The 57671-nt window shown below is 49.1% G+C and carries 45 protein-coding genes and 1 other RNA gene (1 of these 46 running past the window's edge); 24 read left to right on the top strand and 22 right to left on the bottom strand.

Annotation, left to right across the window (positions count from 1 at the left end):
- Positions 1-1174 precede the first annotated feature (1174 nt).
- From C6Y40_RS18710 to C6Y40_RS18730, 5 genes are all read left to right on the top strand, one after another.
- A complete protein-coding gene (locus C6Y40_RS18710) occupies positions 1175-1885 on the top strand; it encodes an SIMPL domain-containing protein (RefSeq protein WP_105935927.1) in 711 nt (236 codons plus the stop codon).
- A 65-nt stretch (positions 1886-1950) separates the two neighbouring features.
- Positions 1951-2232 (top strand): DUF1289 domain-containing protein, encoded by a 282-nt coding sequence (locus C6Y40_RS18715; RefSeq protein ID WP_105935928.1) that lies wholly within the window; start codon positions 1951-1953, stop codon positions 2230-2232.
- Positions 2233-2293: 61 nt separating this feature from the next.
- Positions 2294-3112 (top strand): HDOD domain-containing protein, encoded by an 819-nt coding sequence (locus C6Y40_RS18720; RefSeq protein ID WP_105935929.1) that lies wholly within the window; start codon positions 2294-2296, stop codon positions 3110-3112.
- A gap of 42 nt (positions 3113-3154) precedes the next feature.
- A complete protein-coding gene (locus tag C6Y40_RS18725; RefSeq protein ID WP_105935930.1) occupies positions 3155-3967 on the top strand; it encodes a DUF481 domain-containing protein in 813 nt (270 codons plus the stop codon).
- A gap of 126 nt (positions 3968-4093) precedes the next feature.
- Positions 4094-4831 carry a DUF481 domain-containing protein gene (locus tag C6Y40_RS18730; protein WP_105935931.1) on the top strand — a complete coding sequence of 246 codons (738 nt, stop codon included), beginning with the start codon at positions 4094-4096 and terminating at the stop codon, positions 4829-4831.
- 9 nt (positions 4832-4840) lie between these two features.
- Here the strand turns inward: C6Y40_RS18730 and C6Y40_RS18735 are convergent, their stop codons facing one another.
- The 7 genes from C6Y40_RS18735 to ssrS all read right to left on the bottom strand — a co-directional run bounded on the left by C6Y40_RS18735 (position 4841) and on the right by ssrS (position 11036).
- Positions 4841-5275, bottom strand: coding sequence for a hypothetical protein (locus tag C6Y40_RS18735; protein WP_146129610.1), 435 nt, complete (start codon positions 5273-5275; stop codon positions 4841-4843).
- A gap of 845 nt (positions 5276-6120) precedes the next feature.
- Complete coding sequence (gene serA, locus C6Y40_RS18745; RefSeq protein ID WP_105935934.1) at positions 6121-7350, bottom strand: phosphoglycerate dehydrogenase; 1230 nt, start codon at positions 7348-7350, stop codon at positions 6121-6123.
- A 190-nt stretch (positions 7351-7540) separates the two neighbouring features.
- Positions 7541-8194, bottom strand: a complete 654-nt coding sequence (gene rpiA, locus C6Y40_RS18750) for a ribose-5-phosphate isomerase RpiA (RefSeq protein ID WP_105935935.1) — start codon at positions 8192-8194, stop codon at positions 7541-7543.
- Positions 8195-8323: 129 nt separating this feature from the next.
- Positions 8324-8917: a 5-formyltetrahydrofolate cyclo-ligase gene (locus tag C6Y40_RS18755; protein ID WP_105935936.1), complete on the bottom strand. Its 594-nt coding sequence runs from the start codon at positions 8915-8917 to the stop codon at positions 8324-8326.
- A 42-nt stretch (positions 8918-8959) separates the two neighbouring features.
- On the bottom strand, positions 8960-9904 hold the full coding sequence (locus tag C6Y40_RS18760; RefSeq protein ID WP_105935937.1) for a nucleoside hydrolase: 945 nt from the start codon (positions 9902-9904) through the stop codon (positions 8960-8962).
- Between the two features lie 32 nt (positions 9905-9936).
- Complete coding sequence (locus C6Y40_RS18765; RefSeq protein WP_105935938.1) at positions 9937-10833, bottom strand: ribokinase; 897 nt, start codon at positions 10831-10833, stop codon at positions 9937-9939.
- A 21-nt stretch (positions 10834-10854) separates the two neighbouring features.
- Positions 10855-11036: non-coding RNA, 6S RNA (gene ssrS, locus C6Y40_RS18770), on the bottom strand.
- Positions 11037-11293: 257 nt separating this feature from the next.
- Between ssrS and C6Y40_RS18775 the strand changes: the two genes are divergently transcribed.
- From C6Y40_RS18775 to C6Y40_RS18800, 6 genes are all read left to right on the top strand, one after another.
- Positions 11294-11854, top strand: coding sequence for a UPF0149 family protein (locus tag C6Y40_RS18775; protein WP_170308535.1), 561 nt, complete (start codon positions 11294-11296; stop codon positions 11852-11854).
- On the top strand, positions 11854-13167 hold the full coding sequence (gene pepP, locus C6Y40_RS18780; protein WP_105935939.1) for a Xaa-Pro aminopeptidase: 1314 nt from the start codon (positions 11854-11856) through the stop codon (positions 13165-13167). The genes C6Y40_RS18775 and pepP overlap by 1 nt, the downstream gene beginning before the upstream one ends.
- Before the next feature lie 28 nt (positions 13168-13195).
- The gene (ubiH, locus tag C6Y40_RS18785; protein ID WP_205664798.1) at positions 13196-14389 is read left to right on the top strand and encodes a 2-octaprenyl-6-methoxyphenyl hydroxylase; all 1194 of its coding nucleotides are present in this window, start codon (positions 13196-13198) and stop codon (positions 14387-14389) included.
- A gap of 25 nt (positions 14390-14414) precedes the next feature.
- A complete protein-coding gene (locus tag C6Y40_RS18790; protein ID WP_105935940.1) occupies positions 14415-15590 on the top strand; it encodes an FAD-dependent monooxygenase in 1176 nt (391 codons plus the stop codon).
- Positions 15591-15978: 388 nt separating this feature from the next.
- Positions 15979-17334, top strand: a complete 1356-nt coding sequence (locus tag C6Y40_RS18795; RefSeq protein ID WP_105935941.1) for a M24 family metallopeptidase — start codon at positions 15979-15981, stop codon at positions 17332-17334.
- 24 nt (positions 17335-17358) lie between these two features.
- The gene (locus C6Y40_RS18800) at positions 17359-18636 is read left to right on the top strand and encodes a M24 family metallopeptidase (protein ID WP_105935942.1); all 1278 of its coding nucleotides are present in this window, start codon (positions 17359-17361) and stop codon (positions 18634-18636) included.
- A 46-nt stretch (positions 18637-18682) separates the two neighbouring features.
- On the opposite strand, the gene C6Y40_RS18805 is transcribed toward C6Y40_RS18800, so the two are convergent.
- From C6Y40_RS18805 to C6Y40_RS18815, 3 genes are all read right to left on the bottom strand, one after another.
- On the bottom strand, positions 18683-18871 hold the full coding sequence (locus tag C6Y40_RS18805; protein WP_105935943.1) for a hypothetical protein: 189 nt from the start codon (positions 18869-18871) through the stop codon (positions 18683-18685).
- A 98-nt stretch (positions 18872-18969) separates the two neighbouring features.
- Positions 18970-21777, bottom strand: coding sequence for an ATP-binding protein (locus C6Y40_RS18810; protein WP_105935944.1), 2808 nt, complete (start codon positions 21775-21777; stop codon positions 18970-18972).
- Positions 21778-21846: 69 nt separating this feature from the next.
- Entirely contained in the window at positions 21847-22698 is an 852-nt protein-coding gene (locus C6Y40_RS18815) for a LysR family transcriptional regulator (protein WP_105935945.1), read from the bottom strand.
- 139 nt (positions 22699-22837) lie between these two features.
- Between C6Y40_RS18815 and gcvT the strand changes: the two genes are divergently transcribed.
- The 3 genes from gcvT to gcvP all read left to right on the top strand — a co-directional run bounded on the left by gcvT (position 22838) and on the right by gcvP (position 27335).
- Positions 22838-23932: a glycine cleavage system aminomethyltransferase GcvT gene (gene gcvT / locus C6Y40_RS18820; RefSeq protein ID WP_105935946.1), complete on the top strand. Its 1095-nt coding sequence runs from the start codon at positions 22838-22840 to the stop codon at positions 23930-23932.
- A gap of 26 nt (positions 23933-23958) precedes the next feature.
- Entirely contained in the window at positions 23959-24351 is a 393-nt protein-coding gene (gcvH, locus tag C6Y40_RS18825) for a glycine cleavage system protein GcvH (protein ID WP_105935947.1), read from the top strand.
- A gap of 86 nt (positions 24352-24437) precedes the next feature.
- Positions 24438-27335 carry an aminomethyl-transferring glycine dehydrogenase gene (gcvP, locus tag C6Y40_RS18830; protein ID WP_105935948.1) on the top strand — a complete coding sequence of 966 codons (2898 nt, stop codon included), beginning with the start codon at positions 24438-24440 and terminating at the stop codon, positions 27333-27335.
- A 261-nt stretch (positions 27336-27596) separates the two neighbouring features.
- On the opposite strand, the gene C6Y40_RS18835 is transcribed toward gcvP, so the two are convergent.
- The 6 genes from C6Y40_RS18835 to C6Y40_RS18860 form a co-directional block, all read right to left on the bottom strand.
- Entirely contained in the window at positions 27597-28334 is a 738-nt protein-coding gene (locus tag C6Y40_RS18835) for an SH3 domain-containing protein (protein WP_105935949.1), read from the bottom strand.
- A gap of 2 nt (positions 28335-28336) precedes the next feature.
- Positions 28337-30226 carry a hypothetical protein gene (locus C6Y40_RS18840; RefSeq protein ID WP_105935950.1) on the bottom strand — a complete coding sequence of 630 codons (1890 nt, stop codon included), beginning with the start codon at positions 30224-30226 and terminating at the stop codon, positions 28337-28339.
- Positions 30219-32012 carry a hypothetical protein gene (locus C6Y40_RS18845; protein WP_105935951.1) on the bottom strand — a complete coding sequence of 598 codons (1794 nt, stop codon included), beginning with the start codon at positions 32010-32012 and terminating at the stop codon, positions 30219-30221. Before C6Y40_RS18845 ends, C6Y40_RS18840 begins: the two co-directional genes overlap by 8 nt.
- Complete coding sequence (locus C6Y40_RS18850) at positions 32009-32713, bottom strand: hypothetical protein (protein ID WP_146129611.1); 705 nt, start codon at positions 32711-32713, stop codon at positions 32009-32011. The genes C6Y40_RS18845 and C6Y40_RS18850 overlap by 4 nt, the downstream gene beginning before the upstream one ends.
- Positions 32714-32897: 184 nt before the next feature.
- A complete protein-coding gene (locus C6Y40_RS18855) occupies positions 32898-33956 on the bottom strand; it encodes a hypothetical protein (RefSeq protein WP_105935953.1) in 1059 nt (352 codons plus the stop codon).
- Positions 33957-34757: 801 nt separating this feature from the next.
- The gene (locus C6Y40_RS18860; protein ID WP_105935954.1) at positions 34758-35432 is read right to left on the bottom strand and encodes a type 1 glutamine amidotransferase domain-containing protein; all 675 of its coding nucleotides are present in this window, start codon (positions 35430-35432) and stop codon (positions 34758-34760) included.
- Between the two features lie 120 nt (positions 35433-35552).
- Here C6Y40_RS18860 and C6Y40_RS18865 point away from each other — a divergent pair, with 120 nt between their 5' ends.
- From C6Y40_RS18865 to C6Y40_RS18880, 4 genes are all read left to right on the top strand, one after another.
- Positions 35553-36446, top strand: a complete 894-nt coding sequence (locus tag C6Y40_RS18865) for a LysR family transcriptional regulator (protein ID WP_105935955.1) — start codon at positions 35553-35555, stop codon at positions 36444-36446.
- A 160-nt stretch (positions 36447-36606) separates the two neighbouring features.
- Positions 36607-37782 (top strand): PQQ-dependent sugar dehydrogenase, encoded by a 1176-nt coding sequence (locus C6Y40_RS18870; RefSeq protein WP_105935956.1) that lies wholly within the window; start codon positions 36607-36609, stop codon positions 37780-37782.
- A 213-nt stretch (positions 37783-37995) separates the two neighbouring features.
- Positions 37996-40107, top strand: a complete 2112-nt coding sequence (locus C6Y40_RS18875) for a diguanylate cyclase (protein WP_105935957.1) — start codon at positions 37996-37998, stop codon at positions 40105-40107.
- A 112-nt stretch (positions 40108-40219) separates the two neighbouring features.
- Positions 40220-41938, top strand: a complete 1719-nt coding sequence (locus tag C6Y40_RS18880) for a sensor domain-containing protein (RefSeq protein ID WP_105935958.1) — start codon at positions 40220-40222, stop codon at positions 41936-41938.
- Positions 41939-41945: 7 nt separating this feature from the next.
- On the opposite strand, the gene C6Y40_RS18885 is transcribed toward C6Y40_RS18880, so the two are convergent.
- Positions 41946-42917: an endonuclease/exonuclease/phosphatase family protein gene (locus C6Y40_RS18885; protein WP_105935959.1), complete on the bottom strand. Its 972-nt coding sequence runs from the start codon at positions 42915-42917 to the stop codon at positions 41946-41948.
- 161 nt (positions 42918-43078) lie between these two features.
- Between C6Y40_RS18885 and C6Y40_RS18890 the strand changes: the two genes are divergently transcribed.
- The 3 genes from C6Y40_RS18890 to katG all read left to right on the top strand — a co-directional run bounded on the left by C6Y40_RS18890 (position 43079) and on the right by katG (position 47838).
- On the top strand, positions 43079-44185 hold the full coding sequence (locus C6Y40_RS18890) for an adenosylhomocysteinase (RefSeq protein ID WP_105935960.1): 1107 nt from the start codon (positions 43079-43081) through the stop codon (positions 44183-44185).
- Positions 44186-44366: 181 nt separating this feature from the next.
- Positions 44367-45368 carry a glycoside hydrolase family 43 protein gene (locus C6Y40_RS18895; protein ID WP_105935961.1) on the top strand — a complete coding sequence of 334 codons (1002 nt, stop codon included), beginning with the start codon at positions 44367-44369 and terminating at the stop codon, positions 45366-45368.
- A gap of 307 nt (positions 45369-45675) precedes the next feature.
- Entirely contained in the window at positions 45676-47838 is a 2163-nt protein-coding gene (gene katG / locus C6Y40_RS18900; protein WP_170308536.1) for a catalase/peroxidase HPI, read from the top strand.
- 230 nt (positions 47839-48068) lie between these two features.
- Here the strand turns inward: katG and C6Y40_RS18905 are convergent, their stop codons facing one another.
- Positions 48069-48290, bottom strand: coding sequence for a DUF2061 domain-containing protein (locus C6Y40_RS18905; RefSeq protein ID WP_105935963.1), 222 nt, complete (start codon positions 48288-48290; stop codon positions 48069-48071).
- 278 nt (positions 48291-48568) lie between these two features.
- Between C6Y40_RS18905 and C6Y40_RS18910 the strand changes: the two genes are divergently transcribed.
- Positions 48569-50557 (top strand): class I adenylate cyclase, encoded by a 1989-nt coding sequence (locus tag C6Y40_RS18910; RefSeq protein ID WP_105935964.1) that lies wholly within the window; start codon positions 48569-48571, stop codon positions 50555-50557.
- 24 nt (positions 50558-50581) lie between these two features.
- On the opposite strand, the gene C6Y40_RS18915 is transcribed toward C6Y40_RS18910, so the two are convergent.
- Genes C6Y40_RS18915 through C6Y40_RS18925 form a run of 3 tightly spaced genes read right to left on the bottom strand, consistent with a single transcriptional unit; the run spans position 50582 to position 52483 of the window.
- Positions 50582-51457 carry a carbon-nitrogen hydrolase family protein gene (locus C6Y40_RS18915; RefSeq protein WP_105935965.1) on the bottom strand — a complete coding sequence of 292 codons (876 nt, stop codon included), beginning with the start codon at positions 51455-51457 and terminating at the stop codon, positions 50582-50584.
- An 8-nt stretch (positions 51458-51465) separates the two neighbouring features.
- On the bottom strand, positions 51466-52056 hold the full coding sequence (locus C6Y40_RS18920) for a GNAT family N-acetyltransferase (RefSeq protein WP_105935966.1): 591 nt from the start codon (positions 52054-52056) through the stop codon (positions 51466-51468).
- Between the two features lie 19 nt (positions 52057-52075).
- A complete protein-coding gene (locus C6Y40_RS18925; protein WP_105935967.1) occupies positions 52076-52483 on the bottom strand; it encodes a ketosteroid isomerase-related protein in 408 nt (135 codons plus the stop codon).
- 274 nt (positions 52484-52757) lie between these two features.
- On the opposite strand from C6Y40_RS18925, the gene C6Y40_RS18930 reads away from it, so the two are divergent.
- A complete protein-coding gene (locus tag C6Y40_RS18930; RefSeq protein WP_240622015.1) occupies positions 52758-55460 on the top strand; it encodes a CHASE domain-containing protein in 2703 nt (900 codons plus the stop codon).
- A gap of 28 nt (positions 55461-55488) precedes the next feature.
- Here the strand turns inward: C6Y40_RS18930 and C6Y40_RS18935 are convergent, their stop codons facing one another.
- Entirely contained in the window at positions 55489-56463 is a 975-nt protein-coding gene (locus C6Y40_RS18935) for a DUF4382 domain-containing protein (protein ID WP_105935968.1), read from the bottom strand.
- Positions 56464-57285: 822 nt separating this feature from the next.
- Between C6Y40_RS18935 and C6Y40_RS18940 the strand changes: the two genes are divergently transcribed.
- Positions 57286-57671, top strand: partial view of a protein tyrosine phosphatase family protein gene (locus C6Y40_RS18940; RefSeq protein WP_240622016.1) — the 5' portion only. 100 nt of this gene lie beyond the right edge of the window; only the first 386 of its 486 coding nucleotides appear in the window; it begins with the start codon at positions 57286-57288; the stop codon falls past the right edge of the window.

Below are 57671 nucleotides of genomic sequence, written 5' to 3' on the forward strand. Positions count from 1 at the left end.
TAATCTGATGAAAGCAGGCCTTAGCGAGAGTCGGGCATGGTGGTCAGCGACAAACCAACGAGGTGCATGGTGGAATGCGGGGGCTAGCCATATGAATCAGGCCTTCAGAAAAGGGTGGTTCGATAAAATGGGGCTGGTATCACTGCTGGAGTGTCACCGACAGTTCCAGTGTTAATATGAACCGCCGTGGTACGGAACCGTATGCCCGGTGGTGTGAGAGGACGGGAGTTGTAAAACTCCCTCCTACTCGATTGCCTCATCAAAAAGCCAATAACATATTGGGAGCTCCCGGATAGTTTCTACGAAACTTCCGGGAAGACGGGGAGTGTGAGCTTTGATCCGGTATTAATTATCCCGTCATCCCCGTAAAAAAATACCGTCATCCCCGCAAGCTTTTGAGCGGGGATCTCCTGACCAGGTTGTCTAAACTAATCGAGACAGTTAATTAGCTAAGAATAATTGACATTTTGTCAGGTCGCCGACGACGACCAGGGGTGGCAGTGAGGCCCCCCCTGGACCCCTCTCAGTTCTAAATTGCGAAAAAGCCTATTGAGAAACAAAAAGGGCAACCCTAACGAGCAGAGCGGGCGTCCTGCCCGCGCTGCCCTGGCTCGTCGTCCGTGACGAGCCTACGGATTACCTGAAACTTTTTGTTTATCAATAGTTCGCAATAACCGAACAGGTAAAGCAGCCGAATTGACTGCGGTGTTAAACCTGGACATTGCAAGGAGATACCGGATAGCCGCAAGCGGCTTCCGGCATGACAGGATAGGTGGGCTAAGAAATAATCGTCACCGGGCTAAATTAAGCCCGTCATCCCCGCATGCTCCTCCCTCGTCATCCCCGCATCCGATATCTCCGTCATCCCCGCATGCGATATCTCCGTCATCCCCGCATGCTTTTGAGCGGTGATCTCCTGAGCAGTCTGACTCACGTTAATAGTATTTTTCGATTATTGTTTTAACCGCACCATGACAGATTAGGAGATACCGGATAGACGCAAGCGGCTTCCTGCAGACGGGATCAGAGTCGGTATCTGCTGAGCAGGTTAGCTGACTTAAACCGTTCAGTATGCCCGCTGAATCGCCCTGAATCATCGCTAGAACGACCTGATTTTGCCATAATGTCTTTTTATAGTGAGTGGCGTAATCAATCATAATCAAAAGGACATAACATGGATAAAGGTGCTGCCGGAATATTGGCTCTGGGTATCTTCTTCGGCGCAGCAGCACTCGGAGGCCTGGGCGGTAATGCGTTAATCGAAGCCAAACAGTGGGAGCGCTCGGTTGTGGTAAAGGGCTTGTCCGAGCGTGAGTATGTGGCTGATAAAGTGATTTGGCCACTACAGTTTGTTGAAGCCGGCAATGACCTCACATCGTTATACAACACCATGTCGGCTAATAGCGAGAAGGTAAAAGCTTATCTTATTCTACAAGGTATAGATCTTGCGGAGATTACCGTAGGACTGCCTGAGGTGACTGATAAGCTGGCCCAGCGTTATGGCAGCAATAATGGCGTAAAGTTTCGCTACAGCGGCACGCAAACGGTGACAGTGTATTCTGCCGATGTGATGAAAGTACGCAGTGTGCAGCAAAACTTATCTGATTTGCTCGGGCAGGGCGTAGCACTGAGTACCGAAAACTATAATGCCCGTACAGAGTTTATATTTACCCGGTTAAACGAAGTAAAACCCGAAATGATAGAGGAAGCAACCATTAACGCCCGTGAAGTGGCAGAGAAGTTTGCCGATGATTCCAACAGTCAACTGGGTAAAATCAAACGGGCAAATCAGGGCCAGTTTTCTATTTTTGAAAGGGATAGCCAGCACCCCCACATCAAACAGGTGCGCGTAGTCTCTACCATTGAATATACACTAACTGATTAAAAACTATACTTTACGCCTGTGAAGGCGTGCTAAGCTAATAATATTGATTATTAAATTCTGTAACCATGGCAGACGACAAGCAGCCAGCTCAGCTTGAGTTTTTTACCATCCCAAGTCCGTGTATTGGCGTTTGTCAAAGCGGACCAAAAGGGTATTGTCAGGGCTGCTTTCGCTCCCGAGAAGAGCGGCTGTACTGGTTACATATTGATGACGGCACGCGACGCGTAATACTCGATGCCTGTAAGCGACGTAAGCGCTATTATCAACGTCGTAAGTCACAGTCGAATAGCCAATCCGATACGCAGCCGCTGCAACAGGATTTGTTTGGTGATGAACCAGATAAATAACGCAGCGAGGTTTTAACGCTCTGATATACTTAATTTATGATCGAGGAAAGGTCACAGGGTAATGAATCAATTTATTGAATATGCAACGCAATCTTTTACGTTACCGGATATCTGTTTACGGTTACGTAATGTGCTGGACGATCCGCGCTCAGATATGGACGATATCGCCGCGCTCATCAGCATCGATCCTTCGCTTACCGCCAAATTACTTCGTCTGGCGAACAGTGCACTTTTCCGCTTCCCCTCGCAAATAGAATCCATCACCAAAGCGGTTAGCGTTATTGGTGGTGAGGCGCTGTATAACCTGGTGCTGGCCGAAACTGCTAACATTGCCTTTAAACATTTTGACAACCAGTGCCTGATTGTTGATAAACACTGGGAGCAATCGGTATTTACCGGCATGCTGGCAAAATATCTCGCCAAAGACATGAACGTGCGTGGCAGCGACCGCTTTTTTGTTATGGGGATTTTGCAGAACCTGAGTGAACTGGTGATTGCAAAGTGCGAACCTGAGAAATATCAACAGTATGCGAAAGATGATTCACCAGGTACGCCCTGGGATCGTCAGGTAGCCCACTTCGGATTTTTATTCACTGAATGCAGTGGTTCAATTATGGAACAGTGGAAGCTGCCTATGCCGTTGTTTTATCCGGTTAAATTTGCTCACAATCGGGTGAAATTGGCTAGCGACTTAGACGTGTCTTTGTTAACCTGTGCTATACGGCTGTCAACGGCTCATTATCAGCGGGAACGGTATCCGGAGTTGGATATCATATCACCCGACATGGTGCGGTTGTTGCCGCTAGACGACGAAGTGTTACAAAACGCCAAACTGTTTGCCCAAAAAGAAACGAACAAGGTGGCAGTGTCTGTTTTGTAAACGCTCTTTAGGCAATAAAAACAAAACATAAAAACTGCTTCCATGTTACACCAATTTATAGCGAAGGCAGCGCCACTTGTTCTGGCGCTGTTTTGTATGTCGGCATCCGGCGCTGATAAAGATCTCATCAGTACCTTGTATCATGCCGACTTTGTCGAATACGACGAAGATCAAAAGAATAAGTTTACGCTCGACGGCGAACTTGGGGTGATATTTGCCTCGGGTAATACCAACGCGACCTCGATTAAGAGTAGTCTTAAATCCGAACACGAAACCAAGCGCTTCTCGAATAACTATTGGGTAGAGTTTCTGTATAAGGAAACCGAAGTAACTGTGGATGACAGTGTGGTCGATCAAACCACCGCACAGCGCTTATATACCTACGCCCAATCCGACTACAAACTGGCACAGGAAAACCGTCGGTTATTCGTCTATGGCGATTACGAAGATGATCGTTTTAATGGTTACGACTACCGTTCATCTATTGCAGCGGGTTGGTCACAACTAATGTGGCAAAACGAAATCAGCGACTTCCGATACAGTGTAGGACCGGGTTATGCCTTTGCTAAATTCGATAGCGGCGAGCGTGCCGATCAGGTTGATGGCTTTATTGTCCGGGCTTCGGCAGAATATCATTACATCTGGCCAACCGGGGCTAAACTTCGTCAGTTTGTCTCGATGGAAGCGGGTGATGAAAACATCAAGTCGCGTACCGAGACATCCTTGAGCGCTAATTTATTTGAATCACTGGCGCTAAAATTTTCATTTATCATGCAACATAACACCAGCCCGGTGAATAATGCGCAGTCATTAAACACCGAAACGGCCGTGACTATTGTCTACCGTTTTTTCTGAATTTAGTCCTCGTGATGAATTGATTTTGCTCTGAGATGCTTTAACATAGCGGTTTCTAGCCATTGAGCGAGTCTTCTCCCCTCAGACTTGGCGAACAGGATTTGAATTTATTTAGGAACCCCCCGCATGAAAAAACTACTACTTGCCATCGCCGGTACCTGCGTTGCTGCCAGCGCTATTGCTCAGGATGAACCAAAGCCGTTTACAATGGATGGCGAGTTCGGTCTGATAGTAACTACTGGTAACACTGAAACCTCTTCTGCCACTGCTGGCATTACGGCTCAGCAAGAGCTTGAGAACTGGAGTAATGATTATCAAATAGAAGGTCTTTACAAGCAGGAAACGGTTATTCAGGATGGTGAAGAAGTAGAGCGCACATCGGCACAGAAGTTCTTCGCCTCAGCGCAGGGTAACTACAAGTTAGAGAATCCTGATCACCGTTTGTTTGCGTTCTCTTCTTATGAAGATGACCGTTTCAGTAACTTCGCCTATCAGGCAACACTGGCCGGCGGTTGGTCACAAAAGATGTGGGAAACGGAAAAAACTGCTTTGGAATACAGTGTCGGTCCGGGTTACTCGTGGGCTGAAACACAAGCTGGTGTAGACAATGACAGCTTCATTGTTCGTGGCTCTGCAGCGTTCAAATGGTTTATCTCTGATACGGCTAAGTTTACTCAAACAGCGAGTACTGAGGTGGGTTCTGAAAACACCAAATCACGCGCTGAGTCTGCATTAACTGCGACTATCAGTGGTTCTTTATCAATGAAGGTCTCTTTACGGCTTGACCACAACAGTAATGTTGCTGAAGGCGTTGAAAAGCTGGATACCGAAACAGCGGTTACTCTGGTTTACAATTTCTTTTAATCATAAATCTCATTCGACTTTACCGTTGAAGTTAATTGCTAAGGCTGTTTTAAAGACAGCCTTTGTTGTTTGTGTAAGAAAGGTTATCAATACGCGGCTAAAAATTTCGGTCAGTCCCGCATGCATCTCCTTCGTCATCCCCGCATGCTTTTGAGCGGGGATCTCCTGAGCAGTCAGGCAATGTTTAGACAACCTGCTCTTTTTATTTGGTTCTTTATATCGCGAAATACTGTGGCCGGCCAGAACAAGTAAAAGCGTAGAGGCATCATGGATGATGGTTCCGGTCAGGAGGGCAGGACGCCCTCTCTGACCGATAGGTTTTACCTGGCCGGTTACAGTATGCTTCTTCGCGATTAAAGAACTGGGAGGTTTCCAAAGGGGAGCCATCTCCCCTTTGGGTGCAGTCGGCACCCCGACAAGGTGTGGAGAAATGGTATTACGCACAGTAAGACGGGAATCTTAACACTACAGGGTAAGTAAAGAACCACAATAACATGTATGGAGATCCCGGATATTTGCTGCGCAAATTCCGGGAAGACGGGAATAAATATAGCCGCTGTACGGCCAATGAATCCTGCCATCCGGCCAGAATAACCCCGTCATCGTCGCTAAAAATTTCCGTCATCCCTGTATGCACCTCCTTCGTCATCCCCGCATGCGTTTGAGCGGGGATCTCCTGAGCAGGTTGCCTCATCCGATAAATCCTTATCAGAAGCTAAGGTTATATCAACATTTTGTCGGGTCGCCGACGACGACCAGGGGTGGCAGTGAGGCCACCCCTGGACCCCGCTCAGTTCTAAATTGCGAAAAAGCCTATTGAGAAACAAAAAGGGCAAACCTAACGAGCAGAGCGGGCGTCCTGCCCGCGCTGCCCTGGCTCGTCGTCCGTGACGAGCCTACGGATTACCTGAAACTTTTTGTTTATCAATAGTTCGCAATAACCGAACAGGTAAAGAGCGGTCGAATTGACTGTGGTGATAAACTTGAGCTTTATAGGGAGATCCCGGATATTTGCTGCGCAAATTCCGGGAAGACGGAATGATTGTGGCTGCTTTAATTCATGTTAAAACAACCTTGTAAGCCTTTTTAGTTACGCTAAAAACCCCCGTCATCCGCGCATTTTGCAACCCCCGTCATCCGCGCATGTTGCAACCCCGTCATCCCCGCATGCGTTTGAGCGGGGATCTCCTGAGCGGTACGACAGTCGGTTTTGATGCCGTTGCATTACCCATAAAAAAGGCCGTCTAAATGAAGACAGCCTTTTAGATAATTTATCCGGTGAAGCCTGATTAGTGCAGTACGCGGGTTTTGATAGTACCGTCGATTTGCATTAATTCAGACAGTGCGTCTTCGGCTTTGTCGGCTTCTACGTCGATAACCACGTAACCAATGTCGGCGTTGGTTTGCAGGTACTGCGCTTCAATGTTGATGCCTTTGGCTGCAAATGCCTGGTTGATCTGGGTTAAAACGCCAGGGCGGTTTTCGTGGATATGCAGCAAGCGAGAGCGTTTCACATTTTCTGGCAGCGATACTTCCGGGAAATTAACCGCAGACAGAGTAGAACCGTTGTCACTGTATTTGGCCAGCTTACCAGCCACTTCGATGCCGATATTTTGCTGCGCTTCCTGGGTGCTACCGCCCACGTGTGGAGTGAGGATAACATTGTCGAACTGACGCAGTGGTGATTCAAACTCTTCGTTGTTTGACTTAGGCTCAACCGGGAATACATCGATAGCAGCGCCACCAATGTGACCGGAGGCCAGTGCTTCAGTTAACGCGTCGATGTCGACCACGGTACCGCGTGAGGCGTTAATTAAAATACCGCCTTTTTTCATTTTAGCCAGTTGCGCCTGACCAATCATATTTTTGGTTTGCGGGGTTTCCGGTACGTGCAGAGAGACTACGTCTGACATGGCAAGCAGGTCATCCATTGATTTAACCTGTTCGGAATTACCTAGCACCAGTTTGTCTTCAATATCGAAGAAGCGCACACGCATGCCAAGGTGCTCAGCCAGAATAGACAGCTGGGTACCGATGTGGCCGTAACCGATGATACCGAGTGTTTTACCACGGGCTTCATAAGAGCCTTCAGCACTCTTGTCCCAGCCACCACGATGCGCCTGAGCATTCTTTTGAGGTACCCGACGCAGTAACAGGATCAGTTGGCCCAGTACCAGCTCGGCTACCGAGCGGGTGTTTGAGAACGGTGCGTTAAATACCGGAATGCCGCGGGCCTGAGTCGCTTTCAGATCGACCTGATTGGTACCAATACAAAAACAGCCTACGGCTACCAGTTTGCTGGCCGCATCAACCACAGCTTCAGTAATTTGAGTACGTGAGCGAATTCCCACAAAATGAACGTCTTTGATCTTTTCGATGAGTTCATCTTCCGGTAACGAGGTTTTTAAATACTCGATGTTGGTATAACCATTAGACTGCAGGGTTTCCAGGGCACTTTGGTGCACACCTTCCAGCAGCAAGATCTTAATTTTATCTTTTGATAGTGAAAATTTGCTCATTACATCGCTCTCAGTCAGGGAATTTAAGAGACATCTGGACGTCTATACGGGTAAAGTACCACAAACTCCCGGGTAGAACAAAGCGCTTTGTTGCATCACTTTGGAATATCTAGGAACGAATTGGTCGTTTTTAGCCATGTCAGGCCCCGGCGGTTTTGCCAGGGTTCATCCAGTAGTGTCTGATGGTTTATTACCGTGTTGCCACACCGTCGTCGGTGGCAACCAGCACAATATCAGCGCCACGTAAGGCAAAGATCCCGTTGGTTACCACCCCGGGGATGTTATTAATGGCTTTTTCCAGTTCTACCGGATTAAGGATTTCCAGATTATGTACGTCCAGGATCACATTGCCGTTATCGGTTACCACACCGTCGCGGTAAACCGGATCGCCGCCCAGTTTTACCAGTTCGCGGGCCACATAAGAACGTGCCATGGGGATCACTTCTACCGGTAACGGAAACTTGCCCAGTACGCCCACTTCCTTGCTGTTATCCACGATACACACAAAGGTTTTAGCGACTGCAGAAACGATTTTTTCCTGGGTCAGTGCCGCGCCACCGCCTTTGATCATGTGCTTGTGTTCGGTAACTTCATCTGCGCCATCAACATAAATAGACAGGCTGTCGACCTCATTGAGTTCAAATACGTCTATACCCAGCGCTTTTAAGCGCTCTGTCGAAGCGACCGAGCTGGATACCGCACCAGCAATCTGATGTTTAATATCGGCCAGTGCGTCGATGAAATAGTTAACGGTGGAGCCCGTACCAACGCCAATAATGGTGTCTGACTCAACATATTTAATTGCAGCGCGGCCTACCGCCTGCTTTTTCGCGTTCTGATCCATGCTAATACCCGCTGAAAAAAAGAGGCGGTATTTTAGCCGAATTTACCTCACTTCGCATAGGGAATTATAGAAACTGCCGATGTTAAAAACTGAATATCACGGCAGGAAGTGAAGAGCGTGTAAGCTGGATCAGCGGGTAGAGATGATTTGCGTTGGGGTAACGATAAGATCCAACGGCACATCCCAGGGTTCAACGGGTAGTTCATCAACCTGCTGGCAATCGTGGGCAACGCCAACCAGGGTAGGGCGGTTTTTCAGAGCATTGATATTGGCCAGCGTGCGATCGTAAAAGCCGCCGCCCATACCTAACCGATTTCCCTGAGCATCAAATCCTACTAACGGCATTAGCAGTAGATGATGTTGGCTTAACAAACGGATTGCTGTGCTGTTAAGGGCCGGTTCACTTATCCCAAAGCGATTTAAGGTCATTTCTGTCTGTTCAGTAAAGGTTTGAAACAGCAGATGCTTACCGGTAAACGGGTGTAACACAGGTAGTGTAACTACGCCGTTTTGCTGGCAACCTTTTATGGTGGGTGTTAAATCGATTTCACCATCATTAGCCAGATACCCTGCCACGGTGCTGTTTGGCTGAGTCATAATCGACTGAATCTGCTCGCTGAGTAAACGGGCTGCTTCACTTTGCTGGCCGGGGCTTAAGGCATTGCGCTGAGCGCGCAGTGATTGGCGCAGTGCCCGGCGGGTTAATGGCTTGGTGTTAGTCATAGGCGGAATAAAATGCCCCGCCAGGTGGCAGGGCGTAATACTTTACAGAGCGTAAGTGTCGATAAACAGCTGGAAAAGCTCGTCGTGTTTCACGCCGGTAGCGGCCTGCACAAATTTTGCTTCGGTCCAGAGCGGGCTGGCGGTGGTGCCAGGCTTGGCGACTACAGTCTGGCCCCGGTTTAATTCGTCGGTAGATACGCGAATGTTGCCACGGGTAAACTCAAACAGTTCCGGCTTCACCAAATGCGCAATCGGGAAGGCGTCGTGGAAAAAGCACACTTTTTCGTCGCGATTTTGCGAGTAAAAATCAATGTAGAACTGTGATGCTTTTTGCATAAAGCCACCCATCACCGGATTTTTCTCGGCCAGAATATCAACAAATTTCGGGTCGGTTGGGGCAAACAGGGTAACGTCCAGACCAAACATTTTAACTTCCCAGTCGGCTGAGAAAACAATGTCAGCCGCGTGGGCGTCGTTCCAGATGTTCGCTTCCGCTACCGGCGTAACATTACCGGGTACAAAAGCGGCACCACCCATAATGCTGATCCCTTTTACCAGTTTTGGTAATTCAGGTTCCAGGCGCAGCGCCAGGGCAATATTGCCTAACGGACCAATGGCTACCAGGGTAATCTCGCCTGGGTGCTTGCGGGCCATTTCAACAATGAATTCGGCCGAACTACGAGGGTCCACCTCGCGGGTTGAAGGCGGGTAATCGATGTTACCGAAGCCGTCGTCGCCGTGCACAAAGTGCGCGTAATCAGACTCGGGGCCTACCCAGGGTAGCGCTACGCCTTTAGTAACCGGTACGTCTTCACGGCCGGCGATATCACATAAAGTGAGTGCGTTGCGCGCCGACATGCTAACCGGAATGTTGCCATAAACGGTAGTCAGGCCAAGTACTTCTATTTCAGGTGACTGAAAGGCAAAAAAGATCGCCATAGCATCGTCGATGCCCGGATCCGTGTCGATAATAATTTTGTGCGTCATAGTATTCTCATTAATGCTTTTTACTCTGCCGTTTAGCCGGTGTGTTTCGCTAAAAAGCGATCAACTTCTTTGGCCTCGGGGATCGACTGAGCCGCGCCAGCCTGGGTAACGGAAAGGGCTGATGCTGCACAGGCGCGTTTTAATGCCTGACGGGCATCCGCATGCTGACTGTAAGCCGCTAAAAAATAGCCTATAAAGGTATCGCCAGCTGCGGTGGTGTCTACTGCATCCACTACAAAAGCGTCGACCTGAATGGTTTGTTGATTCTTGAGCATAATCACACCGGCTTTACCCAGTGTAATAATAACCTCAGCATGTGACCACTGGGTTTTATAGTGCTCAATGATGGCATCGAGTTCCTGCTCGCCGGAAAGCTCGGCCGCTTCCACTTCGTTGACAATCAGCAGATCAATACATTCGTGGGGCAAGGACTTCACCGACTCACTCATCGGCGCCGGATTAAAAGCCACTTTAATATGCTTTTGTTTAGCTTGCTGAAGCGTTTCGGCCAGACCACTGGTTTCGTTCTGCGTTAATACCCAGTCAGATGGCCGCGCTTTATCCAGCGCATGCATGATCTCTTTGCTGCCGATTTCCTGATTGGCACCGCCAAACAGTACAATGGCGTTTTCGCCCGAGGGGGTAACCTGAATAATGGCGTGGCCGGAAGGCGCCTCGACACACTGTAAAAACTGGCAGTCGATGCCATGCTTGATCAGGGTTTGCTTAAATGAGCTGTCTGACTGATTTACCTTGCCGACATGGCGAACTTCTGCGCCGGCTGCCGCCAGAGCGATTGACTGGTTGGCTCCTTTGCCGCCAAGTAATTGCTGGTAATTAGTTGATGCGATAGTTTCGCCGGGCTGGACGAAGTGGTCGACCTGGTAGACATGGTCAATATTTACCGATCCAAAGTTTATTATTGCCATTATTAATTCCGTCGATAAATGGCGTCTCCCAAAGTGCCGCTGTCTATTGTTCGCCCTAGAACCGAAAAGTTCAGGGCGGAAGCATCATTATCACCGTAGGCTTCTCGGTACGAGCCGAGCTTGCTCAATAGTAACAAGTCAACTTCCTTGGTAAATAGCATCGGCCAGGGACATGAATAGACTGGCAAACACTCCAGGAGACATTGTTGTTAGCGAGTTCAAGGGAGTAAGTTTACGCCCTCTGTGTCGCTATGCAAGTCTGTGATGAATAACTTGCGAAAAGTGATCATAGTAGAATCAGCCCTGAACTGCCAGACACGATACGACATATGATATTCAAATGCTTACTTTGTATCCGCTTAGCGGTTTATTTAACCCGCCCGCTTTTTATATGAGCGGGAGTTTTGGATTTAAACCAGTGCATTTGTTAGCATTGGCCAAATTGTTTATGGAATACCCTATGTCCACTGAATTCGATTCTTTAACCCAGTGCCTTGCCGATAACGAGATGGTTGTGGATGGCGCTGAAATCCATGGCATGATGTGCGGCATGTTGTGTGGCGGCATGTCACTGAGTGAGCAGCAATGGCTGGTGGTACTGCAGGACACCATGAATCAGGGGCAGCCGCTGGCCTCTACTGTGGTCTCTCAATTGCAAAACCTGTTTAATGAAACCTGCCAGCAACTGGTAGACGGTCAGTTTGCTTTACGCCTGATGCTGCCAGATGATAATCAGCCTATTAACGATCGCGGCCTGGCACTGATCAACTGGGTTCAGGGCTTTATGGCCGGGTTTGGTTTGTATCAGCAAAAACTCAGCAATTGCTCCGGTGACGTTCGCGAAGCGCTACAGGATTTCTCGGACATCGCCCGCATGGAAGAACCCATGAACGATGACGAAGAGTCAGAGCAAGCCCTGCACGAAGTGGTGGAATATGTGCGCATTTCTGCGCTGTTGTGTTTTAACGAACTGGGTCAGTCATTACTCGACGACCAGCAAGATACGCCTTCTGTACATTAATGGTTACGGTTAAACAATTTCGCCAGCGCCAAACCCGCCTGCTGCGCCAGTTACCACCATCGAGTGTATTGGTGCTGCCGGCAGCGCAACGGGTTACCCGCAGCCGGGACACTGAATATGTGTTTCGACAAAACAGCGATTTCTGGTATCTGACCGGCTTTAACGAGCCCGACGCCTGGCTGTTGCTCTCTAACCACGAGCGCTACGCCGGGGATTACCGCGCCCTGGTATGTCAGGCAAAAGATCCGCAGCTTGAAATCTGGCACGGCAAGCGGCTGGGCCCGGAGCAAGCACTGGAAACGTTCAAACTGGATGAAGCTTATCCCACCGAAGTGTTGCCTGAGGTACTAACCGAATGGCTCGAAGGCCATCAACAGGTCTTTTTTCCACAGGGGGAATTTGCCTTTGCCGATGAGGCGTTATTTGCCGTACTCGATGCCCTGCGGAAAACGCCGAAACAAAGCTTAGCGCCCACGGCGCTGATTGACTGCCGGCCGTTAGTTCACGAAATGCGGCTGCTTAAATCGCGCGACGAAATTGCCGTAATGGGCCAGGCAGCCGAAATATCAGCCCGGGCTCACCGCCGGGCAATGCAGTTTGCCTCGCCGGGCTGCTACGAGTATCAGCTTGAAGCCGAATTACATCACGAGTTTGCCATGGCCGGTGCCCGGCAACCCGCTTACGGCACCATTGTGGGTGGGGGCGAGAATGCCTGTATTCTGCATTACACTGAAAATAACCAGCAAATAGCGGATGGTTCTTTGATCCTGATCGATGCAGGGGCCGAATTTCATGGCTATGCTGCCGACATCACCCGTACGTTTCCGGTTAATGGCAAATTTACTCCTGCGCAGGCCAGGGTGTACCAGTTGGTGCTCGATGCGCAACTGGCCGCTCTGACGCAACTGAAAGCCGGGGTAACCTTACCGGCCGTGACGGAAGTGGTCATTGAGGTGATTTGCCGTGGTTTGTGCGAATTAGGCTTATTGACAGAAAGCCCGGAACAAGCACTGGCCAGTAAAAGCTGGCGACGCTTCTTTATGCATGGCCTGGGGCATTATCTTGGCCTCGACGTCCATGATGTGGGCGATTATCTGCAGGATGGCCAGCCCAGACAGCTGGTAGCCGGTATGGTTATCACCGTTGAACCGGGCATATATATACCGGTTGAAGACGATATTCCCGAGCCGTATCGTGGCATAGGGATCCGAATTGAAGATAATATCGTTATTACCGATGAGGGTTACCAGATGTTAACGGGTGACGTGCCGAAAACCATTGCAGACATTGAAGCCTTAATGGCCGAGGGCTGATTGCCCGTAGAAGGATTAAACACAGTCAGTGGCAAAAAATAACCAGTCAGACATTGTTATTGTTGGTGGCGGAGCCGTGGGCTCAGCGTTGGCGCGTTTGTTGGTAAGGCAGGGGCGCCGCAGCGTTACCCTAATCGACGCCAACCAGTTTAGCCAGGACCCGCACAGCCATCCGGGGTTTGATGCCAGGGTCATAGCCCTGGCAAAACGCACAGAACAGGCGCTCACTGAGCTGGGCGTAGATTTGAAAAAAGCCTTCGCTACGCCCATCGAACACATACTGGTTTCCGACCAGGGATTTATTGGTCAGACCCGACTTCACGCCAGCGATTATCAGTTGCCAAGTTTTGGCCAGGTAGTGGGGATACAGGCACTTGGCCAGCAGCTTTTTCCCGCCGGGTTACCAGAACTCAGCGTATTGGAAGGCGTAACGGTTGATGAAGTTAACCAGACTGCCGAAAGCATCGAGCTACAGCTCAGCAATGGCAACACGTTAACCGCCGGTTTACTGGTGCTGGCTGACGGCGGGCGTTCTGAGCTTGCCGATAAACTCAATTTTAAACGAAGTAGTGACGACTACGGCCAGTCTGCGCTTATTGCCAACGTGCAATTAAGTGAGCCGCATAACGGCTGGGCGCACGAACGCTTTACGCCCAATGGGCCACTGGCCCTGCTGCCCTTTGCTGAAGATGACAGCAGTGATTACGCTAACTGTTACTCGTTAGTCTGGACCTTAAGCCACGAAGAAGCAGAGGCCGCCCTAGCGTGGCCACAGGCGAAGTTTATCAGCCGCTTACAGCAACAAATCGGCTACCGCCATGGCGTGATTAACAAGGTGGGCAGCCGCCACAGTTATCCTTTGGTGTTAAATCAAATTCGCGACTTTACCGGCCACCGCTGTGTGGTGGTTGGTAACGGCGCACAGGCTTTACATCCCATTGCAGGGCAGGGCTTTAACCTTGGACTCAGGGATGTACTGGCGTTGGCCGATATTCTGGAAAGCGCAACCGATCCAGGGGCGTTTGCGGTGTTAAACCAATACCGCCAAAACAGAGTAAAGGATAAAGCGACGACCATCGGTTTAACGGATGGTCTGGTTAGGCTGTTCTCCAATCGGTATGCACCACTGGTGGCGGGGCGAAATGCCGGCTTACTGGCAATGGAGTTTTGCGACGGACTGTCGCAGAAGTTTGTTCGTCAGACCATGGGTTTTGGACAGTAAATCCGAACAATACAGGACTTAAAATATGTATCAGGCGGACATCGCAATTGTTGGCGCAGGCATGGTGGGACTGGCACTGGCCCGGTCTCTGAAAGAAGCCGATTTGTCGGTTATTCTGATCGACACCACTCCCATTGCTAAGCCTCTTTCAGAGCAGCCCGAACTGCGGGTGTCAGCAATTAATGCGGCCAATAAGCAGGTGCTTGAGCAACTGGGCGTGTGGCAGCATCTCGACCAGCAGCGCCTGAGTGCTTATACCCAGATGCAGGTTTGGGATCAGGACAGTTTTGGCCGCATCCAGTTCAGCAGTGAAGAAATGGGCACCTCTGAACTGGGGCATATCATTGAAAACCAGTCTCTGGTTAACGCATTACATCATCAGGTCAGTCAGCAGCCTAATGTGCAAATGTTACCGTCGACCCACATTGCCAAAGTGTTAACCGGCCAAGCCGAAACCATGCTTATGCTGGACACCGACGAAGTGGTATCCTGCCGATTGTTAGTGGGTGCCGATGGGGCTAATTCAGCGATTCGTAAATACGCCAACTTTCCGCTCACGTTTAAGGATTACGGTCATACCGCCATTGTGGCAACCATTAAAACCGCCGCGCCTCACGGTAAAGTGGCACGCCAGGTGTTTACGCCAACCGGACCGCTGGCCTTGTTACCCTTAAGCGATCCTAACTTATGCTCTATTGTCTGGTCGCAGAACAGTCAGCAAGCCGACGAGTTACTGGCGTTGTCTAACAGTGACTTCGCCAAAGCCCTGCAGGTTGCCATTGAAGGTGATGTGGGCGAAATTGCGGTTGAAAGTGCGCGCATGCACTTCCCGTTAACTATGCGCTATGCCCGCCAATGGCTGAGCGATGGCCTGGTTATTATTGGTGATGCAGCACACACCATTCATCCTTTAGCCGGGCAAGGCGCAAACCTGGGTTTACAGGATGCTTTTGCGTTGGCGGACAGCCTGCAGAAGCTAGCCGCCGAGCAGGCAGCGTTTCATCAGGCTCGTCAGTTAAGGGCTTTTGAACGGGCCCGTAAGAGTGAAGCGGTTAAGATGATTGCAGCCATGGAAAGCTTTAAGCAACTGTTTGGTGGCAGCCATCCGCTCAAGAAGCTCATCCGCGGCGTAGGGATGTGCACGGCCGATGCTATCCCGGCGATAAAACAACGCTTTATAACCCAGGCCATGGGCTGGTAACAGGCCAGTTCCAATACCGCCTTTAACCTCATCGCACGCCAGGTTATCGCGCTGGCGTTGCAACGGCGGCCAAGCGGGCATACAGTAGCCAATACCAATCCGCATAGAAGTTTGCCCACTCAGCAAGACTGTCAGGCTTTCTGGCTAGGCTTGGTTGCACAGGTTTGGTGGTGTCAAATCAAGCAAGCGTAACAACGCCAGAAAGCCTGACAGCCTTGCCCGAAGGGAGTGGCCAAAACGACTTACATCTGTGTTGCGCCCTCTGGACATAGAATGACTATGCCACAGAGAACGCGTCGTGATCTAAGTCGTTTTGACTCACTCTGAGAGGGTAAACTTCTATGCGGATTGGTATAAACCTTTGATCACAATCAGGAGCATACCGGGTATGCGCGTGTTGAATGTATTACTGCTACTGGGCGGGTTAGCCGTATTTAACAGTCAGGCGGCACCGGCCGACGAACTACTCTCATTGCGCGAGCGCGCACAAGTGCAGGATACCTTGCTGGCCAAGCGGGTTGAGCAGCTCTTACCCCAGTTAATGGCCCGCAGCGGCATCGACATGTGGCTGATGATCAGCCGCGAATACAATGAAGACCCCGTTTTACGCACCTTCCTGCCGGCAGACTGGCTGCAAACTGCCAGACGCACCACTATTCTTGTTATCGCCAGGGATGAGCAGGGCAAGGTGCATACGCTGGCGGTAGCGCCGTACAAGGTGGGGAGTATGTTTGAACGGGCCTGGGATAAATCTGCGCAGCCGGATCAGTGGCAGGCACTGAATGCAATTATTAAACGTTTTGATCCTAACACTATCGGCGTAAACCAGTCGGAAATCTGGGCCCATGCCGATGGTCTTACCGTTACCGACCGCGCCAGTTTGATGGCTGAACTCCCTAAAAAATACCAGTCGCGGGTAGTATCGGCCGAGGCTCTGGCCGTTAGCTGGCTGGAAACCCGAATTGATGCCGAAATTGCCCTTTACAAGAAAATGGTGGCGGTAGCCCATCAGATCATTGCCGAGGGCTTTTCAGCCAACACTATCACGGTAGGTAAAACGACTACCGATGATCTTGTGTGGTGGTTCAGAGAGCGTGTTGCGGAGTTGAAGCTATCGACCTGGTTTCATCCTTCGGTATCCTTGCAGCGAAGCGATAATCAGCGCTTTGATCATGAAGCCACGTTTGACGATGATAAGGCCGAGGTCATTATGCCCGGTGATTTGCTGCACGTGGATTTTGGCATTACCTATCTGGGCCTGAATACCGATACACAGCAGCATGCTTATATTTTAATGCCTGGCGAGAGTAGCGCGCCGGAATACCTGCAGCAGGCGCTGCAAAAAGCCAATCAGTTACAGGATATCTTTACTGGTGAATTCGCCGCAGGCCGCACTGGTAACGAGGTACTGGCAAGCAGTCTGGCTAAAGCCAAGGCGGCGGGATTAAAACCGACTATTTATACTCATCCGCTGGGGTATCACGGTCATGCCGCTGGCACCACGCTGGGTATGTGGGATAAGCAGGGCGGCGTGCCGGGCGACGGTGATTACCCGCTGCATATAAGTACTGCCTACAGCATTGAGCTGAATAACGCGGTGATGGTAGAGCCCTGGGGCAAAGAAATTCGCATTATGCTGGAAGAAGATGCGTTTTTTGATGACACCGGCGTCTGGTATCTGGACGGGCGACAGACCCGCCTGATAGAAATCCCTTCGCGCTCGGTGTATTCGCATCAGTTTTAATATCCAACAAAAGAAGAACGAAATATGGATAAACGTACATTTTTAAAATTAACCGGTTTAAGCAGCGTAAGTTTGTTAATGGCGGGCAATACCCGCGCCGCGGGCCAACAAGAAGAACTGGCTTCTTTGTCATCCCTGGTGGGTGACTTGTCGCCCATTTTGGCCAGTGAAAGACGCGCCCGGATCGCCCGGGCACAACAACTGATGGCACAACAAAACATCGATGCTATTGTTCTGGAACCCGGTGCGGCCATGGTGTATTTCACTGGTATTCAGTGGTGGCGCAGCGAACGGCTAACCGGGGTAGTGATCCCCCGGGAAGGTGATATTGGCGTAGTGTGTCCGTTCTTTGAAGAGCCCAGTATCCGCGAATCCCTGGAAGTGGGCGATGATGTGCGGGTATGGCAGGAACACGAGAGCCCGTTTGCACTGGTGACAAAGATCATGGTCGATCGCGGTATTAACAAGGGCACCGTTGGTTTTGAAAACAGTGTGCGCTTTTTTGTCTCAGACGGGATCCTGAGTGCTAACCCAAAACTGCGTGCGGTAAGCGCCGAACCGATTACCCGCGGCTGCAGAATGATGAAGTCGCCGCATGAACTCAAGCTGATGCATAAAGCTAACGAAATCACCCTGGCGGCTTATGGCTACGTGTATAAACGCTTACGCAAAGGCATGTCTCAGGCCGAAGTAAAAAGCATGATGAACCAGGCCATGGTGGCGCTGGGAGGCAGCCGGCCGTGGAGCCTGGCACTGTTTAACGAAGCCAGCGCATACCCTCATGGTACCCGTCAGCAGCAGGTCATCGATAATGGCTCTGTGGTCTTAATGGATTGCGGTTGTGCGGTGCATGGTTACCAGTCTGATATCAGCCGGACGTTTGTATTTGGCGAACCTGATAAAAAGCAACAGCAGGTGTGGCAGACCGTCCGTAAAGGGCAGGCGATCGCATTCGCAGCGGCACAACTGGGTAAGCCTGCCGGCAGTGTGGACGATGCGGTGCGCGAACACTATAGCGCATTGGGTTACGGACCGGATTATGTGCTGCCAGGACTATCCCACCGAACCGGTCATGGGATAGGTATGGAAGGGCACGAAAGTGTTAATTTCGTAAAAGGTGAAAGTACCCTGCTGCAAGCCGGCATGTGCTTTTCTAATGAGCCCGGGATTTATCTACCCGGCGAGTTTGGTGTACGACTGGAAGATTGTTTATACATGACTGCCAATGGCCCTGCCTGGTTTACATCGCCACCAGAATCCTTAGCCGATCCGCTGGGTAAACTGGTGCCTTTAAAAGCATAATATAAAGCGACGGGCGGCCACTGCCGCCGGTCGCTGTCAAACTGCTTTATTCCATTGGGGTTACCTTAAGGCCAACAAAAATGGTGTCGTCTTCCTTGTCGTCGGGAATGAGCACCGGGCCTGGCATTGGGGCTGGCATAGGAATAGGAAACAGGCCTGGTAAAGAAACTGTACCAGCACCGTTAACGTTTAACAATTGGTGAGGCTTAAGTGGGGTAAGGGTTGTTTTGCTCATGATTTTTCTCCGTGATTAAAAAATAAACTGCCAGCTCATAGTAGTGCATGTAACGCTCAATGAGAGCTGACAGGAAGACCGGAAAAAAGCCAGTATTGTCAGATGGAATAATCGGGGTTAAGCATCGATAAAACGGTGTCGATGAGAATTTTCTTCCGTAACGGTTTTGTAATGTAGGCGTTCATGCCGGCCTGCAGGCATTCTTGTTTATCCTGTACGGATGCATTGGCCGTACACGCCACGATGGGGATATTTTTGTACTGCTCACCCGCTTTGCCGGTGCGGATAGCATAGGTGGCAGCAAAGCCATCCATTACCGGCATGCGGCAATCCATCAGAACAAGATTGATATCATTGTTAGCTTTGAGCAAATCGATAGCGTGTTTGCCATCTTCGGCCGAGAGCACCGAGAAGCCAGAATCCTGCAACATATAAAAAGCAACCTCCCGGTTAATTGGGTTGTCTTCTGCTATCAGGATACGGCCTGTTGGAGCCACCATCTGATGGGGCGGGATGAACGACAGATCGGCATTGTTTGTAACGTTCCTGGCTGAGCCCTGCAGCAAGGCGAATAGCTCATGGCGTAACACCGGCTTATTGAGCGTATGGAGTGTGTTGTCAGGTAAGGACGTAACGTTAATGGTAGTATCGCGATCAACAAGCACAGCCAGATTGGTGGGTAATAGCTCAACCCGCCGGGCCTGTTTTTTGCTGTTTCGCCAGGCGCTGAATTCAGCCTGTAGCGCAGCATCAATAATCAGCCAGTCCATATTGGGCGGCATTTTTTCGCTGAACTCAGCCAGTGAGTCGAGCGAGTCAATTAATATAAAGCGAACCTTCCACACTGCCAGTTGCTTACACAGCAATCGCGCCTGACGGTGCAGTGAACTCAATACGATGACACCACCTACCTCAGGCAGTTGTTGCAGGCGTACCGGTGAAGATAACGTTGCCGTGGCGGTAAACTGACTGCCTTCATTGAGTTTACTGGTTACGGTGACTTTGCCTTTCATCATGTGAGTCAGACGCTGCACAATAGACAGCCCCAGGCCGGTGCCACCAAAGCGCCGGGTAGTGGAGGAGTCGGCCTGGCTAAACGGCTTAAACAAGACTTGTTGCTGAGCTTCGGTCATGCCTATTCCGGTATCTTCCACGGTGATTTCAAGCAGAATATGTTCGCTGTCCAGCGGAATGCCGCGCAGACCAAGTTGTACCTCCCCCTCGGCAGTAAATTTAATCGCGTTGGACAACAAATTGGTTAACACCTGGCCAAGGCGCACTTCATCGCCGGTAAGCCGGTTAAAGGGTAAATCACTTAAATCAACATGGAGTTGTACAGGCTTCGTATTCAGATGAGCCAGTTGTTCCTCGACAATACGCTGTACCAGTAAATCTATTTCGATAGAGGCGTACTCCAGCTCCATTTTCTGCGCTTCGATTTTAGAAAAATCGAGAATATCGTTGATGATGGTAAGCAAGGCACTGGCACTGGTGCGGGCAAGTTCAAGGCGGCGCTGTTGTTGTTTGTCGCTAGCCTGTTGTACCGCGAGCTCTAACATCCCCATGATGCCGTTCATTGGGGTGCGGATCTCATGACTCATGGTGGCTAAAAATTCACTTTTAGCCTGATTGGCCTGCTCCGCTTCATTTTTGGCCAGTTGCATGGCCAGTTCACTGGCCTTCACGTTGGTAATGTCAGTAGCCACTCCCAGAATAAAAGATTCTCCCCGGGCATCCTCAAAACGGATTTTCTTAGTCCATAAAGTACGGATTTCGCCATTGGGAAACTGGATCTGCTCTTCGTTTTCTGCACTGCCAGAGGCAAAGGCCAGAATATCCATGCGCAAAAACTGTGCGGCTTCATCTTTGTTATAATCTTCTACCGTCGTGTAGCCAATCACTTTATGCCGCTTCTCGGGAGGATACAGCGAGATGAATTTGTCATTGGCCATCACAATACGATAATCAGTGTCTTTTACAAATAAGTACACCGGCAGGTGGTCGAACATTAACTGCTGAAAACTGGCTTTTTCAGCCAGCGCAATTTCGATGCGCTTTTTGTCATTAATATCCGTGTGGGTGCCGGCCATCAGCACTGGTTCGCCCTTGGCGTTATAGTCGGTAACCTTGCCCTGCTCGTGAAACCACATCCACTCGCCGCTTTTATGCAGCATGCGGCACTCGCAATCGTAGTATTCGGTGTGGCCTTGCAGACAATCGTGCAATAAAGCTCTGGCTGTCTCGCGGCCTTGAGGATGCATGGCATTAAATACGGTATCTATCGACAGCGGGCCCAGTTCGTTGAGTTGGTAACCAAGCATATTGGCCCAACGGGCGTTGAGTTGTAAGCGCTGGGAAGGGATTTCCCATTCCCAGGTACCAGCCCCGGTAGCCTCTACAATAAAGCCGAGGCGTTTTTTCTTAATTAGCCTGGCCTGTAAAATGCGCTGCCGGGTAATGTGCTCACACAGAGTAGTGAGTATTTGCAAATAATGCTGTAAGCGATCAAACAGCGCTTCATCGGCCGTGGTGCCGGCCTTTAGCATCACACACAGGCTAAGCTCTATATTGAGAGATTCACTGAATAAGGTAAGTGCTGCCAGCTCGTCGTGAACAGGCAGGGCAAAGTCGAGAATACCAGCAGGACAATGCCAGTGACTCTCGGCTCTGAATTGCCCCAGCAATGACTCGATAAACTCGCTATCCAGTGATTGCTCGGTGGTGAAATACAGCTGGTTCCACAGCGAACGAGAATGACACAACAGCATCGCACCATCCAGATTAAGGTGATCGGTGAGCGTTTGAAAGACAGGTGTAAGCTGGGCGGCTTCCTCTGCGGTCATGTCGCTGGTTAATAAGGAGTAATCATCGTCAACCAGATTGCTATCTATGGGGGTACTTAGCATATCTTCGAAAAACAGGGGCTTTGAGCAAAGTATAGTGCAAAGTAGCGAACCCCCAAGTTCTGTTGGAAATTATCGTTCTCTTAATCGACGAGTAATAAAGTCTGCCAGTGTTCTGCTGACTACCGGGTGCTGGGTAGACTGAATAAACAGGCATACGTTGATCCCCCCGAGCGCCGGTAGATTACGATGTTTCAGCTCCATCAGATTCGCCGGCATACTGGAGCGTGCCAGCGCAGTGATACCCAAACCCTGTTGAATAGCCGCAACGAGTCCGGATAAATCGGCGTTGGTGTAACTTATCTTCCAGGCCGTGGTTTGTTGTTTAAGGTGGGTGATTACGCGACTGCGATAAATACAGCCATCGGGCGCCAGCACCAGGGCAATATTGGGAGTGATGAGCGGATGAGCCGGATCGCCAACCCAGACGACCTCATCTTCGAGGATCACATCACCATCGGTGGCTTGCTCCGGGTTAACCAGCGCGAGGATCATGTCAAAGTCATTTTGCCGCGACGGGTGAAGCAGTTCGCGGCTCAGGGCCGAAGTCACTTCCAGTGATACATCCGGATAGCGTTTGGAAAACTCGCCAATCAGGCCGGGCAGCAAGGTAGAGGCAAACTCGTTGGGGATCCCTAACCGCATGCGACCGCGTAACGGAGTGGGATCCAGACTGCGAAAAATACTGTCGTTAAGTTCCAGTAGCTCCTTGGCTTTAGGATACAGCCAGTTACCATCTGAGCTTGGTAAGTGTCGCTGACCGACTTTAGTGAATAGCTTTTTACCCAGCTGTTCTTCCAGTTTTTTTATCTGCAGGCTGATGGCAGGTTGTGAACGCCCCAGCCACTGGCCGGCTTTAGCATAACCGCCTTGTTCAATGACACCAACGAAGGTGCGCAGGTTGTCTAAGGATAGCTGCTTCATCATAAAGATTAGTAATTCTGATATTCAGGCTTGTGTATATAAGTATTTTAAATGCATTCATAAGAATTTCCAATTTGTTGTGATTGCCAGGCCTCCCTATACTTTTATGCAATCTCTTCACAATGTCGGGTTAGCCACAATGAGCAGCGCAACTACACAACGCACCGCGTTATACAACAAACACCTTGAATCAGGTGCCAAGATGGTCGATTTCCACGGCTGGGATATGCCGCTTCACTATGGGTCGCAAATCGAAGAACACCATACTGTACGTCAGGCGGCGGGCATGTTTGACGTGTCGCACATGACCATTGTTGATGTTACCGGCAGCCAGGCTAAAGACTATCTGCGTTACTTGCTGGCTAACGATGTTGATAAGCTCAAGGACAAGGGCAAAGCGTTATACAGTGGCATGCTGAACGACGATGGCGGCGTGGTTGATGATCTGATTGTGTATTATTTTGATGCTACTAACTACCGCATGGTAGTTAACTCGGCGACCCGCGAAAAAGACATGAACTGGCTGTTAAAGCAAACTGAAGGCTTTGACGTAACCGTTACCGAACGTCCTGAGTTCGCCATGATTGCGGTGCAGGGGCCAGAAGCCAAAGCCAAAGCGGCGGTAGTATTCTCTAACGCTCAGAATGAAGCGGTTGAAGGCATGAAGCCGTTTTACGGTGTGCAGGCCGAAGATCTGTTTATTGCCACTACTGGCTATACCGGTGAAGCCGGTTACGAAATTATGGTGCCGGTAGAAAAAGCCCCTGAGCTGTGGCAGAGCCTGCTGGATGCCGGGGTAAAACCCAGTGGACTGGGTGCACGGGACACGCTGCGTTTGGAAGCGGGCATGAATTTATATGGCCAGGATATGGACGAAACCATTTCGCCGCTGGAAGCGAACATGGGCTGGACCGTGACCTGGGAACCTGCCGAGCGTGACTTTGTGGGTCGTGCAGCGCTTGAGGCACAGCGTGAACAGGGCACCCAAAAGCTGGTTGGCCTGGTGATGAAAGAAAAAGGCGTATTGCGCGCCGGACTTCAAGTCAAAACCGCAGAAGGCGAAGCGGGCATTATTACTTCGGGTACCTTCTCACCTACCTTAGGACATGCCATTGCCATGGCGCGTATTCCTGCGACTAACAGCAGCACCGTAGAGGTGGAAATGCGTAAAAAGTCGGTTAAAGTAGAAGTGGTTAAGCCCAGTTTTGTCCGCAATGGAAAAAGTGTTTTATAACAATTTAACGAAGAGCAGGAATACACATGAGTACTATCCCAAATGATTTACGATACGCGGCGTCACACGAGTGGGTTCGCCCGGAAGGTGACGGAGTTTTTACCATTGGTATCACAGAACACGCGCAGGATTTATTAGGTGATATGGTATTTGTTGATTTACCGGATGTGGGTGATCAGGTGAATGCCGGCGACGACGTGGCAGTAGCCGAATCGGTAAAAGCCGCATCAGACGTTTACACCCCAATCACCGGCGAAGTGCTGGCAGTAAACGAAGAGCTTGAAGACTCACCGGAGCTGGTTAACTCAGACCCATTCGGTGACGGCTGGTTATTTAAAATCAAGGCCGACGATGTGGCTGAAGTAGACGAACTGCTCGACGCTGAAGGCTACGCCGCCAGTATCGAAGACGACGAATAAGTCTGACGTTACAACATTGATAATAAAGGGGCGTTATTGGCCCCTTTGTTTATTCTTTTTACTCTATTGCAGATGCTTAACGAATTATGTCAAACGCTTCAATTTCACTGGCTCAGTTAGAGCAAAAAAATGCCTTTGTTGGCCGTCATATTGGCCCTGGCGAAGAAGAAATCCAGCAGATGCTGGACAAAGTGGGCGCCAGTTCACTGGATGACCTTATCGAGCAGACCGTGCCCAACAGCATTTGTCTGGATAAACCTATCGAAGCCGGCGAAGGCGCCACCGAAGTTGAAGCGCTGGCAGCCCTTAAAGCCACTGCCGCAAAGAATAAAATTAACCGCTCGTTTATTGGCATGGGCTATTACGATACCCACGTGCCAAACGTCATTTTACGTAACGTGCTGGAAAACCCGGGCTGGTATACCGCCTATACACCGTATCAGCCAGAAATAGCCCAGGGCCGTTTGGAAGCCATCCTTAACTTCCAGCAACTGACAATCGATTTAACCGGTTTAGAGCTGGCATCAGCCTCATTGCTGGACGAAGGCACCGCGGCGGCCGAAGCCATGGCGCTGGCCAAACGGGTATCTAAAAACAAAAAAGCTAACCTGTTCTTCGTGGCCGATGATGTGCACCCGCAAACTCTGGACGTGGTAGAAACCCGTGCTGAGATGTTTGGTTTTGGCATTATTACCGGCCCGGCCGAGCAGGCAGCCGATCACGATGTGTTTGGTGCGTTACTGCAATACCCCGGCACTACCGGTGAAGTGAAAGAGCTCTCCGATACCATTGCCGCGGTACAGGCCAAAAAAGGCATTGTGGCGGTTGCCACCGATCTGATGAGCCTGGCGCTGCTGAAGTCGCCCGGTGAATTAGGTGCAGATGTTGCCTTAGGCAGTGCTCAACGTTTTGGTGTACCCATGGGTTACGGTGGTCCTCACGCGGCCTTTTTTGCCACCCGTGATGCTTACAAGCGCTCATTACCAGGCCGTATCATTGGTGTAAGTAAAGACACCCGTGGCCGTCAGGCACTGCGTATGGCGCTGCAAACCCGCGAGCAACACATTCGCCGCGAAAAAGCCAATTCAAACATCTGTACTGCCCAGGTATTGCTGGCCAACATGGCTTCGTTCTACGCGGTTTACCATGGCCCTGAAGGCATTAAAACCATCGCCAGCCGTATTCATCGCTTTGCCGATATTCTGGCTGCAGGTTTAACCAAGAAAGGTCTGGCACTGAAGCACTGCACTTACTTTGATACGCTCACCGTGCTGGTGGATAACAAAGACAGTGTGATTGAAAAGGCGCTGGCACTGGGCCTCAATCTGCGTGCAGACCTTGAAGGCGCTGTGGGTATTGCGCTGGATGAAACCACAACCCGCGACGACATTCTGAACCTGTTCAGCGTATTAATTGGCGATGATCACGGCTTGAGCATTGACGACCTCGATGCCCAGGTGACCACTCAGGGAAGCCAGTCTATTCCGGCCGATCTGGTACGTACCAGTGACTACCTGACTCACGAAGTGTTTAACCGCTATCACTCAGAAACAGAGATGCTGCGTTACATTAAGAGCCTGGAAGACAAAGATTTAGCGCTGAATCACTCAATGATTTCTCTGGGCTCATGTACAATGAAGCTGAACGCTACGGCCGAAATGATCCCGGTAACCTGGCCTGAATTTGGCCAGCTGCACCCGTTTGCACCGCTGGATCAGGCTACAGGCTATCAGGAAATGATCAGCGAACTCAGCGACTGGCTCATCAGCATTACCGGTTACGATGCGCTATCTATGCAACCTAACTCTGGTGCTCAGGGCGAATATGCCGGGCTGCTGGCGATTCAGCGTTACCACGAAAGCCGTGGTGAAGGTCATCGTAACGTGTGCCTTATCCCAAGCTCTGCCCACGGTACTAACCCGGCTTCGGCGCAAATGGTTAGCCTGAAAGTGGTAGTCGTTGCCTGTGACAAAAACGGTAACGTAGATCTTGACGATCTGCGTGCAAAAGCTGAAGAAGTGGGTGATAACCTGTCTTGTGCCATGATTACGTATCCTTCTACTCACGGCGTATACGAAGAAACCGTGCGTGAAATTTGCGATATCGTGCATCAGCACGGCGGTCAGGTGTATATGGACGGCGCCAACATGAATGCGCAGGTAGGAATTACCGCACCAGGCTTTATTGGCTCAGATGTATCGCACTTAAACCTGCACAAAACCTTTTGTATTCCACACGGTGGTGGCGGCCCGGGTATGGGGCCTATCGGCGTAAAAGCGCATTTAGCGCCGTTCCTGTCTAACCACACTGTGGTAGACATTGATGGTGCGGGTAAAGACTGTGGTGCGGTATCAGCCGCGCCATGGGGCAGTGCGTCGATTCTGCCTATCAGCTACATGTACATTAAAATGATGGGCAGTGCCGGTTTACGTAAAGCTACCGAGGTGGCCATTCTGAACGCTAACTATGTGGCGCGTTCACTGGAAGGTCATTACCCGGTACTTTACAAAGGGCGTAATGGCCACGTGGCACACGAATGTATTATCGATTTACGCCCGCTTAAAGAAGCCTCTGGGGTTACCGAGCTGGACATCGCCAAGCGTCTGAACGACTACGGTTTCCATTCGCCAACCATGAGCTTCCCGGTAGCCGGTACGCTGATGATTGAGCCAACCGAGTCAGAATCGAAGTTTGAGCTCGACCGTTTTGTGGAAGCCATGATCCATATTCGCGAAGAGATTGCCAAAGTGGAAAGCGGCGAATGGGATGCCACCGACAACCCACTGCACAACGCACCACACACACTGGCCGATATCTGTGATAACGACTGGAACCGCAGCTATGACCGCACCACCGCGGCATATCCTGTACCTACAGTCGCCCGCAATAAGTTCTGGCCAAGCGTAAACCGTATCGATGACGTATACGGCGACCGCAATCTCATGTGTAGCTGCCCGCCGCTGGAAAGCTATATTGAAGAGTGATGAGTTGGTGATCAACAATTAAGTTCGTGACTGACTAAGCTGTTCATAGATTTGAAAGGCGAGCCTTAAGTGCTCGCTTTTTTTATTTTGGTAAAAATTGGCAGTTAGTGTCTCGTATCGAACGGGGCTATCTGACGATCATCTTCCTCCTCAGAATCTTCAGAGAATCTATTTTGAAAAATTGAACGCCCTGAAAGGAAACAACCCTGTCCTTCCTGGTGATATAAGTCGTTCAATAGTTATTACTTATTATCCTGAAGGTTAAGTTACCAGCGACGGCCAGGTTTTTTTAAGCATTGTCCAGTACTGATGGTTGTCTTTTACATTAATGCCGTCATCGATATGCACAGGATCACTAGGCGCAAAATGTCCTCCCCAGCGCAGTTCAAAACCTAATTCACTTTTTGATTCATGGACGATACTATAAAGAAAGCGACGTACTTTCTCTTCATCATCGAGGGGGATTTGCCTGGATTTTGCTTTGTCGATGATGTTGATCCGTTCCAATCGGTTAGAGTTAAACCACTCGGAAGGGGTAAATAAGTTCATATCGATAGCATGACCAACCAAGTGATTGGACAAGCTGGCAGGATTAACCACGGCCTCAGAAACTGGCTGTCCCGGCTCTCTTAATGAACTGGTGACCCACATACTAAGATCATGCTTCTGAAGCTGTTTTTCTAACCAAATCATGACGGGTTTAAAAGCGATATCGATTTTAACCGGCTTGCCCTGGATAAGACTCGTGAAAGGCCGATAGGTTATAATATGATTGTTAGCTGCAGATTGTGTATTTTTCGGCGGTCTCACATTGGAAAGTTCTACATAGTCTGCTAGTACATAGCCTTCAGTGCCGTTGACCGTTTTCACTTTTAGCCAGGTTTCTTCGCTGATTACTTCGAGCTGGCTACCATACTCCAGGGCCCCGATAATGGCTCCGGTTTTTGGCTGCGCTCTAAGACATAGCCCTGATCTGGCGGTAGTCTGACCTTTTTTCATGTTTATCCTCTCAAATCGTCTTTTGACGCGCCAACCTGCTCACTTGGCGCCAAATCACTGCGATTCAGATTAATTTCCAGTGGCTTGCCGTCCAGCTCAAACAGTACAGTAATCGTTGTATTTCTAATGGATTTAACGGTACCAACCGACAATAATTCCAACACATTGCCGTTAGGCAGCATTTTACTATTTAATAATTTGACTTCTTGACCCACTTCGAGTGGCGCTAATGAAACTGTTCGTACCCGTAGGGCCGGACTCGGCTTGGGGCTATCACTGTTGGTAACGTCAATCGTTTGTGGAATCTGCTCACGACTGACTAGGCGACTTTTCGCAATAACTCGCGGCTCAGCTTCTACCAATCTTTTTGATACACCTCTTACTGCTATCAGTACGATTTCAGATGAGAAGCCGGCAATAAAGGCTAATACAGCGCCTGCTGCCATTTCATTCGGGGTTGCCCATGAGTATGCAATAATCGCAACTCCTACTGAGGTTAAAACCTGCACCATTTGAAACATTACTAATTCCCGGGCTTCGGCGCCGGTCATAGGGGCCGCCAGCTTGGGGTTTTCCTTTACATCGTGAATATAGCGAAGGTGATAAGCGGGCGTGACACGCCTTTGAAATTCGGGGAGCTTTCTGGCCATGCTGATTAAAGCGCCAATCATCGCCAGAATTAAAAAGTAGATTGGTACTACAATGCCGCCAGTGATCGGTTGGCCAAAGATTAATGGCTGCTCGAAGACTTGTTCTTGATGTTTCAACTGCGACTGCGCTTTAGCTATTTTCTGCTTTAATGCCTCTATCTCTCGGGATAAACCTAAAAGCGAGTGTTCATCACAGCTTATACATGGAGTAAAGGCTCTAATTCTCTTTTCAACCTGATCACTTTTGAATATATTGTTTTCCATAGTCAGGCCGCTAAGTACTCGCTTATGGTCAGCAATTTCAGTTTCCAGACGATGTTTTTGCTCCTGCAGATCGCTCAATTCCTGCTTCAGAGTGGCGAGATCCCCGTAATTTATTTTTTCGTTGTTGAGTGCAGCAATCGCTTCAGCACAATTGTTTAATACATGGCAGAGCAGCACATTACCGCCAATGGACAGTACCCATTGCGGCGGAAGATCTCCACAATGGGCTTGTTCAGGCATACGTCCTTCAAGACGCTCTAGTCTGGTGGAAGCGGTGGGATCAATAGCCTCCTGATATTGGAAATCGCATCCTTTTACGATAGCAATGAGGGTATTTACTCTATTGTTAAGGACATCTTGCGGATGATATTCGCGGGGCAACTCAGTTCTAGTAGGGTTTAGTATGAGGGGCTGATTATTAAAAGCGAGAGCGACTAGGGCAATCACACACAAAAAGACGAATCCGTAAGCCAAACGAAAGATCCCATTGATCACGTAGTTATCTTCTTCCACGGGATCTGACTTGTTGTCTCCGTTTTTATCCGGACCTAGTTGTTTGTAATCAATGGGACGAGTCAACGCCAGTAGTGTTGAACTTGCACTCAGATAGATACCGATGAGTAACCATAGTGTGAATTGCTTCGAAACGAAGGAACCTATCAGCGCCATTGCAGTAAAAGAATAGCTGACAAAGGTCAACCAACCGGCATTTCGCTCTATAATCGATAGTGTTTCATGCTTTTGAGGAGTGCGTGTGACAACAGCAAGAGCAACACAAACAAAACTTAGTACTAATAAGAAAAATAAATTGTTCCAGTCAGAGACCTTCCTACTGCTATTTTCTTCGTATGTCAGGACCATCCAATTTACCGCGGTCACTGCCAGAATAAGCAAAGCCAATAAGCCAAAGTAGGGTCTGACAAAGACGTAGCCGGTGCGTGTCCACATTCTGATTTTTGAAGCAATCTGACTAAGCATCTTGAGCTACCTCAAACCGCACTTTATAGCCCTGCAACAAGCCAATAATCCGGTTTCGTAAGGATTTCAGCCTGGCTTCAAACTTTTGTTTTTGTTTATCATCGTCGGGTTCATCAAGCGTCAACGTTTCGAGTTCACGTTGCAATACTCTCAATTGATTTGTCATAGCATTTAAGACTTTTTGCTTTTGTGCTACCTGTCTTTTTTGTTTTTCCGCGTTGCCGGCAGGAGTTACAGAGGTAAGCTCAATACTTTCCTTTTCGGGGGCGGAACCGGTAAGCGCTGCGCGTCCGCCTAATTTAACGCCTGCAATGGTTAAAGCCGCATCACCAATAGCCCGGGCTATTTCGAGTTGACCTTTAATTAATGCACTTGGGTCATTTCTGACATGATGAGCTCTAAAGTGCAGCGGATTGTCTCTAACAATGACCATCGACGTGTCTCCCTGAGCTTTCACGAAGGTCTTACTGACTTTTTTATTCCAGTGGTGCTCATTGAGCGGGTTGGTAATAGTCCGCCATACGGGATCACCAACATCCTGTAATCGGTCGATTAAATAATACAATCCTGAGGTGTTTCTTGCCTGCTCTGCCAGTTGCTCCCGTATGCTGCCAGCTAATGGCATTTCTCGCTTTAAACCAACAAAGCTGACTTCCACCTCGCCGCGCTGTAATTGCGCGAGGCTGTTTTTCGATGACCGAGCCTTGTCGAGTTTTTGCTGATTATCAGCCCCCATTTTATTGTGCAGTAATTGGATCTTCTGTTGCGACGATGAGAGAAGATTGCGTAAACGTTGTTGTTCGAGTTTATTGTTGTGGGCCTGAACCATTTTTGCCTGAATTAAGCTTTCTACTGGCGCCCAGTCCACTAAAATATCGGCAGTTAGTACGTAGCTATCATACGCAGCAATGACTCCTGCAAGCGCTTGCTGGATATGATTTTGGCACTGAAACAGGTTTTTGCACGTGAGAGTAGCTGCATTTTCTTGCACCGGTTGAAGCGCCTCTGATACGTCTCCGAGCGCCAGTTTACGCTTTATAAATTGCGATTCTGTAAGCAGCACCTTAGCCGCTTCTTTATCTTGAATTACGCAGTTGCGCACGATAACTGAACTGCCATTGGTATTGCGCGAACAGTTTCTTTTTTCCAAACCAAGCTGCGGAATAATGCTGTTTTTATTCTGAATATTGAGTAAAGGAATAACTCTGAAACACGCTTTGTGTGGTGTGCCGTTGCCGCTCTGATGTGTATTTGTTGCAAGCGGAGAAGAGCGCTTTTCGTCGCTCGCGGTGGCGCCGATACAATAATCGGCATATTCTTTTTTAAATTCCTGTAACTGGGCAAGGTAAATATTGTTGTATTGGCGAATATTGTTTTGCAGCGCTTCCAGTGATTCCTCCAGGAACGCCAGCGCATCATCTTCCTGCTTATCATTGTTGTTAATAGTGTCAATCAGTCTTCTGACCGGGTGGCGAGGAGCGTTGCTGCCGAAAACCTTTTTCCCTCCTGCACTCTCATCGTCAACGCCACCGGCGCTATACCACAAGGTTTGGTATATATTCGCCACCTGATTCTTCCACTGCTGTGAGCGCTGCTTGTCGGAAGCGGCCTCTAATAACAATACCTGGCTTTGTGCGAGCAAATCCAGATTGTCCTGCGGAGTAGAGGGTAAAACGACTCTCGGATCTTCATCATAAATGTCTACCTCCACCGCTATTTTGGCCGAAGCGCAGGAGAATAAGAGGCTACAACCTGCCAATAAGGTTAGGTGTTTTAGCTGGCTCATTGAATACTCTCCGCCAAGGTAATCAGTGAGATTAAGCGTTGAATTAACGCATCTTTATCTGCTTGCTCTGAATCGTTAAGTGCTGCTTCCAACTGCGCAGCGAGCAGCACAAAGTCATCGCTGACGGCGTTCATTTCAGCCTCGGTTTCATAAGCCTGATTGTTTTGCTGTTGGGTAAAAACTTCGCCTAGGCGCAACACCGATGCGCTTGTTTCGGTGGATTGAGAGAAATTACTGATTTCTGCAATGACATCATCAGGGTCGGAGGACAATACCATGACCAGCTTTTGACCTGCCCGACGGGTAACCAGGTTTTCTGCAGGATTGTACTCCATTTCGATGGCACCACCGGGGAGTGGGGTATTACTGCCCGGGGCAGCCCGCAGCCGCTTGAGTACGTTGAGCCATGGCGCCAGTTCGGTGTTAGTTTTTGTGGGGTCTGCTGCCGCCTCAAGGTAACTTTGATAAGCGCTTTCTATCTGCGCATTCAACGTATCACGGATATTTTTTTCAACGTTTAGCTCTGCAGCCGCGGTTGACGAAGTCACGTCTGAATATAATGCATCAACTGAATGGGCAGAAAACCATGCGGCATCGTAATTAGATACCCCGTTTGTTGCATTGGCCGATACCCTAACGCGATAAAAATTAGTGTTTTCGCCGCTGGGTACCGCCAAATAGTAGGTTTCCTGCACGTCCATGCCTGCACATCCAACTATTACTGTGAATAATATGCCGAACACAAGCATGCGGTGCCAATCGCGCCATTTGACAGTTGTTTCCGACCAATTTTTTGAATACATAACCAGCTCCCGGGTACGTTGCAAACTCTCGTTGTTAAACGTCTTAAACCATTTCACGATTCACATTGTTGATTGACGGTGTTCATTTTTTGCGTCTACCGATACGCACTTTCTTAATCTTCATTAATCTTGATTTTAAGATTTGAAAACGCCTGTTTGCCTGCTTCTCTAGTTGTGCAAATTTTTGTTTGAACTCATTGATGAGTTGTTCAGTCGTCTGAAGCGCATTCTCTGCTTCGTGCCGCGCCTCCGATGCCTCATGACTTGCTCTCGTGGCTTGTTGAAGTGCATCTTCTGTATTGCGTCGGGCTTGTACCGTTAAGTTGCTGGCGAGTGCAGTTTGCTGTTGCGCGCGCTCTGTATTGTTGAGTGCAGTCACTGCTTCATTACACGCGTGTTTGATTTGCTGCAGTGTGCTTTCGGTATCACTTTGTACCTGAGAGGCTGATTCGTTGACCGCCGTCGCGTTTTCAAGGGTCATTTCAGCTTTGTTTTTGGCTTCGCCGGCTTTATAAACAACCTTATTCATTGCCTTATGAATTTCGTCGCTTTCGGCGAGCATCTTGTCTTTTAATTTGTTTAAGTTAGTGACTAAATCTCGTTCCATTTTTTCTATTTCGAACGATAACTTATCTGAGTCGGCTGAAAGCTCCGTTAACTTTTTTCTTAGTTCGCTTTCCAATTCATTATGTCGGCTATTAAAAGATACAGAGAGGGCAAAAGGCACCAATAAACCAATAATGGCCGAGAGGATGGCTATTCCGGTAAACCAAAAAGTGATGGTATGAACTTTGGCTTCGTATAAAGCGTGATAATTGTTTTGTAATGTATCGAGCCTGTCATCCTGAAGCTCATCTACAGCATCTTCTGCTTGACTGCATCGTTGTTGTAAATCGCGATCCAGGCTGTTTAACAGTTGATTAATCTTGCCTGAATACACGTTTGGCGCGTCATCAGAAAAAAAACTGCACTGACTGGAAAAACATTGGTGATGTTTTGTTTGTAGTACTTCTGCCAGAAGGGATTTAGTGTGATCGCTTAAGGCACAGGAAGCGGATAGCTGATTGGAACTGGCAGCAGAAGTGTCTGACGCAGCAAATAATGGGAATATTAGAATCAAAATCGTAAAGGTATATTTCATGCTGAGTTCCATTCATCACATCATTCCCTCTCAATTTCACATCGACGTACGACTGCTCATTCTACAATGCGCGTGAAAACTACCTTTACTGCCGGGACAATTTTATTTTAATCAGTCTGTTTTCGTTATTGAGATTTATTATTGTATAAAAAACAAGCATGCTGCAAGCGATAAATGAATATATCGATTTCACTCGGAGTGATCGCGACTACAGTCTGCGCAACCTTTAATACCGAGTACCGCCAGAGTACAGTTTTGAGTCGCGAGCGGCTTTAAATTTGCTAGTAGCCTCAGATTTATTGCTGGCTTGTATACAGCAATAGAGCTCAAACAGCTTTAAAGTTTATAAGGGTCAATATCAAGTCTATTTTTCTTCGGCTTTAACCTATTCACCTAACTGTCGCGGGTAAATCTACTACAATCACTGTTGTATATGATTGCAGTAGCTAGCCGTAATCACGGACTCACCAAATAATCCGGAAAGCGGGCTACCAATATAGACTTGGCGGTTGAGCATTCCAAAATCTAATGGAGGTCTGTTTGATTAATCATGTTCATACTTTGAAAAATCGAAAAGAAAATCTTACATCTATCGAAAGCGATATCAAGCTTATTCAAATGGCAGTAAAAAAATGAAAATAAGGGAAACTGGTGATAGTCCAGTCCCCCTTCTTAATTCATTGTGTCTTGTAAGATTATAATATTAAAGGTTTTTTAGTTCGGGTTGAAAGCGATCCCGGGTTGCCCGGGAGCACCCACTGCAAAACCGCGCACTCATTTAAGCGTGCTACTTTGGATGGTTCACCTGATGAGTTGCTTCACCATAGCAGTAGCCACACTGTGAGCACTTGCCGGGTTCTGGCCGGTGATCACTCGGTCGTCTTCTACCACGAAGTCCTGCCATGGCTGTACTTTGCTGAATCGCGCCGCTTTGCGGGCCAGCGCTTCTTCGAGCAGAAACGGAATATCGTTGATTGTGCCGTAGTCAACTTCTTCTTCACGAGTAAAGCTTGTGACTGATTTATTTGCCAGAAGCGCTTCGCCTGAGCTTAAAGTAATGGGCAATAAGGCCGCGGGGCCATGGCAAACCGCGCCAATTAACCCGCTGTTTTCGTAGTGAGTTGCGGCCAGTTTGGCAAACTCTTTATTACTGGCTAAATCGCTTAATAGGCCAAAACCACCGGGGTAAAATATGGCATCGTAATCGTCAATATTTACCTCTGAAACCGGCAGGCTGTTATTCGTACGGTTTTGAAAATCTTCGCTGGATAGTACTTGTTGGTTAACCTCGTCGTCTTCAATGTCAGTACCGTAGACTGGCACTTTACCGCCGGCTATTGAGGCAATGTCATAATCAAATCCATGCTGGGTAAACACGTGAAGTGCGTGGGTGATCTCGGGTGAAAAGGTGCCGTTGGCCTGATCAGTGGTACCTAGCGTGGCGTGATTGGTTACCGGTACAAGTATCTTTTTCATGATGCTCCTTTTAGTCTGTTGCCTTGTTCATTCGCAATTACTATAAAACGTCCCTCATTGAATGATAATATGCTTATTTTTGTAAATACTGTTGTTATACAGCAATAATGGGGCAGGGCTTTGGATAGTTTTGAAGGGATCGTCGAATTTATTGCGGTAGCCGAAAGCAGAGGTTTTTCAGCTGCGGCAAAACAGCTTGGCTGTAGCACCAGCCATGTGAGTCGTCAGCTGGCCAGACTGGAGGAGCGCCTGGGTTGTGTTTTACTCTCACGCACTACCCGGTTGGTGAGTCTGACTGACACTGGCGCGGTGTATTACCAGCAGGTTAAAGAACTACTCATCGGCTTACAGCAAGCTAATGAGCTGGTTAATCTGCAGCAAATTCACCTGACCGGTACCTTGCGAGTGAGTGCAGCAGGTGGATTTGCCGAACACTATGTGGCCCCGGCGCTGATGCGTTTTGCCCAGGCCCACCCCGAGTTAAGCATTGATATGGATTTTAACAGTCGTATGGTTAACTTTGTTGAAGACGGCATTGATTTCGCCATTCGTTATGGGGAGCTTGCCGATTCGAGCCTGATCGCTCGCAAACTGGTTAACCGGCCGATGATGGCGGTGGCCGCTAATGATTATCTGCAACACTATGGCGAGCCGAAACAGCCGGGCGATTTAAAAAACCATAGTTGTATCGTTACCAATAATGATACCTGGAAGTTCTTCCATAATGGCGCGCAGGAAAGTGTAAAAGTAAAAGGGCGCTGGCGCAGCAATAACGCCAATGCCGTACTGCAAGCTTGTGAGCAGGGTCTGGGCATAGCGTATATGCCCAAAAGTACGTTTACCGAGGCAGTTAAATGTGGCCGCTTGATGCCGATTCTACAACCCTATTGGGGGAGCGGCTCCAGTAGCTGGATTGTTTATCAGAACAGGCGCTTTATGCCTCTGCGTACCCGCATGGCCATTGATTTTCTGGTGCAGTATTTTGCCCGGTGGCGCGAAGATGAGAATATATAACAGAATTTAGCGTGGCGCTGGTGGTGATTAACTCGCTGAATTGGCAACAAGTTGAGCTTATCCCTGATAAATCACGTAGGTAACCTGATGATTATGAATAGCGTGTCGCATAAGTGTGACAAGTATTGCGCTAACAACGAATTAGGTAGGGAGCCTCATTTTGCAAAAAATACCCGCGCGGAAACAACTGCTGTTTATTATTACGCTGCTCACTTCGTCATTTGTGGCGCTGGCTCAGAGCGCTTCGTCAGCACAAGTTAAGATGGAAGGCAGCGAAGGCACCACACTTACCGGTCAGGTAATGGCATCCTTTGATCACCCCTGGGCAATGACATTTTTACCAGATGGCCACAGCCTGGTGACCGAAAAAGAAGGTGTCATCTGGCTGCTCGATAAAAATCAGCAAAAACGGTTTTCAGTTGAAAACGTACCCAGCGTTACTGCCCGCGGGCAGGGCGGCCTTGGCGATGTGATTATTCATCCGGAGTTCGCCACTAACAATACCATTTATGTGTCGTACATAGAACGCGACCCGGAAAACGATGCATTCAGCGGCGCTGTGATTGAGCGCGCTATGCTAAAAATAACCAATAACAGCGCAAGCTTGTCAGACCGCGAAATTATCTGGCGCCAGTCACCTAAGGTGACCGGTAACGGGCACTATTCCCATCGCATGGTGTTCTCGCCCGACGGTTATTTGTTTATTTCCTCTGGCGAAAGACAAAAGTTTACGCCAGCGCAAAACATGACAATGAATCTGGGTAAAATCCTGCGTCTAAACGACGACGGCAGCATGCCGGAAGGTAATCCGTTTGTTGGTAATGGCGAAGTCAGCGGGCAAATCTGGACCCTTGGTCACCGCAACCCGCTGGGCATCGATTTTGATGCCGAGGGCAACCTGTGGGCACACGAAATGGGCCCTCGCCATGGTGATGAGTTGAACATCATTGAACGAGGGCGTAACTATGGTTATCCCATGGTTTCACAGGGCGATCACTATTCGGGCGTTAAAATTCCCAATCATGAAGATTTCCCAATTTTCAAAGCGCCGGAGAAGGCCTGGGTTCCCGCTATCAGTCCGGCTGGATTTATTATCTATAAAGGCAAGTTGTTCAGCAACTGGACCGGTAATGGCTTTATCGGTGGATTGTCTTCCAAGGCCTTAGTGCGTGTTACATTTAATCAGAATGACAAAGGCGCATGGCAGGTTGAAGAAGCAGAGCGTTATGAGTGGGGTAAACGGGTGCGCGAAGTCGAACAAGACGATAAAGGCAATATTTATGTGCTGGAAGACAAAAGAGATGGCCGCTTAATCAAACTTCAGCATAATCATTAATTCGTAACCTGGGTGGCTGCATGGCTTCGACCATGCCCACCCGGTTTTTCCTCTCTTACTGTGCATACCCACAGAAAAAACTGACTTAACACTTTGTCGCCACAGAGTTTTTTATACCTGTAGATGTGAAGCAATACGCCTGAATAGTTGTTTGTAGGATAAACAGCGTGTATAAAATGATGTGATGTTACTTACCGTTTCGTAAAGGTTTTCATGTCCTTTCGTAATACCCTGCGGTGGCTTGGATGCGTGCTTTGGGTAACCATTGTCAGTCCGGCAAACGCTCAATCCCCACCCCAACTAAGCGAGTCAGTCGAAGATGTGACTTCACAGATTGTTGATGCGCGCATCGAGGGCAAGATGCGACGTGCCGATGAGCTTGCTGAGCAGTTTATTAATCAAGCCCGGGCGCGGAATGATGCCGGTCTTGAAGGACAGGCGCTATATCAGCAAGCACGTAACGCCATGGAACGAAATCGTTATGACCTGGCGCAAAGTAAACTTATCGAAGCGATAGAGCGATTTAAACGTGTTGACGATCAGCCTCGGCTGGGTAAAGCATATCGTCAGATGGGGCTAACTTATCGCTATCAGTCGGGTTACTCTCAGGCGCTTCAATATGTTTATTTGTCGATGCAGGTTTTTCAGAAAATTGGCGATAAAGACGCGATCAGCTCAGCATACAACAGCATCGGGGTCGTGCTGGAAAAGATGGGATACTATGAAGAAGCTCTGGAAGCTCACCAACAAGCTTTAGAAATGAACACCGTGCTTGATGATAAATCCGGAGTGGCCAGCGCATTATATAATATTGGTGATCTGCGCCGGGTGATGGGAGATCTGGACACTGCATTAACCTACTTTGAGAATGCGCTTGAACTGGATGTTGCTTCGGGTGACCCCAAAAATATCGCGTACAGCAACAACAAGATTGGCTATCTGCTTAATGCTCTGGGCCAACAAGAAAGAGCCCGTACTCATATCCTGAAAGCACTGGAACTGTTCCGAAAAATTCAGGCGCCACGGGATATCGATTGGGCCTTATCGTCACTGGCTCAGCTTGAAATGGACAGTGGCAACCTTGCAAAGTCTAAAACGCTTATCGACGGAGTAATAGAACGCGCCATCAAAAATGGCTATCGCAGTCTGCTGGTCGACTCCTATGAAATTGCTGCTGAGCTGGCCTACCGGCAAGCAGATTATGCCTCAGCGCTATCATTTATAGAGGCCGGCCTTGAACAAGCCAGGCAAAATAACGAACGCGCTGAGGAATCTGATTTTGAGGCGTTACGGGTTAAGGTTCACTTAGCGAATAACTCATTGGAACAAGCCTTTGAAGCACTGCAAAGGCAAAAAAGGCTGGATGACCAGCGACTGAACGAGGCACGGCTTGAGGGCATTACTAAAGTACAGGCTCAGGCCGAGTTTGTGCGCCGTGCTCACCAAATCGAATTGCTCGAAAAAGAGCAGGCCCTTGAGCAGACATCGCGTATTTTATGGATGACGGCAACTTTTACCATTGTCTGTGTATGCCTGCTCCTGTTGTTACTTTATGGTCGGTTAATTCAGCGCCGGATTAACGGTCAGCTGGAACAAAAAGTGGCCCAACGCACTCTGGAGCTGGAAGAGAAAAACCAGCAGTTGTCGGCAGCCTATCAGGAAGTAGAGGCGATCAGCCTTACTGATAATCTTACCGGGTTGCATAACCGCCGGTTCTTGAAAAATCATATTGAGCCAGACTTCGAGCATGTGCTAAGGATTTATTACGACTGGCATGTCGGCAAATCAGTCAAACCTGTCCACGCCGATGTAGTTATGTTTATTATCGACCTGGATGATTTTAAAAAGGTGAATGATTCTTACGGTCACAATATCGGCGATAGCATTCTGGTTGAACTTGCCCGGCTTATGAAAAAGGTATTTCGTCAGTCTGACTATATGGTACGTTGGGGCGGTGAAGAATTCGTTGCTGTTGCCCGCTTCATTAACAGGGAAGAAGCGGCACTGTTGGCGCAGAGGATGCTTGAGATCATAAACACCCACCATTTTATAGTGAGCGATACACTGACACTCCAGCAAACTTGTTCCATCGGCTATGTGTGTTTCCCTCCGGTACTGCAAGCGCCAGAGATGAATATCAGTTTTAAAGCACTGATGGCGATTGCCGATAGTTGTCTTTATGCTGCCAAAGCGGCTGGCAAAAATAGTTGGGTTGGCGTGGAGTCTGCTCAGGATCCGGCGCTATTTGAAGATGAGGCATCGTTACCACCAATAGAAAGTTTACTGGATAACGAGCAGGTAGTTATTCGACGTGCCGGTGGTTAGCTGGCGATCATGAATAACACGGTAATTATCTGCAATTGAGCTAAACTTTTTATAAGTGTACGATTGTGTGAGCAATTTACAACGCACTGCTTAGTGCTTGTATAGGAAGACAATGTTTACAGATAAACGGCGAATGACAGACTTCGGTGACTCCTATGATGCGGCAGAGCTGAGATTTTTGGATCTTATCTGTTCACTTGCCAAGGTGTCTATTCAAGGCTACGACAAGCACAGAAATGTCATCTACTGGAATGATTCGAGCGAAGAAATTTATGGATTTGGTCGTGAAGAGGCTATTGGGAAAAAGCTGGAAGACTTAATTATTCCTCCTCCTATGCGGGAGGAAGTGCTTACTTTGCATCAACGATGGCTGGACCAAGGGGTGCCGATTCCGTCGGCGCAGTTGCCGCTGCAGCGCAAGGACGGCAGCATCGTACACGTCTTTTCTTCCCACGTTATGCTCAAAGCCAATACCGATTCGCCTGAAATGTTCTGTATCGATATTGATTTGAGTGAACAGTATGCGGCGCGGGAAAAACTGGAGCAAATGGCGTCTACCGATTTACTTACTGGCTTACCCAATCGCCGTCAACTTGAAAATGCCCTACAGAGTCGCATTGCGAATTCTCAACAAACTGGTGAGCAGTTTGGACTGTTCTTTCTCGACTTAGACATGTTTAAAGAGGTTAATGATACCCTGGGTCATGCATGGGGTGATGAGCTGCTGCGAGCAGTGTCACAGCGCTTGCAGGAGTGTCTCGACGGTAGAGGGTTAATTACCCGGTTTGGCGGCGATGAATTTGTGTTGGTGAGCGAAGCCCTGGATAGCGCCGGAGCCAGCGAACTTGCTGGCAAATTAACCGATTGCTTTCAGCATGCGTTTGAGCTGAGCGATGAAAGTGTTCGGATTACCCTGAGCGTGGGCATTAGTCTGTATCCTAAAGATGGCGAAAAGGCTGGCGATCTGCTCAAAAATGCAGATTTAGCCATGTACGATGCTAAAGCCAAAGGGCGTAATCGTTATGAGTTTTTCACTCAATCGCTGGCCTTGCAACTGCAGGAGCAGCGCAAGCTGGCTGCGCAATTACATGAGTCACTGAACAACCATGAATTTGAGTTGGTGTATCAGCCGCAATTTGACTTAAGCTCCGGCAGCATCGCAGCTTGTGAAGCCTTATTGCGCTGGCGGCCTACTCAGGAAGTGGCCAGTGTTTCTCCTGGCGTGTTTATTCCGATTGCTGAGCGCACCGATCTTATTTTGCATATTGGTCGTTGGGTAATGGAACAGGCTTGCCAACAGGTGAAGACCTGGCGTGAACAAGGCATTAATATCCGCGTCGATATTAATGTGTCGGGCCGCGAGCTGGTTGAGTCAGGCTACTTTGCCAGTCTCGACGAATGCCGTGCTCGCTATGGGCTCAAGCCACAGGATATTGGTATCGAACTGACCGAAAATATCCTAATTAAAGCGGGGAGTGAGGTCCTGGAAGAGCTCAAAAAGCAACGCGAAAAGGGGGTTGAAATCTCGGTTGACGACTTTGGCGTGGGCTATTCATCGCTGAGTTATTTAAAACATTTCCCGGTAAGTCATCTTAAAATCGACCGCACGTTCCTTAAGGATGCGCCGGAAAGTGCTTACGATGGCGCCCTCATGGAGGCCATTGTTAATGTGGGTCATAAGCTGGACTTGTTTATTGTTGCTGAGGGGGTCGAAACCGAAGAGCAGTCTTTGTATTGCCAGGCACTTAACGTTGAATATGCCCAGGGCTTTTTGTATGCTAAGCCCATGGCTGCGCGGGAGCTTGAAAACCTGTTAATGCCCACCGAATAACCATTTACTACCGCTTTTTAGTCAGTTGTAGCTGGGCGAACAGCGGAAAGTGGTCAGAGCCGTAGCCCGGTAGTCTTTCCACCTTCACCATATCAAAATCCCGCGAGTGAAAAATATGATCCAGCGGCCAGCGCACCATCGGGTATTTGGCGTGAAAAGTATTGTAAAAACCACGTCCTACACGCGGATCCTGAGCTTTACTAAGCTTGCGGAATCGTCTTGTACTGGGGGACCAGGCTACGTCATTTAAATCGCCCGATACAATCACCGGATCCTTATGTTCTGCCATCTCTTTACCGATTATGGCTAACTCAGTGTCCCTTGGCGCGGCAGATTCATTTTCGGTTGGACTCGGCGGTTTGGGATGCAGAAAATAAACAGTTACCTGCGTGCCACTAATATCGATTTGTACTTCCATGGAAGGCACATCATCTTCCACGATATAGCGGATCTGTTCGCCTTTAAAAGGCAGCTTGCTGTATAAGTGCATGCCGTACAGGTTTTCCAGCGGGCAGGCTAAGCGGTGCGGATAATCGGAGTGAATCGATGACATAGCATCCTGCCAGGCCTGATTACTTTCCAGCAGGATAAGCATATCAGGCTGATATTGCCTTACCAGAGTTTTCAGCCCCTCGTAGTTATCGTTATACATATACACATTACTGGTTAGAATACTGAGCGTACAGTTGTCATCAACCTTACTCACCGGGTTCACCTGCTTGGGCCACAGTGCGGTATAGGGCAGGATCCAGATTGCCTGGTAGATACCCGCAAGCGCCAGGGCCATAATCATAACAACCGCTGCGAACGGATGTGTCATCGTCATAAAAAACCAGCCTGTCATGCACAACAAAATGAGTACAAACAACTGTAAACGGGGAAATTCCCACACTCTGATAAGCCAGTGTTTACCGGGCAGATGAGGTGCCAGGGTGCTGAACAGCATAAATAAGCTAGCCAGAAGTAGCGTGATGTACATGGGCGTCCTTGAGCAGTAGGTCCTGAAGGTAAGATACCTTTATTCTCTGACTTTTAATACGCAACCGCCAAATTCGATCAATTCGGGTCGATAAATTCACCAGTTGAGAAAAAGGGCTTAATGCGCGTATGATTATCGTTTTTCTGTGATAAGAATTCCCAATGTATCAGGACTTTCAAGCGGAGCTGGCCTGGGCCAGGCTCCATATGCCGCGCACTCGCGCTGCCATCAATGCGATACCGGACCTTAAGGGCGTAAAACTTGCCTGCAATATGCATCTGGATCTAAAAATGGCACCACTGGTAGTCGGTCTACTCGATGCCGGTTGTGAAGTATTTCTGACAACCTGTAACCCTACTACCGTGCAGGATGATGTAGTGGCGCATCTGGTTAGCAAAGGCGCGGTCGCCCATGCCTGGCGAGATATGAGTGACAAGGACTGGTCTGAATCTTTCGATAAGGCACTAGCCTGGGGGCCAACCCATTTGTGCGAAATGGGGGCCGACCTGACCACACGCCTACACGAAGGTGATCTTCAGCCAAATATAATTGCCGGCCTGGAAGCAACCGGCTCTGGCATTAATCGGTTGGGCAATGTAACGCCCCGTTACCCTATCTTTAACTGGGATGACCTGCCGGTAAAAGAAGGGCTGCATAACCGCCATATGGTGGGATTAAGCGCCTGGCAAACCTTTTTTCAAACCACGCACCTGACGCTGCACGAAAAAGTTGTGGTGGTGATTGGTTACGGACTAGTCGGGCAGGGGGTTGCCGCCTCGGCCAAAGCCTTTGGCGCACAGGTGCAGGTGGCCGAGCTGGATCCGGCGCGCGCATTACAGGCTAAATATGATGGCTGGCCGGTAGTCGATTTAAGTGAAGCGGTTAAAACCGCCGATGTTGTTGCTACTGCTACCGGCGCTTATGGCGTAGTAAGTGCCGCGCATCTTGATAGCATGCAAGACGGAGCGTTTATTTTAAACGTGGGTCATGTGGCGCAGGAAATCGACGTGCCTTACTTAAAGCAGAATGCTTCCCACAGCGAACCAATGCCCTATGTTAATGCGTATCAGTTGGGCGATAAGACGCTGTTTTTACTGGCTGACGGTTCTATGTTTAACCTTACCGCCGGCTATGGCGACAGTTTAAATGCCTTCGATGTCACCCTGGCGGTAATGGCTGCAGGGATTGGCCATATCGTCGGCGAAGGGGCATCAGCAGAAAAAGGCCTGTATCTACTGCCCGAGCACGCCTGGCTGAGCGCGCTCTGATAAGCCCGGTTTACAGGAGGTGATTTAGCACCTCCTATTTATCCCTCTGCTTTCATACTTCGCTTAATTTCTGTTTACATGGGTTAACCCAACGGTAGCACTGACGGTAAAAAAAGTGTTATCTTTGGCGCTGAAATTCATTTGTATGACAAATGCCTCGATATAACTTGAGAAATAAATGATGACAGCAAAGACAAATGACCCATTAGTGGCCCAGCGTGCCGACCCTTTTGTGTACAAACACAGTGACGGTTTTTATTATTTTACCGGCTCAGTGCCTACCTACGATCGCATTGAACTAAGAAAGTCTGCAACCATTGAAGGCTTACAGGACGCCGAAACTTTTGATGTGTGGTTTAAGCACGACAGTGGCCCCATGAGCCGCCACATCTGGGCACCAGAAATCCACTACCTGGATGGTAAGTGGTACATCTATTTTGCCGCCAGTCAGGAAGATGACATCTGGGCGTTACGCCCCTATGTGCTTGAGTGTCAGGGACAGGATCCGCTTAACGACGAGTGGATAGAGCTCGGCATGATGCAGCCTGCCGATGGCGACGAGAAATCCTTTATCGATTTTTCACTGGATGCCACCGTATTTGAAAATAACGGTAAGCGTTATTTTTGTTGGGCCGAGAAGACCGGCGGGCAGTTTGCAGCGTCCAACCTGTACCTGGCTGAAATGGAATCGCCTATTAAACTTAAAACCACGCAGTTTATGCTCACCACACCGGACTACGACTGGGAGCGGGTTGATTTTTGGGTAAACGAAGGTCCGGCTGTGCTTAAGCATAATGGCAAAATCTTTATCGCGTTCTCGGCCAGTGCTACAGGTGCCTGCTACTGTATGGGCTATATGGAAGCCGATGAAAACGCCGATCTGCTGGATCGCAATGCATGGACCAAAACCAGACATCCCGTGTTGCAAACCGACTACGAGAAGAAAATCTTTGGCCCCGGCCATAACTGCTTTACCGTAGCTGAAGATGATGTAACCCCTTTGTGTGTTTATCATGCCAGGGATTACGAGCATGCCGTTGGCGATCCGTCGGTGGTACCAAAAACCGATACTCGCCCGCTGGAAGAAATCAAGCAGGATCCATTGTACGATCCCAATCGTCACGCCCGTGTGATGGAAGTCAAGTTTGATGCCAAGGGCAAACCGGTGTTTGAACTCTACTAAATATTCTTTTAAGCCGCCGCATTACAGCGCGGTGGCTTTACCTGTTTTGCACAATTGTGTTTTTGATAACGGCGCGCAGAGTCGAAGCCGTGAAGCGTGTTCTTGCTTTACACCATTCATCCTATCCACAGTATTTTGCTGACCATCGATATCCTTTCACTGCCTGATTTTATGCCGTCGGTTAATCAGATTTAGCAATGATTTGAATCAACTTATTTCGCCATACCATTGCGTTATTTTCGACTATGATTAGGTTTAAATCTTCACGATTTCCCTGGAATCGCCTACAACAACAGAGGTAAAAATCATGACAGACGATAGCAATACTGCGTCGAAGTGCCCGGTAATGCACGGTGGAATGACAGCGTCAGGAAAGAGTAATACTGATTGGTGGCCAGAATCCCTTAACCTTGACATATTGCATCAGCATGACCGCAAGTCGAATCCTATGGAAGACGATTTTAACTACCGAGACGCGGTTAAATCGCTCGACTTTGCTGCCCTTAAACAAGATATGCTAGATCTGATGACTGATTCTCAGGATTGGTGGCCAGCGGACTGGGGCCATTATGGCGGCCTGATGATTCGTATGGCGTGGCACTCTGCAGGATCCTACCGTATCGCCGACGGCCGGGGCGGTGCGGCAACCGGAAATCAACGCTTTGCGCCACTCAATTCGTGGCCTGATAACGTTAACCTGGATAAAGCCCGGCGCTTACTTTGGCCGCTCAAGAAAAAATATGGCAATAAAGTGAGTTGGGCCGACCTGATGATTCTGGCGGGAACCATTGCTTATGAAAGCATGGGCCTAAAAACCTACGGATTTGCCTATGGTCGCGAGGATGTCTGGCATCCAGAAAAAGATACGTACTGGGGAGCCGAAAAAGAATGGCTGGCCCCCAGCGATAACCGTTACGACGATGTGGCCAATCCTGCCACCATGGAAAACCCGTTAGCCGCTGTTCAAATGGGGCTGATATACGTTAACCCGGAAGGGGTTAATGGTCAGCCTGAACCGCTGAAAACGGCCGCTCAGGTGCGTGAAACCTTTGCGCGGATGGCAATGAACGATGAAGAAACGGTCGCGTTAACCGCTGGCGGGCACACGGTAGGGAAGACCCATGGTAATGGCAAGGCCGAGCATCTGGGACCAGACCCAGAAGCGGCTGACGTACATGAACAAGGCCTGGGCTGGAACAACCACACGACCAGGGGGATCGGCCGGGATACGGTAACCAGTGGTATTGAGGGCGCCTGGACTACCCATCCGACTAAATGGGACAACGGGTACTTTTATTTGTTGTTTACTTATGACTGGCAACTCACCAAATCACCAGCCGGCGCATGGCAGTGGGAGCCGGTTGATATTAAAGAAGAAGACAAACCGGTGGATGTGGAAGATCCGAGTATTCGGCTCAATCCCATCATGACTGATGCCGATATGGCCATGATAAAAGACCCGAAGTACCGGGAAATATCAGAACGGTTTTATAACGACCCGGCATACTTCTCAGAAGTCTTTGCCAAAGCCTGGTTCAAGCTGACTCACCGGGATATGGGACCGAAGAGCCGGTATATAGGCCCCGAAGCGCCGCAAGAAGACTTAATTTGGCAGGATCCGGTGCCAGCAGGTGCTACCGATTATGATGTCGATGGCTTAAAAGCGCTTATTGCAAACTCTGGTCTATCGATTGCTGAACTGGTGTCAACCGCCTGGGATAGCGCCCGTACATTCAGACAATCCGATTTACGTGGGGGAGCAAATGGTGCTCGTATTCGCCTGGCGCCACAAAAAGACTGGGAGGGTAATGAGCCTGAACGTTTAAAGCGGGTGCTGGCTGTATTAACACCGTTGGCTGAAAAAATGAGTGCGAGTCTGGCTGATACCATCGTGTTGGCCGGTAATGTGGGATTAGAGCAGGCTATTGCTGCGGCGGGTTTCGCTGTGCCAGTTCCTTTTACCCCAGGGCGAGGAGATGCCACTGATGAAATGACGGACGCTGATTCATTCGCACCGCTTGAACCGATTGCTGATGGTTTTAGAAACTGGTTAAAACAAAACTATGCGGTAAAACCCGAAGAGTTGCTGCTCGACCGCGCGCAACTGATGGGGCTAACCGCAGCTGAAATGGTGGTACTCGTGGGCGGTATGCGCGTTCTGGGTACCAACTACTCGCAACAGTCTTTTGGTATGTTTACCGATAATCCTGGCACGTTAACGAATGATTTTTTTGTTAACCTGACCGACATGCAGTTTACCTGGAAACCGCTAAACGACGGTTCATATGCCATTGTCGAACGTGACTCGGGTAAGCAAAAGTGGTCTGCAAGCCGGATTGATCTGGTGTTTGGCGCCAATTCAATTCTGCGTTCATATGCCGAAGTGTATGCCCAGGACGATAATCAGCAAAAATTTGTTAGTGATTTCGTGAAGGCCTGGACCAAAGTCATGGAGGCGGATCTGTTTTAGGCATTCGATGGCAAGCTTTGACGCTTGCCCGTTTATTGTCTGTTCAGGTATAGCCAGCGCATCTTGCGCTGGCTATGACGAGGCGGTCTGCGTAACTTCTGCATTATCAGGCAGTATTTAATGCCGATTGATGTGGTGAGGTACTCGAAAGCTGGTCGGTGATTGCGGTGCTATATGGCACTAAAAGGAAGAAGGGCGTTATAAAGTAACGCCTAAACCTGGGCGTCAGGCTAAAGCACAGCAGAGTTCATGGCTGAGCCAGCAAAGGAGCTTGTGGTTTGTTTGCTGGTCTTCCACGTCCACCATTTTTCATGAAAATAAAACGCGACCGTATTAATCAATGGCTCAACCAATGCCATAGCACCACCAATCAATAAACTCCCCGTAAGCAGGTATGCCACGGTAAAAGCAACAGTGAAATGCAAAATGGCGAAAGTAATAGTTTTTTTCATATCGAACTCTCCTGAAGTTGTTATTAAGAATTATTATCGATTAGAAATGCTTTTTAAAATCTAATAAATTGATTGATTAAATCATCGAAAAGCATCAGGCAAGGATTTGAATCAATAATTCTGCCGGTAGCGCTGGCGTCAGTTAAACGGGCAAGGTATAACAGAGTGAAAATCTCAGTCTAAAGAACTGAGTTTGAATCAGATTATTTCGGCAGAGTACTGCAGTCTGAAATAAAATGACTATCCTTTAACGAGTATTTAAGGATAAATGTGGTGCAATGAGTTCACAGCCGTCGCTTACAATTCAGCAAAACCTGACCATTCGATTACTGCGGGTGCTACGCTATAACAAGGCCCGTATCGAGCGGGCACAGGCGTTATTGCCGCCAGAGCGCCGGCCATTGTTTCATGTCATCCCATTTTTATTGCACGTTAATCATCCTGATCTTCCCGGTTATGTCGATGCCGATGCAGAGCTCTTTTATGGCCTTAATAACTTCAGTTTTCGTGACGAAATAAAAGATGCGTTGTTTACTATTTTTCCTCAGCATCATGACTTATTTGACGACATCAAGTCTGTCTGGCCCCGCCAGCGAGCCATCGACGCTTTGGTGTTAATGGGCAGTATTGGCACCATCGCGCAATCGGAGAAGTCTGACTTTGATTACTGGGTTTGTGTAGACGGCAATAAACTGAGCGAAGCGTCTTTAGCGGCTATGCAGCGCAAACTCAACACCGTTGAAGACTGGGCGATGAGCTGCTACGACATCGAAGTGCATTTTTTCCTGTCGGATATCGACAAAGTCAGAAACAATGATTTTGGCGTAGCCGAAGGCGAAAGTGCCGGATCGGCTCAGGCCGTGTTCTTAAAATCCGAATTTTATACCACCAATATCGTGGTGGCGGGTAAGGCGCCATTCTGGTGGTTAACGCCCGACGCTACTACCGAACAGCAGTATTACTCCCTGCTGAACGCCCTGGAAGAGGGCGGCTCACCGGATCCCAACTGGTTCATGGATCTGGGCCATCTCGACAAGCTGGATATCAAGGAATTGTTTGGCGCGGCAATCTGGCAGTTGGGTAAAGCTATCGAGTCGCCATTTAAATCAGTTTTAAAAATGGCCAAGCTGGAAGTGTTTCTGGAGAATCTGGAGCAAGAGCAGCCGTTGTGTAACCTGCTGAAAAAACGGGTTCATCACGGCGATGAAGCGCCGGGCAACGTGGCCAATATCGATCCCTACGCTCTGATGTTTGATCAGCTGCTGAGCCATTATCAGGCGGTCAACGAACCGGAAACCGTGTTGCTGCTACAGCAGTGCCTTTATATTAAGTGCAATTGCCAGCTCAGCCAGCCCGTGGCTGAGAGTGATATTACCTTTAAACGGCGAATAATTGCTGGCCTGGTTAAACAGTGGGGGTGGACCAAAAGTCAGATCCGCCATCTGGATAATTCTCATAACTGGTCGCTCACCGAGTTAGTCCAACTGAGCCGTAAAATTCACCGTTTCTTAATTTATTGCTACCGGCGCATGTCCTCTCAGCTGCAAATGGATAATCAGTCGGTCAGTCGTGAAGACATGGCCGTATTGGGCCGCCGCCTCGATACGTTTTATTCAAAAAAAGAGCACAAGCTGGAATTTTTACGCATCGGCTTTGACGACAACGTATTTTGCCCGGTGATTACTATTAAACAGCACCGGCGTAAAAATGGTCAGCAGGTTTGGGCAGCCTATAGTGACGACCAGCTCGGCGTGCTGGGTAAGAACCAGGAAAAAGCCCGCATTAGTGTGGCCGCATCGCCAGTGAGGCTCATATTATGGTGCGTCTGTAATCGCGTCATCGATATCAGTACCACAGTGTTACTGGATTACGATACCGACCCGGTTACCGACAGCGACATACATGCCCTGATTAAGCATTTTGGTAAGATCTTCGGCCCGGTGCGGGTTAATACCATTCCACGGGAAGCCCTGTTAAGCCCGATGCAAATAAAGGCCTGCATGGCGGTCGTCAATTTCACCTCCAGCCGTCTCAAGCCTACGGTGGATGAAGTAACCGTTATCTATACCACCACGTGGGGGGAGACTTACGTGGTGCCCGGAAAAGAATCGCTGGATAAGCTGGATAAATTGTGGTTTGAGTTGCAGGAGTCTGTTCCTCGCCCGCCTTGCTACATCTTTGTGCCGGAAAGTTCGCAGCGCAAACGTATCTATCAGGCTTTCATTGATGCCGCAGAACAGGACTTTGAGTTGCTAAACTACTGGTAACCAGACGATTTTTTATTTCCGTGATTACCCTGGAGCCTTTAACTCGAACTGTTTAGGCCAGTCGCGGTAATTAAACACCTGCCCCTCATTGCGAATTCGGGCAATTTCTCCCAGGTCGACGGTGGCATACACCCAGGCAGGATCGCTGTTTTCACCTTCGGCTAAAATGCCGTTAGCCGGAAAACCATAATCAACCGGACTGTAAACGCTGGCGCGGCCGGTGTTGGCGTCGACGGCGGGCGACCAGCTGGCATCACCAACCGTTGGGGACTGAACCACATAGCATTGATTCTCTAGTGCACGTGCCTGACAACCTATGCGTACCCGGTGGAAGCCCGCCTGGGTATCCGTACAACTGGGTACCAGCAGCAGATCCGCGCCAGCCGCCACCTGATGGTTGGCGATTAAGGGAAATTCAGAGTCGTAACAAATGTGAATGCCTATCCGGCCTAACGGTGTATCAATCACTTTAATCTCGGTGCCCGGGCTAATGTGCCATTGTTCGTTCTCGAACCGGGTCATGATGAGCTTATCCTGATAGCCGAGCAGCTCCTCAGGGCCAAACAGATTGGCACGATTCACAAAACTGCCATCCTCCTGCGCGGTAGGAAAAGAACTGGCCAGAATATGCACATCGTATTGGGCTGCTAACGATTTATGCAGGTCAACCCAACGGGGCAACAGGCCTTGCATAGCGTGCAGTTGCCGGGCTAGATCACTATATACCGCTTCGCCAAACAGGGAACTAAGCTCCATGCTGCCATACTCAGGAAAAACCAGCAGTCTGGCCCCTTGTCTGGCCGCGCGGCTTACCCAGTCTTCAAGCTTACTGGCAAACTCATCCCAGTGTTCAAAAAAACCGATGTCATACTGAGCAGAGGCCAGTTTAAATGTGTGCATTGCTACTCCTAAGAGAGTGATTTCATCCAGAATGTCATGGGTTTGGTAGACTCCTCAGACTCACCTATTTCCTTCCAACTGAAGGTGGTCGTCAGGTCGGCACATTTCTGATAACCGCGATGCTGCCAGAATGTATCAAGTGGCTTAAAATCTGCCGGGCGGGCCGGGTGATCAGCCGGGCGCTGAACCGCACAAAAGCATGAGTGAGTCATGCCGGCGATGGCTTTGGCGTGCGCCTCTCGATATTCAAAAAAGGCAACACCCGCCCCCTGACCACGATATTGCGGCAGCAGCACCGACTCGCCACAATAAAAAATGCACTCAGTATCAAACCCGGCATTCACAAAAGGCTGCTTTACTTCTGAAGTTTCATGCTTCAGCGGTACGCCGGTAGACGCGCCTACGGCTTTAGCGCCATCGAATGCGAGCACAATAATACTCTCGGGCGCTGCAATATAGGTACTCAGATAACGGGCTTCATATGCGGCATCGCCATCATATAAATAGGGAAAGTCGCGAAACACCTGCATGCGCAGCTGGGCGAGTTCATCTATATATTGATGTAGGGCTGCACCGGATAAACATTTAAAAGTAAGCATATTGGGTGTTGTGTAGCAATCAGGCCGAAACCTGTGCTATCCATTCTTCAAGGTTGTAATAGTTGGTTACCCGGGCAACCAGGCCATCACGAATATCAAAAAACGCACCGGCCGGCAGCTTATAAGTCTGCCCGTTGGCTTCGGGTAACCCCTCATCGGTGGCCAGGTATTCGCCTAATACGGTAAATTCTACTGCAGCTCGGTCGCCCGCGGTATTGGTCATTACTTCAATATCTACAATGGTTTCTTTGTAGTGTTTGTTCATGCGCGCCATAAACGCCGCAAAGGCATCTTTACCGTCTTCGCGTGCGCCCTGATTGATGTCATGAATCACATCATGGGTGAGCAGCGACAAAAAGGTGTCCATATCCTGCTTGCTAAAAGCAGCGTAGTAATCCTGAAGTAACTTAACAGTTGCCTGACTCACCAAAAATATCCTTCCTAAATAGCTAAGAAGTGAATGATAGTCCGCTGGAGTAAGAGTTTAAATACCCGTCGGCGGTGATCGACCGATTTATGTCGCAAGTTCAATGGTCAGCCAGTTCTGACAGCTGTGAAGTTCACGATTTCGATTAGGTGTGTGCTTTTTTTATGCACGGATTCTGATCGCTTGTATACTAAATGGGTGGGCGGTGCATATTAACAGGACTGATTTTGTATACTGGTGCATTCTAAGTATTTAATTTGTTGAGTGTAAATTGATGTCGGTGAAAGACTTAAGGCGTGCATCCATCCAGAGCAGCATCAGCAAGTCTGTGTGGTTACCACTGATTGTTTTGGTTATCGGCTACCTCTATGCCACCGAAGTGGGTAAAAGTTACGAAGCGCAGCGAGGTCAACTGATCACCGAAGCCCTTGAGCAGCGCCTGGCGCAAATCAGCGAAGCGGTAAATGATCGCGTATCACTTTATGCGTACGGGCTGTCGAGCTTAAAAGCATCGATTGTGGCAGTGGGTATAGATAACCTGAATTACGATTACGTACAAACCTATGCCAGAAGCCAGAATTACAGTCAGCAATACCCGGGCGCCCGGGGATTTGGCTTTATCCGCAGAGTCGAGGTAACAGACTTTGCCGAATTCATCGCCATGGCGGGGCTGGACAGGCCGGATAAACAATTTGAACTTCGCACATTAACACCTCATACCAACAGTTATTTTATCATCCAGTACATAATGCCTGAGCACGCAAACCTACAGGCTATCGGGCTGGATATTGGCTCTGAAACCATGCGACGTCGCTCTGCAGAGAAAGCCGCAAAATCGAATTCTACCCAGTTAACGGCGCCTATCACCCTGGTGCAGGCAAATAAAAAGCGCTTGCAGGGTTTTTTAATTATGCAGCCGGTGTACAACACGTTGAACGTGCCGGAGGCGGATGATGCGCGGATGAAAGCGTTGGTGGGCTGGAGCTACGCACCGCTGCTGATCGATGAAGTGTTATCTTCGGTAAGTGGTTTACGCGATGACGTGATGCTTACTATCGATGATATCTCTGCCGGCGATGCCCTGACGTTCTTTGGGCGTCATCAGGATGGCAGTCTTGACGCCTTGAAAATTCAGCAAACCTTACAACTGTTCGGCCGCAACTGGCGTTTATCGCTAACGCCAAACCAGGCTTTTATTGATGGTTTGCGTTTACCGTCCAGGCAACAGGCGTTCAATAATACGCTGGCTATCGTGACCAGTCTGGCATTGGTGATTTTCAGTCTACATATTGTGTTAAGCCGCCGTGCTGATGCAAAACGTTATAAACGGGGGCTTGCCGAGGCCAATCAACGCGCCCTGGAGTTAAACAATGAAAAGCTGGAAGGCGAAGTAGCTGCCCGTACTCATGAGATAGCCCAGGCGAATATTTTACAGCGGCGGATCCTGGAAAGTGCTGGTTACGCGCTGATTGCTACCGATAATGAGGGTCTGATTACTGCATTTAACCCGGCTGCCGAAAAGTTGATTGGCTACCGCTCCGACGAAATGGTTGGTAAGCAGACCCCTGCTGTTTTTCATTTGTATGAAGAGATGGAAGCCCGGGCAGCAGAGCTCACCGAAGAGCTCGGACGGCGGATTGAACCTGGCTTCGACGTATTCGTGGAAAAAGTGATAAACGGTAATACTGACATCAACAACTGGACCTATGTGCGCAAAGATGGCTCTAAGGTACCGGTGCGACTCAGTGCTACCAGTTTATTCGATGAAGACGGTAATCTCTTTGGTTTTCTTGGGATCGCTTACGATCTCACTCCGCAGTTAAAACGCGAGCAGGAACTAAAAGAGGCGCGGCTTCAGGCAGAGCAGGCCAATGAGGCTAAGTCGAGCTTCCTGGCCAATATGAGTCATGAGATCCGCACACCGCTAAACGGTATTTACGGTGCCCTGCAACTGATCCGCCGCTCCGATGTGGGCGAGCAACACAGTGGTTTGCTGGATAAGGCAGTTTACTCCACTCGCAATCTGAGCAGGATTATTAACGATATCCTCGACTTCTCTAAAATCGAAGCGGGTAAGATAAGTATCGACCCTCATCCTTTTAGTTTGTCGACTATGCTTGATGGACTGCAATCGGATATGTCGATGATTGCAGGCAATAAACCCGTGGCGCTGCTCTTTGAAAATCAGGCAAATCATGATGTCTGGATTGGTGATGCGGGGAGAATACGTCAGGTGCTGCTGAACATTGGCACTAACGCTATAAAATTCACCGAGCAGGGAAAAGTCACTATCTCGGCCCGCAACACTGCCAGTGATGAATTGCTGTTCAGTATTACCGATACCGGTCAGGGCATGACCAAAGACGCTCTGGACCGATTGTTTGAGCGCTTTGAGCAAGCTGATTCCTCCACCACTCGTAAATACGGCGGTACGGGGCTCGGAATGGCCATCACCCAATCACTGGTGCACGTAATGCACGGCAAGATCCGGGTGGTGAGTAAACCGGGTGAGGGGTCGAGGTTTATTGTCACTCTACCAGTAGTTAAGGCTGCCGGTGATGTGCTTGACTCGGCACCGGATAATGATGAGAAACAACCCGATTTAAGCAACGTAATGATCCTGGTGGCTGAAGACAACGAAATTAATCGTGCAGTGATAGAGGCTATGCTGGCAGAAACCAGAGCAACCCTGTTTTTTGCCGAAAACGGCCTGGAAGCAGTTGAGTTTGTAGGTAAGAAACGTCCGGACTTGGTGTTAATGGATATTCAAATGCCGGTCATGGATGGTGTGGAAGCCTGTAAACGAATTAAAAGTCTGCATCCTGAATTGCCGGTGGTAGCGGTAACCGCCAATGCCATGGCCGCAGATGTAGCGCTCTATCGTGAAGAGGGTTTTGATGATTATTTATCGAAGCCTGTAGAAGTGGGGCAGCTTAATGCTGTACTGGCGCAATATCTTACTGCGGAGACAGAGTGAATCGGGCAGTCCGTTGCCCGTCTGAGGATTATTGAATGTCGATAGTCGTTTGTTCGGTTGCGGTTACCGATGTTTCGACCACGGCCTGGAAGCTGAATACCTCTGCATTCTCATCAGTTTCCGGCTCGTCGTTTAACGCCAGGCAGCTGAAGCCTACCGTATAAGGGCCGGCCGGCAGGTAGCCAGCGACAAATTCATAGTTCTCACTCTCTTCATTGTAATTGACGTTAGCCACAGTGTAGGGAGAGATTTCATCGGCATTGGCCGGTTCGTCGGCATCATCGCCCAGCAGCGTTTCATCCAGCGTGTCGCCTTCATATACGTAAACGGCATTACCGCTGTTCATATCTATCTTTTCGGCACAAGCCGCGCTTTCAATTAACGCCGGTGAAACCGTGCCGAATAACGTGCCTACTGAGTCGTTTGCGACTAACCGTACGCCACGGGGTTTTAAGAAGATAGTGTTGGGCTGACCCACCGGGTCGACCAGGCTCTTACGCAAATCAAATTCTACGGTATAAGCGGCTTCTACACCCGGTAGGGCTTCAATGCCGTCGAGCTTCAACTCGTTGCTGGGCACTTTGAGTTCAAAGGTGCCGCTGTCCATTTCAATGTAAGAGTCTGCGGTGACTTCAAGGCGCAACTGGGTATAAGTCCCGATGGGAATTTCGGTGGCATCCACGATGGTAACAAAGGCTTCGCCCTGATAATTGAGCAGGTCGATAGCCTGTGGATCGTTGTTTTCATCGCGCACATCAAAGGTAATCGGACCGTCAGGACCAATAAGCTCCACGCTATTAAAGTACACCACAACAGCGTTAGCCTGATCTACCGGAGCATCTGATATGGCGAGGCTGAAAGAGGCGGTGTCTGGTTCGGGGGTGGGATTATCACTGCCACCACCGCCACAGGCGACCATGGCGGACGACATGGCAACAACAGAAAGTGTTCTCGCGGTTTGTTTTTTTAAAGCGTCTGAAACGACGTTTAACGGCTTTTTCATTTTCAACTCCTACATCAATGTCTGGCATTGAACATCTTTTTTCATTATCTGAATACTTAAAGTGCCATTATGCTCCATCAAGCGTTATGCCAGGCCGGTAATACGTATGCTTATCAATGCTTTAGTTTTAATTATTGTAAGTGTTCAACGTTGCTCTTCCGGTAAATGTTGCAATATTGCTACAGAATTTACTTATGGTTCATGAGCATACGTTTAGGCATGTACGTTGCAGCTGTGTTCTGGCGGTAGAAAGATAGCCCCTCGATAGTAATATCGAGCATTGCCTTGCCGGCAGTTCGTTCATTGATTTGAGCTGTCAGACGTGTTCTGGATAGCTCGCAAGTTGATTGTCAATAATCACACATATCCCCCTTTGTGCGATACCAGGTGTTGTATTAGTCAAGTTTATTTCGGGTTTTACCCGGTAGTATAAGTACATCCCTTTGCCCGGATGAATGTGCAATAAAGTAGTGCTAGTTACCTATTTTTTACAGGGTGAGTCAGAAAAAGTAGCACGAATAACCAATCATAATGTTTTGCTGGCAGGATCACTGCCAGTAAGTGAAATGTAGGCAGATCACGTTCACCACAGGCAATAATACCTGCAGTGCTGAACTGAACGACTCACTTGCGGCGTGGGATTTCGTCGCCGGTTTTCCGGTTTTTTGAGCGGTGATGTTGGTAGATTGCAGTTTACCGGGTGTTCTTTATACTGGCATTGGATAACAGCAGGTTTGCTGTAATAAGGAACAGGCAATGAATAAAGACAGGAATAAGACAGGCAGGACCCTCTGCGCATGGCTGTTAGGGTCAGCCGGCTTTATGGCGTTTGCCGTCGGCGCAGTCGAAAAACCACTGACCAGCCTTAAAAATTATCAGGTCAATACGCCACAGATGATGAGCTCCGGGTTACCTGATGCTGCCCATTTTGAAACCTTTAAATCTCTCGGAGTCACCCGGGTAATCGATCTTATCCCCGGAGACAGGAATGAGGAACAAACTTTAGTCAGCGATTTGGGCATGGATTATCACAACATTCAGGTGGAGTGGGAAAATCCAACCGTGGCCAACTTTGTCGACTATGTGGCGTTTATGGAAAGCCCGGCCCAGCAGGGTGTGACGTTAACACACTGCAAGTTAAACTGGCGGGGCGCAGTATTTACCTATTTATATCGTGTTATCCGCCTGCAGGAAAACGAAGCCGCAGC

The organism is Marisediminitalea alba (genome assembly GCF_002993365.1).
Taxonomy (GTDB): Bacteria; Pseudomonadota; Gammaproteobacteria; order Enterobacterales; family Alteromonadaceae; genus Alteromonas; species Alteromonas alba.

What these genes read in the sequence shown, in the direction of transcription:
- C6Y40_RS18710 (WP_105935927.1), top strand. Translation starts at nt 1,175, where the DNA reads ATGGATAAAGGTGCTGCCGGAATATTGGCTCTGGGTATCTTCTTCGGC.
- C6Y40_RS18715 (WP_105935928.1), top strand. Translation starts at nt 1,951, where the DNA reads ATGGCAGACGACAAGCAGCCAGCTCAGCTTGAGTTTTTTACCATCCCA.
- C6Y40_RS18720 (WP_105935929.1), top strand. Translation starts at nt 2,294, where the DNA reads ATGAATCAATTTATTGAATATGCAACGCAATCTTTTACGTTACCGGAT.
- C6Y40_RS18725 (WP_105935930.1), top strand. Translation starts at nt 3,155, where the DNA reads ATGTTACACCAATTTATAGCGAAGGCAGCGCCACTTGTTCTGGCGCTG.
- C6Y40_RS18730 (WP_105935931.1), top strand. Translation starts at nt 4,094, where the DNA reads ATGAAAAAACTACTACTTGCCATCGCCGGTACCTGCGTTGCTGCCAGC.
- serA (WP_105935934.1), bottom strand. Translation starts at nt 7,350, where the DNA reads ATGAGCAAATTTTCACTATCAAAAGATAAAATTAAGATCTTGCTGCTG.
- rpiA (WP_105935935.1), bottom strand. Translation starts at nt 8,194, where the DNA reads ATGGATCAGAACGCGAAAAAGCAGGCGGTAGGCCGCGCTGCAATTAAA.
- C6Y40_RS18755 (WP_105935936.1), bottom strand. Translation starts at nt 8,917, where the DNA reads ATGACTAACACCAAGCCATTAACCCGCCGGGCACTGCGCCAATCACTG.
- C6Y40_RS18760 (WP_105935937.1), bottom strand. Translation starts at nt 9,904, where the DNA reads ATGACGCACAAAATTATTATCGACACGGATCCGGGCATCGACGATGCT.
- C6Y40_RS18765 (WP_105935938.1), bottom strand. Translation starts at nt 10,833, where the DNA reads ATGGCAATAATAAACTTTGGATCGGTAAATATTGACCATGTCTACCAG.
- C6Y40_RS18775 (WP_170308535.1), top strand. Translation starts at nt 11,294, where the DNA reads ATGTCCACTGAATTCGATTCTTTAACCCAGTGCCTTGCCGATAACGAG.
- pepP (WP_105935939.1), top strand. Translation starts at nt 11,854, where the DNA reads ATGGTTACGGTTAAACAATTTCGCCAGCGCCAAACCCGCCTGCTGCGC.
- C6Y40_RS18790 (WP_105935940.1), top strand. Translation starts at nt 14,415, where the DNA reads ATGTATCAGGCGGACATCGCAATTGTTGGCGCAGGCATGGTGGGACTG.
- C6Y40_RS18795 (WP_105935941.1), top strand. Translation starts at nt 15,979, where the DNA reads ATGCGCGTGTTGAATGTATTACTGCTACTGGGCGGGTTAGCCGTATTT.
- C6Y40_RS18800 (WP_105935942.1), top strand. Translation starts at nt 17,359, where the DNA reads ATGGATAAACGTACATTTTTAAAATTAACCGGTTTAAGCAGCGTAAGT.
- C6Y40_RS18805 (WP_105935943.1), bottom strand. Translation starts at nt 18,871, where the DNA reads ATGAGCAAAACAACCCTTACCCCACTTAAGCCTCACCAATTGTTAAAC.
- C6Y40_RS18810 (WP_105935944.1), bottom strand. Translation starts at nt 21,777, where the DNA reads ATGCTAAGTACCCCCATAGATAGCAATCTGGTTGACGATGATTACTCC.
- C6Y40_RS18815 (WP_105935945.1), bottom strand. Translation starts at nt 22,698, where the DNA reads ATGAAGCAGCTATCCTTAGACAACCTGCGCACCTTCGTTGGTGTCATT.
- gcvT (WP_105935946.1), top strand. Translation starts at nt 22,838, where the DNA reads ATGAGCAGCGCAACTACACAACGCACCGCGTTATACAACAAACACCTT.
- gcvH (WP_105935947.1), top strand. Translation starts at nt 23,959, where the DNA reads ATGAGTACTATCCCAAATGATTTACGATACGCGGCGTCACACGAGTGG.
- gcvP (WP_105935948.1), top strand. Translation starts at nt 24,438, where the DNA reads ATGTCAAACGCTTCAATTTCACTGGCTCAGTTAGAGCAAAAAAATGCC.
- C6Y40_RS18835 (WP_105935949.1), bottom strand. Translation starts at nt 28,334, where the DNA reads ATGAAAAAAGGTCAGACTACCGCCAGATCAGGGCTATGTCTTAGAGCG.
- C6Y40_RS18840 (WP_105935950.1), bottom strand. Translation starts at nt 30,226, where the DNA reads ATGCTTAGTCAGATTGCTTCAAAAATCAGAATGTGGACACGCACCGGC.
- C6Y40_RS18845 (WP_105935951.1), bottom strand. Translation starts at nt 32,012, where the DNA reads ATGAGCCAGCTAAAACACCTAACCTTATTGGCAGGTTGTAGCCTCTTA.
- C6Y40_RS18850 (WP_146129611.1), bottom strand. Translation starts at nt 32,713, where the DNA reads ATGGACGTGCAGGAAACCTACTATTTGGCGGTACCCAGCGGCGAAAAC.
- C6Y40_RS18855 (WP_105935953.1), bottom strand. Translation starts at nt 33,956, where the DNA reads ATGAAATATACCTTTACGATTTTGATTCTAATATTCCCATTATTTGCT.
- C6Y40_RS18860 (WP_105935954.1), bottom strand. Translation starts at nt 35,432, where the DNA reads ATGAAAAAGATACTTGTACCGGTAACCAATCACGCCACGCTAGGTACC.
- C6Y40_RS18875 (WP_105935957.1), top strand. Translation starts at nt 37,996, where the DNA reads ATGTCCTTTCGTAATACCCTGCGGTGGCTTGGATGCGTGCTTTGGGTA.
- C6Y40_RS18880 (WP_105935958.1), top strand. Translation starts at nt 40,220, where the DNA reads ATGTTTACAGATAAACGGCGAATGACAGACTTCGGTGACTCCTATGAT.
- C6Y40_RS18885 (WP_105935959.1), bottom strand. Translation starts at nt 42,917, where the DNA reads ATGTACATCACGCTACTTCTGGCTAGCTTATTTATGCTGTTCAGCACC.
- C6Y40_RS18890 (WP_105935960.1), top strand. Translation starts at nt 43,079, where the DNA reads ATGTATCAGGACTTTCAAGCGGAGCTGGCCTGGGCCAGGCTCCATATG.
- C6Y40_RS18895 (WP_105935961.1), top strand. Translation starts at nt 44,367, where the DNA reads ATGACAGCAAAGACAAATGACCCATTAGTGGCCCAGCGTGCCGACCCT.
- katG (WP_170308536.1), top strand. Translation starts at nt 45,676, where the DNA reads ATGACAGACGATAGCAATACTGCGTCGAAGTGCCCGGTAATGCACGGT.
- C6Y40_RS18905 (WP_105935963.1), bottom strand. Translation starts at nt 48,290, where the DNA reads ATGAAAAAAACTATTACTTTCGCCATTTTGCATTTCACTGTTGCTTTT.
- C6Y40_RS18910 (WP_105935964.1), top strand. Translation starts at nt 48,569, where the DNA reads ATGAGTTCACAGCCGTCGCTTACAATTCAGCAAAACCTGACCATTCGA.
- C6Y40_RS18915 (WP_105935965.1), bottom strand. Translation starts at nt 51,457, where the DNA reads ATGCACACATTTAAACTGGCCTCTGCTCAGTATGACATCGGTTTTTTT.
- C6Y40_RS18920 (WP_105935966.1), bottom strand. Translation starts at nt 52,056, where the DNA reads ATGCTTACTTTTAAATGTTTATCCGGTGCAGCCCTACATCAATATATA.
- C6Y40_RS18930 (WP_240622015.1), top strand. Translation starts at nt 52,758, where the DNA reads ATGTCGGTGAAAGACTTAAGGCGTGCATCCATCCAGAGCAGCATCAGC.
- C6Y40_RS18935 (WP_105935968.1), bottom strand. Translation starts at nt 56,463, where the DNA reads ATGAAAAAGCCGTTAAACGTCGTTTCAGACGCTTTAAAAAAACAAACC.